Below are 55,599 nucleotides of genomic sequence, written 5' to 3' on the forward strand. Positions count from 1 at the left end.
CGGGCTCGCCTTGGCCTACGCCATCCACCGGCGTCGCCGCCCGCTGTCGATCCGCTGGGCGCTCGAACCGATCATGGGCCGTCGCGTGCGCGGCGGCTGGGGCAACGCGATCGATGCCATCGCCCTCGTCGGCACCCTGTTCGGCGTTGCCACCAGCCTCGGCCTCGGCGTGCTGCAGATCAGCTCCGGGCTGTCAGCCGCCGGCTTCATCGAAGAGCCCGGCATCATCGACCAGATCGTCATCATCGTCGTGATCACCGCGGCGGTGCTCTTCTCGGTGCTCTCGGGCGTGACCAAGGGCATGAAGTGGCTGTCGACCACGAACCTGCTGCTGGCCGCCGCGCTGCTGCTGTTCGTGCTGTTCGCGGGTGACACGCTGTACCTGCTGCGCGAGTGGGTGCAGTCCGTCGGCGCCTACCTGCAGAACTTCATCGGACTGAGCTTCAGCGTGAGCGCGTTCCAGGGCACGGCCGGGCAGGAGTGGCAGGCCGCGTGGACGGCGTTCTACTGGGGCTGGTGGATCTCGTGGGCGCCGTTCGTCGGCATCTTCATCGCCCGTGTGAGCCGCGGCCGCACGGTGCGCCAGTTCGTCATGGGCGTGCTCATCGTGCCGACGCTGCTCGGCATCCTCTGGTTCGCGGTGCTCGGCGGCTCCGCGCTGCAGATCGAGGCCGAGAACCCGGGCGCCATGACGACCGCCGACGGCACGGTGGACATCGAGGGCGCGTTGTTCCAGCTCTTCGAATACCTGCCCGGCACGCTCGTGCTCACGATCGGCGCGCTCATCCTGATCGCGATCTTCTTCGTGACCTCCGCCGACTCCGGCGCCCTCGTGATGGGGATGCTGGCCACCGGTGGCAACCCGGAGCCGAGCAAGCCGGTGCGGGCGCTGTTCACCCTCATCACCGCGGTGCTCGCGGTGGCGCTGCTCATCGCCGGCGGTCTCGTCGCGCTGCAGACGGCGGCGATCATCATCGCCCTGCCGTTCAGCGTGGTCATGCTGCTCATCTGCTGGGCACTGGTGGTGGCGTTCCGCCGCGAGCGCGCCGCGTACGAGCGGGCGCAGCGTGAGCAGTTCGTCGAGCGCATCGGCGAGCACTACGGGCTCGAGGTCGAACTGCCCAACGAGGAGGGTGTGCCGCCGCCGCGGTGGACCCGCCGCTTCACCCGCCGCGGCGACCGCTGAGGCCGCCGCGGCGGGGTGCGGGGCAGGGTCAGGCGGCGTCGGATGCCGGTGACGCTGCGCCGCGCTGAGCGGCGGTGAACCCGGCTTCGAAACCGCGCTCGTAGGCCGCTTCGGAGCCATCGCGGCGCTCGGCGAATCCTCGGGGTTCGTGCCCGGGGTGGTGGTGCCGGCCGTGCGATGCGTGCGGGCCGCATCCGTGGCCGGGGTGGCCGTGGTGTCGGTGGCCGCGCTCGCCCTGGTGCTCCGCCGGACCGCCGTGGTCGTGGTCGTGGCCGTGGTCGTGGTCGTGCCCGCCGTGACCACGGTGCCCCAGCCCGCGCATCCAGAACTCGCGTCCCGGTGCGAAGCCGCGGCCGCGTCCGACCCCGAACCCGCGTCCGCGCGGCATGCGCATGTCCTCGGTCCAGCCGTACTCGCGGGCGATCGCCTCGAGCGAGGCGACGGTCGTGGCGTATTCCTCGGGGGTGACCGCCCCCGCCGTGCGGGAGCGGATCTCGGCCACCCGCTCGCCCAGGCGTGCGGCTGCCTCGCGTCCGTCGTCGGTGAGCGTCCACTCGCCGTCGGATTCGATGGCCCAGCCGCGCTCGGCGAGCACACGCATGCGCTTGCCGCCGCGGGCGATCTTCTCGCTCACCGCCGGCGGCACCGGGGCGGTGCCGGACAGCGCACTGAGCAGCATCCAGTCGCGTCGCGTGAGTCCCTCGTCGGCGAAGACGTGGTCGAACTCGCGCGCGATCAGGGCGTCGACCGTGCGCAGCCAGACGCCGAGCGTTCGGTCGGCGGGGGAGACGGTCTCGTTGTCGGTGTGGTTCTCCATGGGGGAGTCCTCTCGGTGGTGCGGCATCCAGATCGCCGCTTCTATGTCATTGTGCATGTATATGTACTGTGACATACAAACCGAACGCATGTCAACAAGCATGTAAATTCGGGGTATGCCCGAATCGGATGCCGCGAACCCCGCCGACGTCATCGCCGCCGCCCTCAGCCGGCTGCGCGGTCGCCGCGGCCCCCGCCCGCCCTGGAGCGAGGGCGGATCCGACGAACCGGGGTGGCGGCACGGCGGCGGCCCGCACGGTGGGGGCCCGCACGGGTTCCACGGTCACGGGCCGGGCCCCGGCGGTCACCGCGGCATGTTCCCCGGCGCGCGCTTCGCGGGTGGCCCGGCGCGGCTGCGGCTGCTCGAGGCGCTCACACTCGCGGCGGAACCCCTCAGCGTGAGTGAGCTCGCCGAGCGCATCGGCGTGGATCAGCCCCGCGCCTCGCGGCTCGTGCAGCAGTGCGCCGACGCGGGACTCGTGCGCCGCGAAGCCGACCCCGACGACGCCCGTCGCACCCGCATCGTGCTGACCGACGATGGACGCGCGGTCGCCAGCGGGTTCCGTGGCGAGCGGCTCGAAACCGTCCGCAGCGCGCTCGCCGGGTTCTCGGATGCCGAGGCGGCCGAGCTGGCACGGCTGCTCACCCGGTTCGCCGAGGCCTGGCCGCAGCGCTGACCTCGTGCCGCCGCATCACCGGCCGAGTGCTCAGCCGACGCGGGCGGGCGCCTTCACCGGCAGCAGCAGCAGGAACCCTGCCAGCAGCACCAGCACGATGCCGAGGATCCCGAACGACGTCGCGCCGCCGAGGCTGATCAGCAGTGCCCACAGCAGTGACGTCATCCAGCTGGCCGCGCGTCCCGTCGTGGCGTAGAGGCCGAAGATCTCGCCTTCCCGGCCGGCGGGGGTGAGGCGAGCGAGGAACGACCGCGACGCCGACTGCGCCGGGCCGACGAAGGCGCACAGCAGCAGACCGCCGACCCAGAACACCACGGTGCCGGCATCCACCAGGAAGAAGACGGCGGATGCCGCGACGATCATCGCCGCGAGCGAGGACAGGATGATCGTCTTGGGCCCGAGGCGGTCGTCCCAGCGCCCGACCACGAGCGTCGAGACGCCGGCGACGAGGTTGGCGGCGATGCCGAAGATCACCAGCTCCATGAACTCGAAGCCGTACACCTGCCCGGCGATGATGGCGCCGAAGGTGAACACGCCGCCGAGCCCGTCGCGGAAGACGGCGCTGGACAGCAGGAACCAGAAGGTCGGACGCGATTGGGGGGAGCGGTACAGCGCCATCACGTCGGCCACGAGCAGGCGGTATCCGCGCAGCAGTCCGACGCGACGCTCGGGGCGCCCGGGCGAGGGCTCCGGCACCCAGAGGAAGATCGGGATGGCGAACAGTACGGTCCACAGTGCGCAGCCGATCGCGATGATGCGGAAGGGGAGCCCATTGTCGGGGTCCAGGCCGAACCAGTCCGACATGAAGAAGACGACCACGAGGATGAGCGCGACGATGCCGCCGAGATATCCGAATCCCCAGCCGAGCGCGGAGACGCGTCCGATGGTGCGCGGGGTGGCGATGCCGATGAGCATCGCGTTGTAGTTGACGCCGGCGATCTCGCTGAACACGGTGCCGGCGGAGATGAGGGCCACGCCGAGCCAGAACAGCGCAGGGGCGGGCTCGACGAACCACAGCAGGGCCATGCTCATGACGAGCCCGCCGGTGCCGATGCCGAGCCACAGCTTCTGGCGACCCGCGGCATCCGCCTGCTGACCGAGCACCGGCGCGAGCGCCAGGATCAGCAGGCCCGCGATGGTCGTCCCCCACCCGAGTCCGGCGGCGAGGCCGGCTTCGGCCTGCATCTTGATCGGATCTTTGTCGCCGAGCATCGCGATCTCCGCAGGCAGGAACGCGTCGGTCGTGAGGTAGAGCGCGGTGAAGATGAAGGTGAGGATCACGGTGTTGAACGGCTGCGCCGCCCAGTCCCACAGCGCCCACGACAGCACCGTGCGCGGACGCGCGGGGCGACCCTCGCGCAGTTGGAGCCCCATGACGGGAATGGCGCCGCTGTCGGCCATGGCGGGAAGATCGGGTGTCGCGCCGGACGTCATATTCACGTGCGCACCATATCGCGACTGCGCGCGCGCCCCAGGGTGGGCGCGCACGCAGCCGCTCAGGGCGACGAGAGCGAGAGAATCCGCTGCATCGGCGCGCCCTCCCCAGGGCCGCCGTCGTCGTCCTGCTCGGTGACGCCGCCCCCAGCGGCGCCACCCTTCTCGGGGGCGGCGCCCTCCCCGGCGTCCACCTCCGAAACCTCGTGGGTCGATTGCTCCCGCTGCCCCCGTCGCCGGTCGCGCAGGGTGCCGATGACCATCGCCGCCGCATACGTGAACAGCCCGCCGACGGCGATCGCCACGACGACGATCGTGCGGTTGGGGCCGTTGAGGGCGGTGTTGACCCAGCCCAGCAGCGGCAGGCTGTACCAGAGCGTCCCGCGCACCTGGATCTCCTGCACCGGCGCGGCATCGGGCGCGATGTTGTTGTCGCCCTGCGTGATGAAGGTCACCTCGCCCCCGGCGTACGTCTTCGAGATCACGCGGTGGGTGACCACGGCCGACTCTCCGGAGCGGATCTGGTAGGTCATCACGTCGCCCACGGCGATGTCGTCGACGGGGGTCGGCTTGATGACGACGAGCGTGCCCGGCGGCAGCCCCGGCTCCATCGACGGCGTCAGCACGGTCATGGCGCTGCCGCCGACGACGGCGGGAAGCGCCACCACGGCCACGGCCACGGCGAGGGTGAGCGCGAGCAGTGCCGCGCTCACGGCCGCCCCGAGGTAGCGCACCAGGCCGCGGCCGTTCGCCGAAGCGCGGGTGCGCTTCGTGCGGTGGGGGCGCGTGCGGGGCATGTGGGCTTCCTCGATCGGCGGTGGCTGCGGTCGGGCTCGGGTCGAAGGTGTCCGACTCGGTGAGCGCCTTCAGCCTCCGTCGCATGCCGCAAGGCGAACGCCGAATCGGTGCGAGGTAACCGCAAGGAATCCTCAAGGGATGCGCGGGGTCGGCGTGAGCCTGCAAACTTGACAAGAGTCGTATCAACTTGTTTGACAACCACGGAGCTGTGTGATTTCCTTTTGGTATCGATGTTGAGCCGTGCAGGCTCAACCCCACAGATTTCCACGTCACCCCAGAAGGAGAATCACATGGCACGTGCAGTCGGAATCGACCTCGGCACGACCAACTCGGTCGTCAGCGTCCTCGAGGGCGGCGAGCCGAAGGTCATCGCGAACGCGGAGGGCTTCCGCACGACCCCGTCGGTCGTCGCCTTCACCAAAGACGGTGAGGTGCTCGTCGGTGAGACCGCCAAGCGCCAGGCCGTCACCAACGTCGACCGCACCATCACGTCGGTCAAGCGCCACATGGGCACCGACTGGAAGACCCAGGCGATCGACGGCAAGGCCTACACGCCGCAGGAGATCTCCGCCCGCATCCTCCAGAAGCTCAAGCGCGACGCCGAGCAGTACCTGGGCGACGCGGTGACGGATGCCGTCATCACGGTTCCCGCGTACTTCAACGACGCCGAGCGTCAGGCCACGAAGGAGGCCGGCGAGATCGCGGGCCTGAACGTGCTGCGCATCATCAACGAGCCCACCGCTGCCGCCCTGGCCTATGGCCTGGACCGCGGCAAGGAGGACGAGCTCATCCTCGTCTTCGACCTCGGCGGCGGCACGTTCGACGTCTCGCTGCTCGAAGTGGGCAAGGACGACGACTTCTCCACGATCCAGGTGCGCTCCACCGCCGGTGACAACCGCCTCGGTGGCGACGACTGGGACCAGCGTCTGGTCGACTACCTGATCAAGCAGTTCAAGGACACCACCGGTGTCGACGTCTCGGGCGACAAGATCGCGCTGCAGCGTCTGAAGGAAGCCGCCGAGCAGGCCAAGAAGGAGCTCTCCAGCTCCAGCTCCACGAGCATCAACCTGCCCTACCTGTCGCTGACCGACTCGGGCCCCGTGTCGCTGTCGGAGACCATCACCCGCGCGAAGTTCGAAGACCTCACCAAGGACCTGCTCGACCGCACCAAGAAGCCGTTCGAGGATGTCATCCGCGAAGCCGGCATCAAGGTCAGCGACATCGACCACGTCGTGCTCGTCGGTGGCTCGACCCGCATGCCCGCCGTCTCCGAGCTCGTCAAGGCGGAGACCGGCAAGGAAGCGAACAAGGGCGTCAACCCGGATGAGGTCGTCGCCGTGGGCGCCGCCCTGCAGGCCGGTGTCCTCAAGGGTGAGCGCAAGGATGTGCTGCTGATCGACGTCACCCCCCTGAGCCTCGGCATCGAGACCAAGGGTGGCATCATGACCAAGCTCATCGAGCGCAACACGGCCATCCCCACCAAGCGCAGCGAGACCTTCACGACCGCCGACGACAACCAGCCGTCGGTCGCGATCCAGGTCTTCCAGGGCGAGCGCGAATTCACCCGCGACAACAAGCCGCTGGGCACCTTCGAGCTCACCGGCATCGCCCCGGCCCCCCGCGGCATCCCGCAGGTGGAGGTCACCTTCGACATCGACGCGAACGGCATCGTGCACGTGTCCGCCAAGGACAAGGGCACCGGCAAGGAGCAGTCGATGACGATCACGGGCGGCTCGTCGCTTCCCAAGGAAGACATCGACCGCATGGTGCGCGAGGCCGAGGAGCACGCGGCCGAGGACAAGAAGCGCCGCGAGTCTGCCGAGACCCGCAACCAGGCCGAGACCCTCGCGTACTCGATCGAGAAGCTCATCAAGGACAACGACGACAAGCTCCCCGCCGAGGTCAAGTCCGAGGTGCAGGCCGACGTCGACGCCGTCAAGACGGCGCTGGCCGGCGAGGACGACGACGCCGTGAAGACGGCGTTCGACAAGCTGAACCAGTCGCAGGGCAAGCTCGGCGAGGCGATCTACGCCGCCGGCCAGGCGCAGGGCCAGAACCCTGACCCCGCCGCGACCGACCCGGGCAACGGCGAAGTGCCGAACCCCGAGGAGGACGTGATCGACGCCGAGGTCGTCGACGACGAGGACGAGAAGAAGTAGAGAATCGAAACATGACCGACAAGGACTTCGAAGAACCGATCGACGAGGTCCCCGGTGACTCGGGGTCGGAGGCGCAGGCCTCCGGCCCCGACTCGCAGGGAGACGCCGCGGCATCCGCCGCGGGTGCCGACGGTGAGCCCGAACTGACCATCGAGGACATCCTCGCCGCTGCGCAGTCCGACGATGCGGCGGCCGCTGACGGGGCCGGCGTGGCGGAGGCGGACTCCGACCTTCTCGTGGACCTCAAGCGACTGCAGGCCGAGTACGCCAACTACCGTCGGCGCACCGAGGAGCAGCGCGAGGTGGAGATGGAACGCGCACGCGGGTCGATCGCCAAGGCGCTGCTGCCCGTGCTCGACGACTTCGACCGTGCCGAGAAACACGGCGACCTCGTCGAGGGGGCGCCGCTGGCGGCGATGGCCGAGAAGCTGCGCGGCATCGTGAGCCGTCTGGGCGTCGAGCGCTACGGCGAGGCCGGCGAGCCGTTCGACCCGCAGCAGCACGAGGCGATCTTCCAGGCCCCGACCCCCGGCACCACGGCGCCGACGATCCTCGAGGTCGTCGAGATCGGCTACCGGCTGGGCTCGGTCGAGCTGCGGCCGGCGAAGGTCGTCGTCGCGGTTCCGGTCGAGTAGGACGGAGGCATCGATGGCGAGTCAAGACTGGTTCGACAAGGACTTCTACGCCGTCCTGGGTGTGAGCAAGGACGTCAGCGATGCCGACCTGAAGAAGACGTACCGCAAGCTCGCGCGCAAGTACCACCCCGATTCCAATCAGGGTGATGCCGCGGCGGAGGCCAAGTTCAAGGAGATCAGCGAGGCGTATGCCGTGCTGAGCGACGCCGAACAGCGTGCCGAGTACGACCAGATCCGCGCCATGGGCACGGGCGCCCGCTTCACGGCGGGCGGCCAGGGTGCCGGCGGGTTCGAAGACGTCTTCAGCATGTTCGGCCAAGGTCGCGGCGGCGGTGCGAGGTATCAGTCCGCCGAGGACTTCGACGACATCTTCTCGATGTTCAACCAGCAGGGCGGCCGATTCGGCTCCGGCCGGTTCGGTCAGACCTCGGGCGGATTCCGCGGCTTCGGCGGCCCCACGAAGGGCGGCGACGTCACGGCGCGCACGACGATCGACTTCCTCACGGCGACCAAGGGCGAGACCATCACCCTGCAGGGGGAGGACGGCAAGCCGTTCAAGGTCAAGATCCCGGCCGGCGTCAAGGACGGGCAGAAGATCCGGCTGCGCGGCCGCGGCCGTCCGTCGCCCGACGGCGGCGAGAACGGCGACATCGTGGTGTCGGTGACGGTGCGTCCGCACCCGGTGTTCACCCGGGACGGGCTGAACCTGCGCGTCACCGTTCCCGTCACCTTCACCGAGGCCGTGCTGGGCGCGACCATCGAGGTGCCGACCCTCGGCGGTGACCCGGTGAAGCTGCGGGTCGCTCCGGGGACGCCCTCGGGACGTGTGCTGCGGGTCAAGGGGCGCGGCGTCGCCACCACGAAGGGCACCGGCGACCTGCTCGCCGAGGTGCAGATCGCGGTGCCGGCCCATCTGGAGGGCGAGGCCAGGGAGGCGCTCGAGCGCTTCCACGAGCTGGAGCCCAAGGAGAACCCGCGCGCCGACCTGATGCAGAAGGCTCGAGGGTAAGCCGACGTGAGCGAAGGAGATGTGGCGAGCGTAGGACGGATGCCACGCGCTGCGTCCTACGCTCGCGACATCGCCTACCGTCGCGACACGGAGAGGTGAGCGCATGAGCGACGAGATCGACGAGGACACCCCGATCTTCGCGATCGCGGTCGCCGCCGACCTCGCGGGCATGCACCCGCAGACGCTTCGGCAGTACGACCGCATCGGACTCGTGGTGCCCGCCCGCACGCGCGGCGGCTCCCGGCGCTACTCGCCCCGCGATGTGGCGCAGCTGCGCGAAGTGGCGCGCCTGTCGGCGGAGGGCGTGAGCCTGCCGGCCGTGGCGCGCATCATCGAGCTCGAGAACCACGTGCGGGAGCTGCGCCATCAAGTGCGCGACCTGGAGAACCGGGTGCGCGCCGAGGTCGAGAACCGCCCGGGCGCGCGGGTGTTCGCCGCCGGACCCAGTGGCGGCGTCATCACACTGCGCCACGGCAAGCGCGTCCCGCGCGCGACCGACATCGTGCTGTGGCGTCCTCGTCAGCAGGAATCAGACGACTAGACCGTCCCGGCGGATCCCGGCATACAACGGCCCCTCGCGAAAGCGAAGGGCCGTTTGTGGATTTCCGACACGTCGTGGTCAGACCTCTTGACACCCCCGTCCTCCGACGGTTAACTGACTTTCGTTAACGGTAATCAAAGGAGTGACGCGGTGGTCACAATTCGTCCGACCCGAGCCCCGGCTCTCGGCGATCAGCTCGCGGCAGTGCTGCGCGATCTCATCGTCCGGCGCCAGTTGCAGCCGGGAACGCACCTCGTGGAGGATGCCCTCGCTGCCGAGTACGACGTCAGCCGGGGACCGGTGCGCGACGCACTGCGCCAATTGGAGTCGCAGGGGCTCGTGGAGTCCCGTCGTCGCGGTTACTACGTGGTGGGCCTCACCCAGGAGGACATCGACGACCTATACGAGCTGCGCGCCTCGATCGAGGTCGTCGCGGTCACCCGTGCGATCACCCAGGCCACCGCGGAGCAGATCCGCGCGGGCCGCCAGATCGTCGCCGAGATGATCGCGTGCGCCGACCGTGCCGCCGCCGACGACTTCGCCGACGCCGACATGCGCTTCCATGCGCTGCTCTACCAGATGGGCGGCAACCGCCGACTGCAGGACGTCTGGGAGGCGTACGAGGCCGTGTTCGCAAGCCTCATCCAGCTGACCGTCGAAGAAGACGTCGACCTGCACCCCTCCGCGCTCGACCACGGCCACCTCCTCGACCTCGTCGAACAGGGTGACGAGGCAGCGCTGCAGGCGGAGCTGCGTGAGCACCTCGATGGCGCCCGTGCCCGCATGACCCACGCCGTGCGGGCACTGCTCGCGGCCTCCGAAGGGGAAGACCCCCGATGACCGTTCTCGAGTCCGCGCCCCCGGCTGCTCCTGCGCCCGCAGCGCCGCAACCCGCTCCGGCGCCGCGGCGCCGCTTCGTCGGCGTGGCGCAGTCCAAGGCCCTGCTGCTGCTGGCGATCCCCGCCATGATCTTCTACGGCTTCGCCGTCATCGTCCCGTCGATCCGTGGCGGCATCCTGGCCTTCACGGACTGGGACGGCCTGTCGCAGAGCTACGACTTCGTGGGCTTCGACAACTTCGTTCGCATCTTCACCTCGCAGAGCTCGCTCGAGGCGCTGAAGATGACGCTGATCTTCGCGCTCGCGATCACCGTGCTGCAGAACGGCATCGGACTGCTCCTCGCGCTCGGGGTCAACAGCGGCCTGAAGTCGCAGAACTTCCTGCGCGTGCTGCTGTTCGCCCCCGTCGTGATCACGCCCGTCGTCGTCGCCTACCTCTGGAAGTTCCTGCTGACCCCCGACGGCGCCGTCAACACGCTCCTCGCCGGGGTAGGCCTGGGCGACCTGGCCCCCAGCTGGCTGGGCGACCCGACCTGGGCTGCCGTGTCGGTGGTCATGATGGTCGTCTGGCAGCACGCCGGCTATTCGATGGTCATCTACATCGCGGGTCTGCAGTCCATCCCGCAGGAGATCAACGAGGCGGCATCCGTCGACGGCGCCGGCGCGTGGCGCCGGTTCTGGTCGGTGACGTGGCCCCTGCTGGCGCCGGCCACCGCGATCAACATCATGCTCACGATCATCGGCGGGTTGAAGATGTTCACCGAGGTGTTCGTCCTCACCGCAGGGGGCCCCGGAGGGGCGACCGAGACGATGTCGACGCTGCTGTACAAGTCGGCGTTCCAGTTCAACGAGTTCGGTTACGGCATCGCTCTGGCGCTCGTGCTGGCCGTCGTGGTGGCGTTCTTCTCCATCACGCAGCAGCGGATGGCGCGGAAGGAAAGCAACTGATGTCCCGCTATTCCAAGGGCACCTTCGCCCGCGAGATCGTGATGCTCGGCGTCGCGCTGGTGTTCGTGTTCCCGGTCTACATCCTGGTGAACATGTCGCTGCGGCCCGCCAACGACACCTCGTCGCCGCTGCTGCCGTCGGGTCAGCCCACCTTCGACAACTTCATCGAGGCCTGGCAACAGGCCGGCCTCGCCTCGGCGCTGTGGAACAGCGCGGTGGTGACCGTGACCAGCGTCGTGCTGATCGTGGCGATCTCCTCGATGGCGGCGTACCCGCTCGCCCGGGTCATGTCGCGCCTGTCGACGACGATGTTCTGGATCGTGCTGGTGGGGATGATGATCCCCTTCCAGGTGGCGCTCATCCCGCTGTACCAGACCATGCGCGACCTCGGCCTGCTCGGTTCGCTCGCCTCGCTGATCCTCTTCTACACCGGCAGCCAGGTGCCTTTCTCGGTGTTCCTCTACACCGGCTTCCTGCGCACGCTCGAACGTGACTATGAAGAGGCGGCGGCGCTGGACGGCGCCGGCACCTTCCGCACCTTCCTCAGCATCGTCTTCCCGCTGCTGCGCCCCATCACCGGCACGGTCGTCATCCTCAACGCCATCACGGTGTGGAACGACTTCCTCGTGCCGCTGCTCTACCTCAGCGGCACGCCGCAGCAGACGGTCACCGTCGCGTTGTACGCGTTCGTCGGACAGTACGTCTCGAACTGGCCCGTCGTCTTCGCCGGTCTCGTGATCAGCGTGGTGCCCGTGCTGCTGGCCTACTTCCTCATGCAGAAGCAGATCATCAAGGGCTTCGCCGGAGGTTTGAAGGGATGACCCTCGAACCTTATGCGCTGCGCGTGGACGGGCAGCGCGATCCTCAGGGTGTCGTCGCCGCTCCCGTCTTCGCCTGGCGACTGCGCTCGCCGCGCCGGGGTGCGCGCCAGGTCGCGTACCGCGTGACGGTGGCCGTACGGATGCCGGACGGCGCCCTGGCCCGGGTGTGGGACTCGGGTCGCGTGCACGAGAGCCTCACCGTCGGGGTCGCCTACGCGGGAGCGCCGCTGGTGACCTCCGCCGACTACGAGTGGACCCTCGAGGTCGAAGACGATGAGGGCGTCACGGCATCGGCCACCGCCGCATTCGCCACGGGCATCGTGCACGCCGACGAGTGGGCCGCCGCGTGGATCGGACGCAACCCGGTCTACCGCCACACGGCGCTGCCGCCGCAGGACACCGACATCAGCTACACCGTCAACAAGCTGCAGCCGGTGCGTCGGTTCGTCCGCCACTTCGACCTCGACGTCGTCCCGGCCACGGCCAAGGTGCACGCCTCGGCGAAGGGCGTCTACCGCCTCTACGTCAACGGTCACAAGGTCGGCACCGATGAGTTCGCCCCTGGCTGGACCGACTACCGTGACCGCATCACCTACCAGTCGTGGGACGTCACGGCCTACCTGCGGCCCGGTCGCAACTCCATCGCGGCGCTGCTCGGCGACGGCTGGTACGTCGGCTTCATCGGCACCGACCGGCGGCACCACGCCCAGCACTACGGCACGGAGCCGGCGCTGCTGGTGCAGCTGATGATGGACCGTGCCGAAGGCGGCAGGTCGGTGATCGGCACGGATGCCGAGTGGAAGGAGGATGCCAGCGACATCCTCTATGCCGACATGCTCATGGGGCAGTACGAGGACTCCCGCCGGGCCGACCCGCAGTGGCACCTGCCCGAGCGCGCGGTCGACGACTGGTCGGGTGCGGTCGTCACCAGCGAGGACACGAGCCTGCTCACCCCCGAGGTCGACCCGGGCGTGCGCGCCACCGTGCGGCTGCCGGCCGTATCGGTCGTCCCGCGCGGCGACGGGCGGTTCATCGTCGACTTCGGGCAGAACCTCGTCGGCCGGGTGCGGCTGACCCTGCGCGGACAGCCGGCCGACCGGCGGGTGCAGCTGAACCACGCCGAGGTGCTCGACGACGGCGAGCTGTACACCGCGAACCTGCGCACCGCCGAACCCGTGGACGTGTTCTGGACCAACGGCGACGCCGAGCAGGCGTTCGAACCCCGCTTCACGCTGCACGGCTTCCGCTTCGCCGAGGTGCAGGGCATCGCCGGCGACCTCGCGGCATCCGACATCGAGGCGGTCGTGCTGCACAACGACGTCGAGTTCGTCGGCGACTTCCGCTCGTCGGACGCGGCACTGGACCGGCTCTTCCAGAACATCTCGTGGGGTCTGCGCGGCAACTTCGTCTCGATCCCCACCGACTGCCCGCAGCGCGATGAGCGCCTGGGCTGGCTCGCCGACGCGCAGGTGTTCGCGCCGACCGCTCTGGCGCTCGCCGACCTCGGTCCGCTGCTGCGCCGGTGGATGCGCGACGTGCGCACCGCCCAGAACGCCGACGGCGCGTTCCCCGACATCGCCCCGCACCTCATCCACCTGCGCGAAGGCGCCCCGGCGTGGGGCGACGGCGGGGTGACCGTGCCGTGGCAGGTCTACCGGGCCACGGGTGAGACCGCCGTGCTCGTCGAGGCCGCCGATTCGATGATCGCGTGGGTGCGCCACATCGAACGGCACAACCCCGACCTCATCTGGCGCGCCCAGGTCGGCAACGACTACGGCGACTGGCTGCAGATCGGCGAGGAGACCCGCAAGGACGTCCTCGCCACCGCCTACTTCGCCCGCAGCGCCCAGCTCACCGCCGCGACCCTGCGGATCGTGGGCCGCGACGACGATGCCGTGGCGATCGAGCAGCTGCGCGACCGCATCCGTGCGCGGTTCCGCGAGGCGTTCATCGCCGCAGACGGCACCGTCGCCGGGGACACGCAGGGCGGATACCTGCTGACGCTCGCCTTCGAACTGTGCGCAGACGGGGCCGAGCGCGACCGCGTCGCCGAGAAGCTCGTGGAGGCGGTACTGCGGCGCGACGTGTCGCTGACCGCCGGTTTCGTCACGGTGGGGCTGCTGTGCCCGGTGCTGGCCGACATCGGCCGCGAGGATCTCGCGTTCCGGCTGCTGCACAACGACCGGTATCCGTCGTGGCTGTTCTCGGTGCGCAACGGCGCCACGACGATCTGGGAGCGCTGGGACGGCTGGACCCCCGAGAACGGGTTCCAGTCCGCCCGCATGAACAGCTTCAACCACTATTCGCTGGGCTCGGTGGGGGAGTGGTTCCTCTCCGGGATCCTCGGCATCACCCAGCCGGCCGATGCCGCGGGGTACCGCGACATCGTGCTCGCACCGCGCTTCGATCCCTTCCTCGATCACGCCGCCGGGGCGCTGGAATCCCCGCGCGGACGCATCGAGAGCGGCTGGCGTCGCGACGGCGACCACATCGCCTGGAACGTGACCGTCCCACCCGGGGCGCCCGCCACCGCATCGCTTCCCTGCGCAGCAGCCGAGGTCACGGAAGGAGGCGAGAACGCGACGCACTCGCACGGCGTCACCCTGATGGACCGGAACGACGGGAGTACCCGACTGCGGCTGGAACCCGGAACCTATGAATTCCGGTTCCCGGCCCGGTGACCCCCGACACCCCGTTTTACCTGAACCCGGGGGCTCCCGCCCCCTTCCTGCATTGGAGTCTATCCACCATGAAATTGCGCCACATCGCCGTCGTAGCCGGTGTCGCCGTCGCGGGCCTGAGCCTGTCGGCGTGCTCGTCGTCGGAGCCGACGTCGGGTCCTGCCGAGGCCACGGACAGCCTCACCATCGCCACCACCTCGAACAACCAGGCCCCGATGGAAGCCGTCGTCGCCGAGTACGAGGCCAAGACCGGCATCGACGTCAACCTGACCGTCGCCGACACCTCGCAGTTCCAGACCACCATCCGCACGCAGCTGTCCAGCGGAACCGCACCCGACGTGTTCACGGTCTGGGCAGGCGGCGGCAACCCCGGTGCCATTCAGGTGCTGCAGGGCGCGGGCTACCTCGCCGACCTCTCCGACCGTCCGTGGGTCGACACCGTCGATGCCGGCACGGCTGAGACGCTGCAGATCGACGGCAAGACCTACGGGCTGCCCTCGAAGCTCGACGCCGTCGGTGCGATCTACAACACCGCGACGCTGGAGGAGCTCGGCCTCGAGGTGCCCCACGACCTACACCGACCTGCTGGGCTACTGCGCCGACGTCGCCTCGGCGGGCAAGGTCGCCTTCGCCCTCGGGATCCAGAGCGACTGGGTGACCCAGCTGATCCCGTACGCCCTCGTGGCATCCACCGTCTACGCCGACTCGCCCGAGTTCGACGCGGGCCTCGCGGACGGCTCGGAGACCTTCGCGGGCTCCGGCTGGGGCGATGCGTTCGAGTCGTACCTCGAGATGGACGAAGCGGGCTGCTTCAACAAGGACCCGCTGGGCACCGACGTCACCGCGTCGTACAACCTGCTGAACACCGGCCAGGCGGTCGGCGTCGTTCAGGTGCTCGCCTCGTACCCGCAGATCATGTCGACGGCCCCCGCCGGCACCGAGTTCGGGTTCTTCCCGCTGCCGGGCGACGACTCGGGTACCCCGTCGATCCCGCGCGGCATCGGTGTGAGCTTCGCGGTCAACGCGGATGCCGTCAACGAGATCAACGCGCTGGACTTCGTCGACTGGCTCGCCACCCCCGAGGCCACGAGCGTCTGGTTCTCCGCAGCCCCCGGCATCCCCGCGATGAGCGACGCCGAAGTGGAGCTCGACCCGGTGATGCAGGCTGCGGCCGACATCATCGCCGAGGGGCGCACCGCTCCGATGCCCGACCAGGGCTGGCCCAACGCCAAGGCGCAGTCTGCGCTCTTCATCGGCGTGCAGCAGTTGTTCTCCGGCCAGTCCGGTGTGGATGACGTGCTGGGCGCGATGGATGAGGCCTTCGCCGGCTGATCCGACGTCCCGGGCGCGCGATGTCCCCCCACTCGCGCGCCCGGGATCCCATTCCCTCTCCCCGGAAAGAACCCCTCACCCATGTCCTCGCACGACATCATCACCGCCGTTCCGCTCGCCTTCGACGAACACGGCGCCCTCGACCTCGACGGCTCCCGCCGGATCCTGGAGTACGTCGCCGCCTCCGGCGTGCAGGGGGCACTGGTCCTCGGGACGACCGCCGAGTTCCCCGCCCTGTCCATCGAAGAGCGCAACGCCGTCGCGCGACTCTCGGTCGAGGTGCTGGCCGGCATCCGGGTGATCGTGCACGTCGGTGCGGCCAGCCGGTTCGAAGTGTCCCAGCTCATCGCGGGTGCGCGGGCCGCGGGCGCCACCGAGATCGCGGTGCTCACCCCCTACTACCTGCCCGCTCCGCCCGACGAGGTGTACGACTTCTTCAAGGAGGTCGTCGCGGAAGCAGCGGGGCTGGACGTCTACGTCTACATGTTCGAGGCCCGCACCGGCATCCCGGTCGACGAAGAGCTGCTGGTGCGCCTGGCGGGCCTGCCCGGTGTCGTCGGAGTGAAGGTGAGTGGGGAATCGCTCGATCTCATCTCCACGTTCCGAAGCCGCATGCCCGAGGGCTTCCGCATCTACACCGGCTCCGACGGTGACTTCGCGCGCGCCGGCGTCGCCGGGGCGGACGGCGTCATCTCGGGCGTCGCCTCCGCGTTCGCCCGTCCGTTCGTCGCCATGCGCGAGGCGCTGCTCTCCGGTGACACCGCGCGCGTCGCCGAACTGCAGGGCGACATCGACGAGGTGGTCGCCGCCGTGGACGGATCGCCCGCACGCATGCGGGCGGCGCACCACCTGTCGGGCCGGCCGGTCGGTGGACGCCGCATGCCCATCCCGGAGCCCGACGTCGAGGTCCTGGCGCGGCTGTCCCGCGCGCTGCCCCAATTCCACTGAACCGCGGCGCCCAGCGTGGCGCGCCGCAGGGGCTGACCGGCCCCGGAGGGCGCCCCGCCCGCCACCCCCTGGCGGCGGGGCATCCTTCCTCCACCGTCGGCGAGAGCCGCACCGCCTGCGGGCGCCGTCCGCACCACGAACACACGGGAGTCATCATGAGCACCTACACCGTCCCCGTCCCCCGCGAGCGCACCACGGCGCCCCCGCGCACGGCCTACCTCATCGCCAGCGGCGACCTGCGGGAGGCGGCGAACGTCGGCGGATGGCCGACGCAGGCTCGGATGGAAGCCGATGTCACGGCGGCGATGGGCGACCTCGGGTGGACGGTCATCCGCGCCCATGAGGTCGACGCCGAGACCGGTCACGGCTTCATCTCCAGCCAGCGCATGGGGCTCGAGGTCTTCGCCGGCATCCCCGTCGACGCGCCGCTGATCGTCGCCGAGGCGGTGTGGCAGTACTCCCACCACGTGCTGGCGGGGCTGCGCACCCATGAGGGCCCCATCCTCACGGTGGCCAACTTCGCCGGTGAATGGCCGGGCCTGGTCGGGCTCCTCGGCCTCAATGCGGGCCTGACGAAGATGGGCAAGGAGTACGCCACGATCTGGTCGGTCGACTTCACCGATGCGTGGTTCCGCGACGGCCTGAAGGAGTGGACCGAGACCGGTCGCATCCGCCACGACGACTCCCACGTGCGCCCCCTGCCGGCGCTCCCCGACACCCCCGAGGTCGCGCTCGGCCGTGCCCTCGGCGATGAGCTGCTGGCCGACAAGGCCATCATCGGCGTGTTCGACGAGGGCTGCATGGGCATGTACAACGCCATCTTCGACGACGAGCTGCTCAACCGCACCGGCATCTACAAGGAGCGCCTGTCGCAGTCGGCGCTGTACGCCGAGATGCTGCGGGTCACCGAGGTCGAAGCGGATGCCGCGTATGACTGGCTCATCGGCCGGGGCATGACGTTCCGCTACGGCGCCGACGCCGTCACCGAGCTGACCCGCGACCAGGTGCAGTGGCAGCTGAAGATGTACATCGCGGCGCTGCGCATCGCCGACGACTTCGGGCTGGATGCCGTCGGCATCCAGTACCAGCAGGGGCTGAAGGACCTGGTGCCGGCGTCGGACCTGGCCGAGGGTATCCTCAACTCCACCGAGCGTCCCCCGGTGCTCTCCCGCGACGGGAAGTGCGAGCTTTTCGCCGGGCGCGCCTTCCCGCACTTCAACGAGGCCGACGAGGGGGTCGCCGTCGACGCACTCGTGACCGACCGGGTGTGGCGGGCGATGGGACTCGTCCCCGACAACACGCTGCACGACGTGCGGTGGGGCGAGGAGTACGACGGACAGTTCGTCTGGGTGTACGAGATCTCCGGCTCCGTGCCCGCCTCGCACCTCGGGGGCTGGGACCAGGCGGAGGGCTGGCGTCAGGGGCACGTGTTCTTCCCCGCCGGTGGGGCGACCATCAACGGCGTGAGCAAGCCGGGCGAGGTCGTCCTCTCGCGCGTGTACATCGCCGACGGGGGGCTGCATGTCGACCTGTTCCGCGGGTCGGTCGTGGAGCTGCCCGCTGAGGAGACCCAGCGTCGCAAGGACGCCACCAACCCGGAGTGGCCGATCGCGCACGTCGTGCTGCACGACATCAGCCGCGATCAGTTCATGGCCCGCCACAAGGCGAACCACGCGCAGCTGGTCTACGCGCCCGACGCCGAGACCGCCGACAAGGCGCTCGTCGCCAAGGCCGCGATGTTCGAGCGCATGGGCATCGCGGTGCACCTGACGGGGCGCGTCGCGCTCTGAGCCCGAGGCCGGGCGCGCCGGGAGCGGCCCGTCGCGCCCGGCGTCGTCCGGGGGTGTCGCGCCGGGGCGTTGCCGTGAACGCAGCGCCTACGCGCGGGCCGCGATGAACGCGTCGTAGTCGGCGCGCGGGTCGCATACGCGCCGCCCGGCCGGTCCGCGACGCCGAAGCATCGGGAGGGGCCGGGCGGCGCGGTGATCAGGCTGCGTCCACGGTGGCCGTGGCATCCTCGATTTCGCCGACGAGCACTTCGAGCACGTCTTCGAGGTAGAGCAGGCCCACGGTGTTGCCGTCCCGGTCGAGACTGCGCGCGACGTGGGCGCCGCGACGACGCAACTGCGCCATCGCCTCTTCGAGCTCGGTGGTCTGAGAGACCGTCGCCAGGCGGCGCAGGCGCTTCTCGGGGATGGGCGCGGCGAACTGCTCGGGACTGTCGAGGTCCATCACGTCCTTCATATGGACGTAGGCCACCGGCTCGCCGTCCGCCCCCGCCAGCACGTAGCGCGAGAACCCGTGCTCGGCGACGGCTCGCTGCACGTCGGCGGGGGTCGCGGCCTCGGGCAGCAGCACCATCTCGCCCAGCGGCACATCGACGTCGGCCACGGTGCGCTCGGTGAACTCGAACGCACCGGCCAGCGTGCCGGACGCATCGACGAGGGTGCCCTCGCGGCGCGACTGCTCGACGATGTTGGCCACCTCGTCGAGCGTGTAGGTGCTGGTCGCCTCATCCTTCGGCTGCACCCGGAACAGCCGCAGCACGCCGTTGGCGGCGGCGTTGAGCGTCCAGATGACCGGCTTGAGCACCTTGGCCACGGCCACCAGGGCGGGGGCCAGGATGAGTGCTGCGCGGTCGGGGATCGAGAAGGCGAGGTTCTTCGGGATCATCTCGCCGAACACCACGTGCAGGAACGTCACCAGCGCCAGCGCGGTGGAGAAGGCCACGATGCTGATGACCTCCGGCGAGAGCCCGGTGAGGCCCAGCGGAATCTCCAGCAGGTGGTGGATGGCCGGCTCCGAGACATTCAGGATCAGCAGCGAGCACACCGTGATGCCGAGCTGGCTGGTGGCCAGCATGAGGGTCGCGTGCTCCATCGCCCACAGGGTGGTCTTCGCGGCCTTGCTGCCCCGCGCCGCGAGCGGCTCGATCTGCGAGCGGCGGGCCGAGATGACGGCGAACTCGGCCCCCACGAAGAACGCGTTGGCGATGAGCAGAACGAACAGCCAGACGATGCCCCAGACGTCATCACTCATGGCCGGCCCCCTTCACGAGAGTCTCGATGGTTCGGTCGTGGCTGGACATCAGGCTGGGGTCATGCTCCGGATCGTCGGGGGTGTAGCGGAGGCGCACGATGCGGTGTCCGTCGATGCGCTCGACGCGCAGCGTGCCGTCGGCGACACGGACTTCGTCGCCGAGTTCTGGCAGGCGCTCGAGGGAATCGGTGACGTAGCCGCCGGCGGTCTCGTAGTCGCCGTCCTCGGGGATCTCGATGCCGGTGCGGTCCAGGACCTCATCGGGGCGCCAGCTGGCATCGAAGGTGACCGAGCGGCCCGACCGAAGGATGCCGGTGCGGGTGCGGTCGTGCTCGTCTTCCAGCTCGCCGACGATCTCCTCGACCAGGTCCTCGAGCGTCACGATGCCGGCGGTACCGCCGTACTCGTCGCCGACGACCGCGATCTGCAGACCCTCGGTGCGCAGCACCGTGAGCAGGTGGTCGGCGCCCATGCCCTCGGGCACGGTGCGCACCTCGCTCATGAGGTCGTCGGCGCGCAGGCGCTGACGGTCCTCGAGCGGGACCGCGAACGCGTGCTTGACGTGCACGACACCCACGACGCGGTCGGGGGTGCCGTCGATGACGGGGAAGCGGGAGAAGCCCGTGGCCCGCGACTGCGCGATGATCGCGGCGGCCGTGTCGGCCACGTCGACGCTGACCATCCGCACGCGCGGGGTCATGACCTCGGAGGCATCGTGCTCCGCGAAGCGCAGCGTGCGACGCAGCAGCTGAGCGTCGGATTTGTCGAGCAAGCCCGCCAGAGCCGAGTGCCGGATCAGGTACGACAGTTCGTCGGCACTGCGCGCACCCGAGAGCTCCTCCTTGGGCTCGATGCCCATCGCCCGGATGATCGCGTTCGCGGTGTTGTTGAACAGCAGGATCAGCGGCTTGAACACCGCCGTGAAGGCACGCTGGAACGGGGTGACGAGCTTCGCGGTGGCCAGCGGCACGGCCAGGGCGAAGTTCTTCGGCACGAGCTCGCCGATGATCATCGAGAAGAGCGTCGCCAGCACGATGCCGACGACCGTGCCGATGGGCGAGACGGCGCCTTCGGGAAGGCCGAGACCCAGCAACGGCTCACGCAGCAGGCTGCTGATGGCCGGCTCGAACGTGTAGCCCGTGAGCAGCGTCGTCAGCGTGATGCCGAGCTGCGCGCTGGAGAGGTGGGTCGAGGTGACCTTCAGTGCCTTGATGGTTCCGTCGAGGCCGCGCTCGCCACGGGCGCGCCGGGCTTCCAGCTCGTGCCGGTCGAGGTTCACCAGGGCGAATTCACTGGCGACGAACAGGCCGGTGCCGATCGTCAGGATCAGCCCGATGCCGAGCATCATCCACTCGTTCATGTGTCACACCCCCTGACCGTTGAACGTGCCGCGATGGTGGCTGGGCAGTCAGAGGGCGCGGGACTATGAGCCGGGGGGTCATCCATGATCCCCTCAGGCTAGGGATCCCCTCTTTCCGCAAGCTGGGAAATCGCCCGAGCCTTCCGTGCCGCGAGCGCGCGGGATGCCGCCGAGTGAGCATTCGTCCCGCCGAGTGAGCACTCATGCCGCCGAGTGAGCATTCGTGCCGCCGAGTGAGCATTCGTCGCGCCGAGTAAGCACCCGCGATGCGAACATACCGCGCAGTCGGTATGCTGTCGGGACGCGGTGCAGAACGGACGAGGAGGTTCGGATGCAGATCACCGGAGCCGTGCTCGAGGTCTCGGGCGCAGAGCCGCCGTTCGCGGCATCCCGCCCCTTCACGGTCGGCCCCCTCTCGCTCGAAGGCCCGGCCGCCGGGGAACTGCTCGTGCGCATCGAGGCCGCCGGAGTCTGTCACTCCGACCTCAGCGTCGTCGACGGCAACCGCCGCCGCCCGGTGCCGATGCTGCTCGGACACGAAGCCGCCGGAATCGTCGAGGAGGTCGGCCCCGGCGTCGGCGATCTGCGGCCGGGGGCACGGGTGGTCATGACCTTCCTGCCGCGATGCGGGGCATGTGCCGGCTGCGCGACCGATGGGCGGCTGCCGTGCGAGGTCGGCACCGCCGCGAACACCGCCGGCACGCTCGTGGGCGGCGGGACTCGATTGCGGCGAGGGTCGGATGCCGGCGAGCCGGTGTTCCACCATCTCGGGGTGAGCGGGTTCGCCACGCACGCCGTCGTCAGCCGCACCTCCGTCGTGCCGGTGCCCCCGGACGTGCCCGGCGAGATCGCGGCGCTGCTCGGATGCGCCGTGCTCACCGGCGGCGGCGCCGTGCTCAACGCCGCGCGCCCGGCACCCGGATCGGCGATCGCCATCGTGGGCCTCGGCGGCGTCGGCATGGCCGCGCTGCTGGTCGCCGTCGCCCTCGGGCTCGAGGTGATCGGCGTCGACGCGGTACCCGCGAAGCTGCGGATCGCGCGCGAACTCGGCGCGCACGACGCCCTCTCACCGGCGGATGCCGTGGCGCGCGGCATCCGCGTGCCCGCCGTCGTCGAGGCGGCAGGTTCCGCCCGCGCCTTCGAGACGGCGCTCGCGCTCACCGCCCCCGGCGGCACGACCGTGACGGTGGGTCTTCCCGGGCCGGCGGCGCGCGCGGAGGTCTCGCCGTTGCAGCTCACGGCCGAGGCGCGCACGATCATCGGCAGCTACCTGGGCTCCGCGGTGCCGGCGCGCGACATCCCGCGCTACATCGATCTCTGGCGGGCGGGGCGGCTGCCGCTGGAGCGGCTCGTGACCTCTCGCATCCGCCTGGACGACATCGATGTCGCGATGGATCGCCTCGCCGCCGGCGGCGAGCTGCGCCAGCTCATCGTCTTCTGACCGCCTGCCGTACCCGCACGTCTCGTTCCGACCGCACTGCCCGTTGCACTCTCGAAAGGACTTCGCATGACCCGAACCGCTATCGTCACCGGTGCCGCCCGCGGCATCGGCGCCGCCACCGCCCGCCGCCTCGCCGCCGCCGGCCACGCCGTGGCCGTGCTCGACCTCGACGCGGCCGCCTGCGCCGACACCGTCGCCGCCATCGAAGCGGAAGGCGGGACCGCGCGCGCCGTCGGTGCCGACGTCTCCGACGCCGCCGCCGTGGCATCCGCCGTCGCGACCATCACCGCCGACCTCGGTGCGCCGACGATCCTGGTCAACAATGCCGGGATCATCCGCGACAACCTGCTGTTCAAGATGAGTGAGGACGATTGGGACGCTGTGCTCACGGTGCATCTGCGCGGGGCGTTCCTGATGACCAAGGCCGTGCAGGCGCACATGGTGGATGCCGGGTGGGGGCGCATCGTGAACCTGTCGTCGACCTCGGCGCTCGGCAATCGCGGGCAGGCGAACTACGCCGCCGCCAAAGCCGGAATGCAGGGGTTCACCAAGACGCTCGCGATCGAGCTCGGCCGCTACGGGGTGACGGCGAACGCCGTGGCGCCGGGGTTCATTCAGACCGACATGACGCGGGCGACGGCGGAGCGGATGGGGGTGCCGTTCGAGGACTTCGTCGCGGCGATGGCGAAGGAGATCCCGGTGGGGCGCGGGGGGACGCCGGAGGATGTCGCGACGGCGGTGGCGTTCTTCGTGGGCGAGGATGCCGGGTTCATCTCGGGCCAGGTGCTGTACGTGGCGGGCGGGCCGCGCGCATGATCGCGGTGGATTCGCCGGCGGAGCTGGCCGGGGTCGTCGGGGCGACGGCCACGGGGGAGTGGTTCGAGATCACGCAGGAGCGGATCGCGGCGTTCGCCGAGGCGACCGAGGACCGGCAGTGGATACACCTGGATGCCGAGCGCGCGGCATCCAGCCCCTTCGGGGGGACGATCGCGCACGGGTATCTGACGCTCTCCCTGCTGCCGCGGCTGACCGAGGGGCTGCTGCAGGTCGGCGGGGTGGCGATGGCGGTGAACTACGGCCTCGACAAGGTGCGCTTCCTGCAGCCGGTGCGCGCCGGGGCGCGCGTGCGGGCGGTGACGGAGGTCGTGTCCGCGGACGAGACGCCGCAGGGGGTGCGGGTGGGCATGCGCACGACCGTGGAGATCGCCGACGCCCCGAAGCCCGCACTGATCGCCGAGACGCTGGCTCTGTTCGTCCCGCCGCCGAGTGAGTATTCGCATCGCCGAGTGAGTACTGCCGCCGCCGAGTGAGCATTCGCTTCGCCCGCTGAGCACCGGGCTCGAATGCTCACTCGGCGCGTCGAATGCTCACTCGGCAGCTCGAATGCTCACTCGCGGCGACGAATGCTCACTCGCGGGCCAGGACGAGCGCCATGCCTTGGCCGCCACCGACGCACATCGTCTCCAGGCCGTAGCGACCGCCGGTCGCGGCGAGGCCGTTGATCAGCGTCGACGTGATGCGGGCGCCCGTCATGCCGAACGGATGCCCGACCGCGATCGCCCCGCCGTGCACGTTCAGTCGCGAGTCGTCGATCCCGAGCTCGCGGGCCGAGGGGATCACCTGCGAGGCGAACGCCTCGTTGATCTCGACCAGATCCATGTCGTCGATCCCGAGACCCGCTCGCGCCAGCGCCTGTCGCGACGCTTCCACCGGGCCGAGCCCCATGATCTCCGGCGACAGCCCGCTCACCCCCGTCGACACGATGCGCGCGAGCGGCTGCAACCCGAGGGCGTCCACCACCCGCTCCGACACGATCACCACGGCCGCCGCCCCGTCGTTGAGCGGACAGCAGTTGCCCGCCGTCACCGTCCCGTCGGGCCGGAAGACCGGGTCGAGTTCGGCAAGACCCGCGGCGGTCACTCCGGCGCGCGGCCCGTCGTCGGCATCCACCACCGTCCCGTCCGCGAGCGTCACCGGCGTGATGTCCCGCGCCCAGAACCCCGACGCGATCGCGGACTCCGCCCGCTGCTGCGACCGCGCCGCGTAGGCGTCCTGCTCCTCGCGGGTCACACCGTGCAGCTGCGCCACGTTCTCGGCGGTCTGCCCCATCGCGATGTACGCATCCGGCAGCGCGCCGCCGGTGCGCGGATCGACCCACGCGGCTGCGCCCGCATCCCCTCGCGCGGCCGTCCGCGCCGCGGCATCCGCGAACACCGGATTCACCGCCTCCGGAAGATCGGCGAACCCGTGCGCGTACTGCGAGACCGACTCGACGCCGGCCGAGACGAACACGTCGCCCTCGCCGGCCTTGATCGCATGGAACGCCATCCGCGTCGTCTGCAGCGAGGAGGAGCAGTACCGGTTCACGGTCGTGCCGGGCACGGCATCCATGCCGAGCATCACCGCCACGATCCGCGCGATGTTCATGCCCTGCCGCCCGGCGGGCTGCCCCGTGCCGATCATCAGGTCGTCGATCCGACCGGGATCGAGCGCAGGCACCTGCGCGAGCGCGGCCTGCACCATCTGCGCGACGAGGTCGTCCGGGCGCACCTCGGCGAGCGACCCTTTGCGGGCGCGTCCGATCGGGGAGCGGGCGGTGGCGACGATGTAGGCCTCGCTCATGAGACGAACGCCTGGATGCCGGTGATCTCGCGCCCCACGATGAGCGTGTTCATGTCGTGCGTCCCCTCGAATGTGTAGATCGCCTCCGCGTCGCAGAACGCCCGCGCCGCGCCGTGGTCCAGCGTGATGCCGTTGCCGCCCATCACCTCGCGGCACAGCGCCACGGTCTCCCGCATGCGCGCCGAGACGAAGGCCTTCGCCATCGCCGACTGCGCGTCGGTCTGCGCGTCCTCGTCCTGCAGCTGCGACACCCGGGTGCACAGGGCCAGGCACGCGGTGATGTTCGACAGCGCGGTGGCGAGCTTGTGCTGCACGAGCTGGAACGACGCGATCGGCCTCCCGAACTGCTCGCGCTCGCCGGCGTATCGCACCGCCGCCTCGTAGGCGCCGATGCCGTTGCCCAGCGCCTGCCAGGCCACCTCGGCGCGCGTGAGGCGCAGCACGATCGCGACCTCGGTGAACGAGTGGATCCGCTGCAGCCGCAGCGACTCCGGCACGACCACTCCGGTCAGCGTGATGTCGGCGTTCTCCACCGCGCGCAGCGACTGCTTGCGCTCGATCTTGGTGGCGGAGTACCCGGGAGTGGACGTCGGCACGATGAATCCCTTCATCTCGCCGTCGGCGGTGTCCCGCGCCCACACCACGGTGATGTCCGAGAACGCCCCGCTGCCGATCCAGCGCTTGGCGCCGTCGATCACCCACTCGTCGGTGCCGTCGGCGGCGGTGCGGCGGGTCGCCGTGGTGCGAAGGCCGCGCGCCGTGTCGGATCCCGACAGCGGCTCGGTCAGCGCGAACGCGCCGACGATCTCGCCGCGCGCCATCGGACCGAGCCACCGCTCGCGCTGCTCGTCGGAGCCGCCCACCCAGATCGCGTTCATGGCCAGACCGCTGTGCACGCCCAGGAACGTCGCCGTCGAGGCATCCACTCGGGAGATCTCCAGCGCCACCCAGCCCCGGTACAGGGCGCTGTTGGCGTACTGGGCGACCTCCGGGATGCCGGCGCCGAGCATGCCCAGCTCGGCGAACCGGGGGAACAGGTGCCGGGGGCTCTCCGCGCGTTCCCAGAACTCGTCCGCGCGCGGCGCGACCTCGAGCTGCAGGAACTCGCGGATGAGCCCCAGCTGCGCGCGCTCGCCGTCGGTGAGCGCGGCCTGCAGGTCGTAGAAGTCGGCGTCCAGGCGCGGCGCAGGTGCGGCGCCCCTGTGGTCGCCGGGGGTGGTGAGGGTGAGCGGCATCGCTCCTCCGATCGTCGGTGATCCGGTACGGCGCCCATCATGCAACATTTTGGAGAATGTTGCATCCCCGCCCTTCGGCGATAGAGTTCCGGCATGTCCGTGCCCGCGCCCGAGGCCACCGCCACCATCGCGACGGTGGGGGTGGATGCCGCGCCCTCGTGGCTCTCGGAGCGCCTGGCATCCCACCCCGACTCCCGCCGCGCGTTCGACCTCGCCCGGGAGCTGTTCATCGCGGGGCACCGCATCGACATGGGCGGGCTGGCGTCGACCCTCGGGGTCGACCGCACGTCGCTGTTCCGCTGGGTCGGCAATCGCGACGCGCTGCTGAGCGAGGTGCTGTGGTCGCTCGCCATGCCCACCCTCGTGCAGGCCGAGCGCGCCACGGCCGGTCGCACCGGCCCCGACCGCATCGCGGAACTGCTGACCCACTTCGTCGCCGACCTCAACCAGGCGCCGTACTTCCGCGACTTCCTGCGCCGCGAGCCCGCTCGCGCGCTGCGGCTGCTCACCACGAAGGAGAGCGAGATCCAGCGGCGCTACGTCGCGACGGCGGAGTGGCTCGTGCGAGCCGAGCTCGGTGAGCGGCCGCTGGGCGGCGCCATCGACGTGCACAACCTCGCCTACCTGCTGGTGCGCGTCTCGGAGTCGTTCACCTACGCCGACCTCATCGCCGGCGACCAGCCCAGCGCCGCGCGCGCCCGCGCCGCGTTCCGCGTGCTCCTGCGCGCGGACTGACCCCTGGAGGATCGATGCCGCACTACGGCGTGCGCCACTCGTTCGCGACCCGCTGGCGCGACAACGACCAGTACGGCCACCTCAACAACGTCGTCTACTACGAGGCGATGGACACCGCCGTCAACGCGTGGATGATCGCCGAGGGGGGCCTTGACCCCGCGGCATCCCCCGCCATCGCGCTCGTCGTCGCGTCGTCGTGCGACTACCGGGCGTCGGCGTCGTTCCCGGAGCCGCTCGAGGTCGGCATCGGCGTCGAACGGCTGGGCACCACGAGCATCACGTGGGCGCTGGGGATCCTGCGCGTGGGCGAGGAGGAGCCGGTCGCGGTCGGCCGCTTCGTGCACGTCTTCGTGGATGCCGTGACGCGCCGGCCCGTGCCGGTGCCGTCCGAGGTGCGCGCCGCGGTACAGGCTCAGCTGCGGGGCTGAGCCGCGGGTCGGGGTCGGGTGCGGGAGCCTTCGGGCGTTCCGGGGTTCGGTGCCCGATACGCGCCCCGAACCGCCGCGAGGCCGGAGTTGGTGCCCGATACGCGCCCCGAACCGGGGCGGGCGGGTGCTTGCCCGGTACGCGCCCCGAACCGGGGTGAGACGGGGGTTGGCGCCCGATACGCGCCCCGAACCGGGGTGAGACGGGGGTTGGCGCCCGATACGCGCCCCGAACCCCCGTGGGTGGGGTTGGTGTCGATACGCGCCCCGAACCGCGGGTGAGGCGGGGGTTGGTGCCCGATACGCGCCCCGACCCGGGAGAGGGGGGCGGAGGGTCGGGGTTGGACACAAACCGACCAGGCGGTATGCTCGACGGGCGGCGCGACGCGGCGCGAGGAAGGGGTCGACGATGACCGACGTGCCGGGGCTCGATGTGCAGGCGCTGACGGCGTGGCTCGCCGCCGCCCACCCGGAGCTCGCCGACGGCGGCCGCGACCTCGAGGCGACCGTGATCGCCGGCGGCCGCAGCAACCTCACCTACGCGATCGACGGTGCCCGTCGTCCGCTGGTGCTGCGCCGCCCGCCGCTCGGGCACGTGCTGGCCAGCGCCCACGACATGCGCCGCGAGCACCGGGTGATCTCGGCTCTCGCGGACACCCCGGTTCCCGTGCCGGTCGCGGTCGATGTCGTCGACGACACCGGCGGCGCCATCACCGGCACCACGTTCTTCGTCATGGAGCGCGCCCCCGGCCGCGTGCTGTCCACGCCCGCCCACAACGCGTCCTACTCCCCCGAGGGGCTGCGCCGCGTCAGTGTCGACCTCGTGCGCACTCTCGCGGACCTGCACGCCGTCGATGCGGCATCCGTGGGCCTCGGCGATTTCGGCCGACCCGACGGCTACCTCGAGCGGCAGCTGTCCACCTGGCGGCGTCAGCTGGCGGCATCCCGCTCGCGTGAGACGCCCGCCCTCGACGTGCTGCAGGATCGCCTCAGCGAGGGGATGCCCGAGACGCGCCGGTCAGGTGTCGTCCACGGGGACTACCGCCTGGACAACGCCCTCGTCGACGGGTCCGCCCCGCGGCTGTCGGCCGTGCTCGACTGGGAGATGGCGACCCTCGGTGACCCACTCGTCGATCTCGGGATCTTCGCGCTGTACTGGGACATCGCCCAGATGCCCGACGCGTTCGGCGGGGCGATCCCGAGCGCCGTGGACCCCGCCGCCGGATATCCGGCTTTCGACGAACTCGCCCAGGTGTACGCCGAGCACGCGGGCGTGGACTTGCCGGCCCTCGGCTGGTACCGCGCGTTCGCGGCGTACAAGCTCGCCGTGATCCTCGAGGGCATCCACTACCGGTTCCGCGCCGGCGACACCGTCGGCGACGGGTTCGATGCGATGGGCGGTCTCGTGGAGCCGCTCGCCCGACAGGGACTGGAGGCGCTCTGATGGATTTCGCGCACGATGAGACCACCCGCGACCTCGTCGCCCGGGCGCGCGCCTTCGTCGACGAGCACGTGCTGCCGGCCGAGCCGGTGCTGCAGCAGCAGTTGGATGCCACGCCCGACGACTGGGGCTTCCGGCCGATCGTCCGGGACCTGCAGGCGCGCGCGCGGCAGGCCGGGCTGTGGAACCTGTTCCTCCCCGGCGAGGGCGGGGCCGGCCTCATGAATCTGCAGTACGCGCCCATCGCCGAGATCACGGGGTGGAGCCCGCGTCTCGCGCCGGTCGCGTTCAACTGCGCCGCTCCCGACACCGGCAACATGGAGGTGCTGCACGACTTCGGCACGCCCGCCCAGCAGGAGCGGTGGCTCGAACCGCTGCTCGATGCGCGCATCCGCTCGGCGTTCTGCATGACCGAGCCCGATGTGGCCTCGAGCGATGCGACCAACATCGCCACGCGCATCCGCCGCGACGGCGACGAGTACGTCGTGTCGGGGCGCAAGTGGTGGTCGACGGGCGCGATGAACCCGGACGCGGCGATCTTCATCGTGATGGGCAAGACCGATCCGGATGCCGAGCGGCACCGGCAGCAGTCGATGATCCTGGTACCGCGGGACGCGGTGGGGGTGCGGGTGGAGCGGGCACTGACCGTGTTCGGGTACGACGACCGCGACCACGGCGGGCACGCGGAGGTCGTGTTCGACGAGGTGCGGGTGCCGGCGGCGAACCTGATCGCCGGGGAGGGCGATGGTTTCGCGATCGCGCAGGCGCGGCTCGGGCCGGGGCGCATCCACCACTGCATGCGCGCGCTCGGCACGGCCGAGCGCGCCCTCGCGCTGATCACGGCGCGTGCGAACGAACGCGTGGCGTTCGGTCGCACGCTTTCCGAGCAGGGGGTGATCCGCGAATGGGTCGCCGAATCGCGGATCGAGATCGAAGCGCTGCGGTTGCTCGTGCTGAAGACCGCGTGGCTGATGGACACCGTGGGCAACCGCCGCGCGATGACGGAGATCCAGGCGATCAAGATCGCCGTGCCGCGCGCGGTGCAGCGGATCCTCGATCGGGCGATCCAGGTGTTCGGCGGTGCGGGGGTGTCGCAGGACACCCCGCTGGCGGAGTTGTTCGCCGGCATCCGGACGCTGCGCCTGGCCGACGGCCCCGACGAAGTGCATCTCAACAGCCTCGGCCGCGCCGAGCTGCGCCCCCGAGTGAGCACTCGAGCCCCCGAGTGAGCACTCGAGCCCCCGAGTGAGCACTCGCGTCGCCGAGTGAGTACTCAGACAGCTGTTCCGTTCAACGACGAAAGGACCACCGTGAACCACCGACCCGACCCCGCCATCGACGACCCGGGTTTCGCGACCCTGTCGGTCGCGAGCATCCTCGCCGAATCCGCGTGGCGCCACGCCGACCGCCCCGCGCTGCACTTCGCCGGCGCCACCACGACCTACGCGCAGCTGTGGGACGAGGCCCGCGCGTATGCCGGCGCGCTGCACGCCCGCGGCATCCGTCCCGGCGACCGCGTCGCCATGATCGTGCCCAATGTGCCCGACTTCGCCCGCGTGTACTTCGCCGTGCTCGCGCTGGGCGCGGTCGTCGTGCCCGTGCACCTGCTGTTCAAGGCGGACGAGATCGCGTACGTGCTGCGCGACGCGGAGGCCGACCTGTTCGTCGTCGCCGCCCCGCTGCTCGGCGAGGCGATGCCTGCCGCGGCCGCCACCGGCATCCCTGTCGTCACGGTGCTGCTGCCCGCCGGCACGCCGCCGCCCGTCGGCGATCTGCCGCGGCTCGAGGTGGAGGCCGCGGGCGCGGAGCCGATCGCCCGGCTCACGCCCACCCGGCCCTCGGATCCGGCGACCATCCTGTACACGAGCGGCACCACGGGCACCCCCAAGGGGGCAGTCGGATCGCATCTGGCACTCGTCGAGCAGGTGCACTGCACGCTCATCGACTCGTTCGACCTGCGCGCCGGCGACGTCGTGTTCGGCGGGCTGCCGCTGTTCCACACCTTCGGGCAGACCGCCGTGATGAACATGGCCCTGCGTGTCGGAGCCTCCATCATCCTGCTGCCCCGGTTCGATGCCGACGAGGCGCTGCAGCTCATGGTGGCGCACGAGGCGACGGTGTTCACCGCGGTCCCGACGATGTACGTCGGGATGCTGGAGGCCGCTCGCCGCAGCGACGCGAGGCCGCCGCTGCGATACGCCGTCTCCGGCGGTGCGGCGCTGCCGGTGGCCGTGCTGGAGGCGTTCCGTGACGCGTACGGCGCGGACGTGCATGAGGGCTACGGGCTCACGGAGACCGCTCCGATCGTGTCGTCCAACACGCTCACCGAGCCCATCCGGCCGGGAACTGTCGGCCGGCCGCTGTGGGGCGTCGACATCGCGATCGCCGACCCCGAGCGCGAGGACGCGATCGTGGTGCTCGACGACCCCGAGGCGCTCGGCGAGGTCGTCGTGCGCGGGCACAACCTGTTCAAGGGGTACCTGGGACGACCGGATGCCACGGCGGCGACGATCGTGGATGGCTGGTTCCGCACGGGTGACCTGGGCCGGTACGTCGACCGCGTGCTGACGATCGTGGACCGCAAGAAGGACATGATCGTGCGCGGCGGATACAACGTGTACCCGACCGAAGTGGAGGCCGTGATCGCGCGGCATCCGGGCGTCGCGGTGGCGGCCGTGTTCGGGATTCACGACGACCTGCGTGGGCAGGAGGTGCACGTGGCGGTCGTGCCGCACGATGGCCAGGGGATCGATGCCGAGGAGCTGATCGCGTTCACGCGCGAGCGGATCGCGGCGTACAAGTATCCGCGAGTGGTGCACGTGGTGGCGGAGCTTCCCCTCGGCGGCAGTGGCAAGGTGCTCAAGCGGGAGCTGGTCGCGCAGTTCTCGCCCGCCGCCGCTGTCGAGTGAGTATTCCCGCTGCCGAGTGAGCATTCGAGCCACCGAGTGAGCACTCGTAGCCCCGAGCGAGTACTCCCCAGCAACCGTTTCTGCGGATCCATCCCCGGATGGCGCCCGCGCGCGCATCCGACGGGCGGCATCCGACGATCATCGGCACATGACCATCGAAGCGATCCCGGTGAACACGTCGGTCGACCCGCAGATCCCCGAGCGTCTCCTTCGCGAAGAGGTGCGACGCGAGGTGCGACAGCGGCTTGCGCGAGGCACGCTCGCCCGGCTTCACGGTGAGTGGGAGCTGACCGCGCGCGAGTACGCGTCGCTCTACGCCGAAGAGCAGCACCGACTCGCCATTGCGGCGACGGTCCGCGGCATGCGCACGGACGCGGCCGTCATCTCTTACGTCAGCGCCGTCGTGATGCACGGGCTTCCGCTGTTCCGCACGAAGCCGCGGCGCACGCACGTGACCATGCGCGCGGGGGCCGCGACGCGCTCGCATCCGACCGTGTTCCGCCACCGTGATTCGCTTCCGGAGGAGGACATCGTGCTCGTCGACGGTCTGCTCGTCACCTCCCTCGAGCGCACCGTCGTGGATGCGATCCGCGCGCTGCGGCTCGAGGCGGCGCTGTCGGTGGCGGATGCAGCGATACGTCGCGTCGCGTGGGATGAGGGGGCGAAGGTGTACGACGATGTGGCGGCGGAGGAGTTCCGTGCGCGCCTCTGGCAGCGGGTCTTCCGGATGCCGGGCGCTCGCGGCATCCGCCAGGCGCGGTGGGTGCTGGAACTCGCCGACGGCCGCGCGGAAGGGCCGGGCGAATCCACCGGCCGGTTGTACCTGCTCCTCCTCGGCTTCGCCACACCACGCCTGCAGGTCGTGGTGCCGGGGCCGAACGGACTGATCTTCCGGGTGGATGCCGGTCTCGACGACGTCGGATTCTGGTGGGAGTTCGACGGGTTGACGAAGTACACCGATCCCGCCCTGACCGGCGGGCGCACGGTGTCCGAGATCCTGGAGCGGCAGCGGTCGCGCCAGCAGTGGATCGAGACGGCGACGGGGCGGCGGTTCACGCGGTGCGGGTGGGAGCACCTCGACGCACCGACGACGCTCGCGACGAAGCTGAAGGCAGACGGGGTGCGGATGCCCGGGGCACACATCCTGCCGTTGTGACGGTGAGTACTCACTCGAAGCGGCGAGTACTCACTCACCGATGCGAATACTCACTCGCGGCGACGAGTACTCACTCGACCCCGCGAATGCTCACTCGGCGGCACGCTCGCGAGCACCCCGGCAACGCGAAGGCCGCGACCGCCCGGAGGCGGTCGCGGCCCTGGGGCGCGGCGCGTCAGGCGCCGGGGACCCCGGCGCCTGACAGCGGCACCGGCTCCCGGTCGACGGCGGTCACGCCGTCGTCGCTCACCTCATACGTGGCGTCGAGGTAGTCCTGCACACCCTGGTCGACCGTCGTGATGCCGACGCCGAGGTAGGCGGCGTGGCTGCCATCGCCGAACGACAGCGGCAGGATGCCGTTGCCCACGAGGTCCCCCGACGACACGGCCTCGATCAGGCTCTCGCGCGTGGGGTCCTCACCCGCGGCGGCAAGGGCCTCGGCGAACAGGTACGCCACGCTCATGCCGTAGATCGTGTTGCCGTCGAACGGCGCGCCGCCGTTGTACTCGTCGTTGATCTCGCGGAAGAGCGTCACCCACTCGTCGTCGGCCATCGGCAGGTAGTTCGTGCCGGTGAAGCCCTGCAGCAGCTTCGGTGCCATGTCCTCGCCGAGGTAGCCGACGAGCGTGGGGTAGTCCGCCCCCGACGACGAGGCGAACCACTGCGGGAACCAGCCCAGCTGTGCGGCCGTGCCCACCGCGAGCGCGGTGAAGCCGTTGATCGTCGCGAGCGTGACGATCTCGCATCCGGCCGCCTGCAGGGCGCCGATCTGCGCGGTGACGTCCTGGTTCGACACCGAGTAGCGCTGCGTCTCGGTGATGCCGTCGGCGCCGAGGGCGAGCTCGACGCCCTCGATGAACTCGTCGCCGAAGTCGTCGTCCTGCCCCAGCACGCACACGGCCTTGTCGGGGTATTCATCGGCGGCGTACTGACCGAGCGCCGCACCCTCGACGACGTAGTCGGCGTTGAAGCCGAACGTGTTCGGGTAGGTGTCGGGCTGGTTCCACGACGTCGAGCCCGACGCCACGAACAGGTCGGGTACGCCGTTCTGGTTCAGGAACTCCAGCACCGACTGGTGCGTCGCGGTGCCGAGGCCGTTGAGGATCGCGAACACCTCGTCCTGCTGCACGAGTTCGCGCACGACGGTCTGCGTGTTGGCGGGGTTGTAGCCGTCGTCCTTCACGATGAACTCGATCGTGCGGCCGTTCACGCCGCCCTCATCGTTCAGGTAGTCGAAGTAGGCGGTCGCGGCGGCCGAGATCGACGAGTAGCCCGCCGCGGCGGGGCCGGTCAGCGGCGTGTGGGTGCCGATCGTCACGGTGGTGTCGGTGACGCCGGTGCTGTCGCCCTCTCCTCCACCGTCGGCGGGAGCCGTCGGCGTGCTGCACGCAGCGAGGCCGAGGGCGAGGGCGGATGCCGCGATCAGTCCGCCTGCTCGGCGGACGGCAGAGCGCGGCGCTGGGCTCTGGTGGGACATGGGATCACCTTTCAATCGGGATGGTGCGGGACGGGTCGGCTTCCGCCGGGCCGGCGGAAGCGAAGGAGTCAGTGGGCGCGGACGTGGCCGCAGCGGCGGAACCAGCAGCAGCGGGTGCGGCGGAACCAGCGGCAGAGGATGCGGCAGCACCACCGGCCCCCCGCCCCCGCCGTCGCCGCCACGCCCCGGCCAGCCCCGCGAGCCCGTCGGGTCGCACCAGCATCACGATGATGAGGAGCGCCCCGAACACGAGCACCGACAGATTGCCGGACAGGCGCTGGGCGAGGTCGGTGGGAAGGTCGAGGGCTGCCGTGCCGGCGCCGAGCGCCCACGGCAGCACGACGATGACGACCGAGCCGATCGCGGCACCGCCGATGCTGCCGAGCCCGCCGACGACGGCAGCCACCACGAGAAGCAGCGAGAACGCGAGGGTGTAGACGCCGGGGCTCACCGACTGCGTGATGAAGCAGAGCAGAGCACCACCGGCGCCGGCGGCAGCCGCGCTGACGGTGAACGCGGTCACTTTGACGCGCCGGGCGGGCACGCCGTTGAGGCGCGCGGCCGTCTCGTCATCGCGCACCGCGCGCATCCGCAGGCCGAGCGACCCGCGCCGCACGAGCACGAGGGCCGTGACCACGACGGATGCCACGATGATCGCGACCCACGCCTGCCACTGCTCGAGGGCGATGAGCCGCTCCAGCGCCGTCGGCACCGGGTTGTACGCCGTCTGCAACCCCTGGTCGCCGCGGAAGAGCGCGGACCACACGCTCGTGATGGCGGGGAGGGCGATGACCAGGGCCAGCGTCAGGCCGGCGAGGTAGGGCCCGCGCAGCCGTGCGGCGGCGAGCCCCAGCAGCAGACCGATGAGGCACGCGATCACGACACCGCCGGCGAAGGCCAGCAGGAATCGCGGCACCGCGTCGACGCCGGCATCCGTCAGCGCGTTCGAGACCAGGGCGTAGCCGTAGCCGCCCGCAGCCATGAGCGCCGCATGGCCGAGCGAGAGCTGCCCGCTCAGTCCGATCAGCAGCGTCAGCCCGGCGACGGCGCACAGATAGGCCGCGGCCGTGGCGAGTTGGAAGTTGCGGAACGGATCGAGCAGGAACGTGCCGCCGAGGGCGAGCACCGTCAGTGCGACCGCGGTCACCAGCACGCGCGGCGTGCCGGTGAGCCCGGGAAGGAGGCGAGGACGACGGAGGCCGTTCATGCGGTGCGCGCCTCTCGCATCGAGAAGATGCCGCCCGGTTTGACCAGCAGCACCGCCACCAGCAGCACGAGCACGCCGATCGGGGCGACGGTGGAGCCGAGGTAGCCGGTGACGAGGCTCATCACGACGCCGACGACGAGGCCGCCCAGCAGCGCGCCCACCGGAGAATCCAGCCCTCCCACCACGGCGACGGTGAACGCGTAGACGAAGAGGATGTCGGTGGAGTGCGGGTTCAGCCCCAGCTCGGTGGGGATCAGCAGCATCGCCGCGAGGGCCGCGACCGCCGCCGAGAGCATCCAGCCGATCGTCACCATGCGGTCCACGCGCACCCCGAGCAGCCGGGACACCTCGGGGGCGAACGCCGATGCCCGCAGTTGCAGGCCGAGGGACGTGCGGGTGAACAGCAGCGCGAGCAGGCCCATGACGGCCAGGGCGACGACGAGCACGAAGATGTCGTACGGCGAGAGCAGCGGCACCCCGCCGACGAAGATCGGCGTCTCGTCGAACGGCGCCGCCATCGGCCGGTACTGCGGACCGAAGAAGATCCCCAGCAGCGACTGCAGCACCATGACCAGACCGATCGCCACGATGATGCCCGACAGCGGCGAACCGTGGGGTGCGTGGCGCATGAGCCCGCGCTCGACGACGAACCCGACGGCGGCGCCCCCGAGGATGCCGGCGGCCAGGCCCGCGGCATACGAGCCGGTCAGGGCGGTGACCGCGAAAGCGAGATACGTCGCCACCAGGGCCATCGCGCCCTGCGCGAAGTTGATGATGCGCGCGGCGCGCCAGATCAGCACGAGCGACAGGGCGAACAGGGCGAAGATCGCTCCCCGGGCAAGGCCGGTGGCGAGGAGGAAGGCGAGTCGGTCCATCAGAATCCCAGGTAGGCGTGGCGCAGGGCGGTGTCGTCTGCGAGGGCGGATGCCGCGGCATCCGCCACGACATGACCGAGGTCCAGCACCACGCCGCGACCGGCGATCGACAGCGCGCTGGTGATGTTCTGCTCGGCCAGGAGCACGGTCATGCCGCCCTGGGCCGCCGCGTCCCGGAGAGTCGCCATGAGCTGGGCGACCACGAGCGGGGCGAGCCCCAGCGACGGTTCGTCGAGGGTGAGCACACGGGGACGGGAGACGAGCGCGCGGCCGAGGGCCAGCATCTGCCGCTCGCCACCGGAGAGCTGGTGCCCGTCGCTGGAGCGGCGGCGCGCGAGCGGCTCGAACAGCTCGTACACCTCGGCGATCGCGGTCTCGCGGGCACGGCCGCGGTGACGCCACAGCGCCCCCAGGCGCAGGTTCTCATCGACCGTCAGCTCGGCCACGACGCTGCGCCCCTCGGGCACCTGGGCGATGCCGCGGCGGGCGCGGTCCTCGGGGCTGAGGCGGGCAAGGTCGTCGCCGTCGAGGCGGATCGTGCCGGCTCGCGGCCGCACGAAACCGGCGAGGGTCCGCAGCAGCGTCGTCTTGCCGGCGCCGTTCGCGCCCAGCAGCGCCACGATCTCTCCCGGCTCGAGGGCGAACGTCACCTCGTGCAGCACCGGCTCGCCGCCGTACCCGACGGTGAGCTCGTGGAACGACAGCGCGCCGTTCATGCCGTGGCCTTCAGTCCCAGGTACGCCTCTTCGACGGCGGGGTCGGTGCGCACCTCGTCGGGGGTACCGCGGGCGATGACGCGGCCGAAATCGAGCACGACCACCCGGTCGGCGACCGACATGACGAAGTCGACGTGGTGCTCCACGAGCAGCACGGCGCACCCCGCGTCGGCGGTGGCGCGCACGGTGCCGGCGAGGGCGGCGATGTCGTCGTGGCCGAGGCCGCCGGCCGGTTCGTCCAGCAGCAGCAGCCGCGGGTCGCTCACGAGGGCGCGGGCGAGGGCGACGCGCTTGCGCACCGGGTAGGGGAGCGCGGCGACGGGGCGGTCGGCGACGGCCAGCAGGTCGTGGGCGGCGAGCTCGGCGGCGACGCGGGCGGCGGCATCCTTGGCCTTGCCCGGCGCGCTCAGCGGCACGGTCACGTTCTCGCGCACGGTGGCGCCCTCGAACAGTCCGAGGCCCTGCAGGGTGCGGGCGACGCCGAGGCCGGTCAGTGCCGAGGTGTGCGGGGGGATCGGGCGGCCGTCCAAGCGGATGTCGCCACGGCTGCGCACGAGCGCGCACACCGCGTTGAACACCGTGGTCTTGCCGGCGCCGTTCGGCCCGATGAGGGCGACAACCTCGCCCGCCGGCACGTCGAAGGAGACGTCCTGCAGCGCGGTGAGGCCGCCGAAGGTCACGGTCAGGCGTTCCACGGCGAGCCGGGGAACGGGGGCAGCGGGAGTGGTCATCGGCACCTCTTCGTGTCGGGTGACGCCACTGTACCTCATAAACCGACCAGCCGGTATGTTGCGTTTCCCGTGGCCCCTCGGCGCCCGTCGGCGGGGCGATTACTTGTGCGGGATGCCGGTGACCATGCCGCCGTCGACGACGAACTCCGCCCCGGTGGTGAAGCGGGAGGCGTCGGCGGCGAGGAAGACGATCGTCCCGGTCACGTCGTCGGGCTCACCGGCCCGCCCGAGGGGGATGTCGATGCGGTCCGGGTCGATGCGCGTGGTCATGTCGGTGAGGATGAGGCCGGGGTGCACGGAGTTCACGCGGATGCCGCGGGGGCCCAGCTCCACGGCGAGCGATTTCGTCAGCCCGCGCACGCCGAACTTCGCCGCCGTGTACCCGTGCAGGCCCGGGCTGCCGCGCAGCCCTTCGACGGAGGAGATGTTCACGATGGATCCGCCCCCGGCGGACGTCATCGCCGGGACGACGGCGCGGCAGCCCAGGAACGTGCCGGTCAGGTTCACCGCGATGACGGCGTTCCATTTGGCCACCGTGTAGTGCTCGATCGGGGCTGCGTTGGCGATGCCGGCGTTGTTGACCAGCACGTCCAGGCCGCCGAAGCGCTCGACGGTCGCGGCGACGGTGGCATCCCACCCCGCCTCGTCGGTGACGTCCAGATGCAGGAAGGCGGCGCGCGCGCCGAGCTCGCCGGCCAGGGCCCGCCCGGCGTCGTCGAGCACGTCGGCGACGACCACGCTCGCTCCCGCGGCGTGCAGGGCCCGCACATAGGCGGCGCCGAGGCCTCGGGACCCGCCGGTGACGAGGGCCGTGCGCCCGGTCAGATCGAACGGTGACGTCACGACGCGACCTCGATCACGACCCGCCCGGTGGTCTGTCCGCCCGCGAGCTTCTGGATCGCCTCGGGGGCGCGCTCGAAGGGGACCACCTCGTCCACGAGCGGGCGGATGGCACCGGATGCCGCGAGGCGCGTGAGCTGTGCGTGCGCCTCGGCGACGAGGTCGGGCCGCTGCTGCGAATACAGCGCCCAGTACAGCCCCAGTACGGCGAAGTTCTTGACCAGCGCGACGTTGGTGCGCAGCGTCGGGATCTCGCCGCTGGCGAAGCCGATCACCACGATGCGACCTTCGAACGCGACGCATCGGGTGGAGGCGTCAAAGGCCGAGCCGCCCACCGGATCGAAGATCACGTCGGCGCCGTGGCCGGCGGTGATCTCCTTGACCCGCGCGGGGATGTCGTCGACACCGCGCACGAGCACGGCCTCGGCGCCCAGGTCGCGCGCGACGGCGGCCTTGGCCTCGCTGCCGACGACCGCGATCACACGGGCGCCCGCCGCCACGCCCAGCTGCACGGTCGCGGCCCCCACGCCGCCGGCAGCGGCGTGCACGAGCAGCCACTCGCCCTCCTGCAGGGCCGCCCGGCGGTGCAGGGCGAACCAGGCGGTCTGGTAGGCGATCATGAGGCCGGATGCCGCGATGTCGTCGAGTGCGTCGGGGGTGGGATGCAGGTCGCGCGCGGGGACGGCGGCCAGCTCGCTCAGCACGCCGATCTTGCCGCCGACGACGCGCTGGCCGACGGTGAAGCCCTCGACGCCGGGGCCGAGGGCGACGATCGTGCCCGCGAACTCCACGCCCGGGATGAAGGGCAGATCGGGGCGCACCTGGTACTCACCGCGGGAGAGCAGCACGTCGGGGAAGTTCGCGGCCACGGCGCCGATCTGCACCAGCACCTCGCCCTCCGCCGCCTCGGGGTCGGCGACCTCGACGAGTTCGAGGACGGCTTCGGGTTCTCCGTGGCGGGTGACGTGCCAAGCGCGCATGGGCTACTCCTTCGTGGTCCGGATGCTGGTGAGGAAGAGGTCGGTCAGCTGCGCGGCGACCTGCGCGGCGGACTCCGGGCCGGCGGGGGAGTACCAGTGCGAGAGGTAGTGCACGTCGCTGAAGAAGTGGGCGATGAGCACGGGCACCGGGATGTCGGTGCGGAAGAGGCCCTCGGCCTGGCCCTGCGCGATGAGCGCGTCGACCTCGTCGTGATACGCGCGCCGCCGACGGGTGACCTCCTGCTGGCGCGGCGCGGAGAGCATGTGGGCGCTGCGGAAGAACACCGTGCCCTCGGGGAGGTACTGGATGGAGGTCTCGATCACGTCGACGCACACCGCGCGCAGCACCTCGTCGGCCGATCCGCCGCGGGCGACGATCTCGTCCAGGCGCGCCTTCTGCAGCGTCAGCAGGCGGTCGTAGATGCCGAACAGCAGGTCGTCCTTGGACTCGAAGTAGTGGTACATCGCGCCCTTGGTGACCCCGGCGGCCTCGACGATCTGCTGCACGCTGGTGTTGGCGTAGCCCTGCTCGGCGAAAAGGTCGACAGCGGCACGGGTGACGGCGTCGGCGACGCTGGTCTGCTTCATGCGTTCATCCTCTCAACCGATCGGGCGCACCGACGCGCCCCCGTCGATGAGCACCGTCTGGCCGGTGATCCACGCGGCATCCGGTGACAGCAGAAACGCGACCGGCCCGGCGACGTCGTCGGGTTCCCCCAGGCGTGCGAGGGGGTAGGGCGCGGATGCCTCCGCCTCCCGTCCCTCGTAGAGGGCGCGGGCGAAGCGGGTCTTGACCACGGCGGGGGCGACGGCGTTGACCCGCAGCACGGGAGCGAGCTCGTCGGCCAGCTGCATCGTGAGGTTGATCAGCGCCGCCTTGGAGATGCCGTAGAACGCGATGCCGGGGCTCGCGGCGACGCCGGCGATGGAGGCGATGTTGACGACCGAGGTCGTGAGGCCCGCGGCCACGGCGTCGCGGGTCCACTCCAGCGCGCCGAGCACGTTGACCTCGAGGATCTTGCGCGCGGCGTCGGCGTCGATGCTCAGCACCGGGCCGTACACGGGGTTGATCCCGGTGTTGTTGACGAGGTGGTCGAGGCGCCCGTGGGTGTCGCGGATGTGCGCGAACACGGCGTCACGGTGCACCGGGTCGTCGGCGTGGCCCGCGACGCCGGTGGCCCTGTCGCCGAGTAGCGCGACGGCCTCGGCCAGCGGCTCCGGTCGGCGGCCGGTGATGACGACCGATCCGCCCTCGGCCACGAGGCGCCGGGCGATGGCGAACCCGATGCCCCGGCTCGCCCCGGTGATGAGAGAGACGGTGCCCTCGAACCTCTGCATGGCGCCTCCTCGCGCAACACCCCGGCCGCATACCGCCCGGTCGGTATGACCCTACACCACCTCCCCGCCGACACAGCCGCCCATCCCGGCTGCCGAGTGAGCATTCGCATCGCCGAGTGAGTATTGGCGCTGCCGAGTGAGTACTCGTCGCCGAGTACTCACTCGTGTCATCGAATGCTCACTCGGGATGCCGAATGCTCACTCGCGTCGGGGAATGCTCACTCGCCGGTGGGGGCGGGGGTGATCGTGTCGATCAGCTGCTCCACCTCGGGCAGAGCGGCGGCGAGCACGGCCGGCTCGCTGTGCGTCACCGAGACGATCACGTCGGCCTCGGCGGAGCGGAACACCCACGCCACCAGCATGAGCACCTCCTCCTGCGGCTCGCCGATCGTCTCGTGCGTGGAGCGCGGCACCCTGATGACGCGCTCCACCCGGGTGCCGGGGCCGAGCCCCGACGCCACGATCTCCGCGACGAACGGCTCGCGGGTGTCGACGGGGGTGCCGTCCGAGCCGGTCAGGTCGTGCAGCGTCGCTGCCGGGTCCGCCGGCAGGTCGAACACGTCGACCGAGAGCAGCAGCTTGCGCGGGTCGACGAGCCAGGCGAACCGGTGCGCACCGCCCTGGTTGTTGGCACGGAGCCCCCGCACGTAGTCCCCGAGCCAGCCCGCCTCCCCGGCGCTCCAGCCGGCGCGGACGAAGGCGCCGGTGATCGTGTCGATCCAGGCATCCTCGTCGGGGTACACATGCCACGGGAACGCGGTCGGCAGGTACAGCCAGCGCTCGCGATCCCAGTCGATGAGCAGGCTCACGCGGTGGCCTCCGGTGCGGTCGGGTCGTCGCGCTCCCAGCGCACGGTGGACAGGATCGCGTCGCAGAGGCCGGTGAGGGCGTCGACGATGGGCTGCAGTTCGGGGTCGTCGTCGCCGACGATCGAGAAGGATGCCACGAGCAGCGTGTCCGCGGCATCCGGCACCCGCCACACGTATTCCACCCGCCGCAGCGCCTGGCCGGGGCGCTCGAGCAGCAGTCGCCACGCCTCGCCCGCAGCCGTCTCGACGACCTCACCCTCGGGCACGGCCGAATCGCGGCCCACCGCGACGGCGATCGACGTCGACACCGGTGCACGCCACGGCGTACCCAGCGGCAGCAGGATGTCGATGACGTCGAGTTCCCGGGCCTGGCGCGCGCCGTCGATCACGGCGTCGGCGAGGCGGCCGATGTAGGGGCCGGCGCTGTCGCGCGGCAGATGCGCGTACTGGTCGGTGATGAGTCGACGCAGCTCGGCGTCGGAGCGGTCTCGCACCGGCAGCAGCAGCCACCCGGGCGGCAGCACGAGACGGTAGGAGACCCCGGCTGCCCCCGCGCCGACCCCGGCCCCCGCGGTCCCGGCCCCCGCCCCCGCGGTCCCGGTCACTGCGGCACCCCGGCCAGCGGCGAGCGGCGCGTCCCGAACTTCTCGGGCTGCACGCGGTTGCCCTCGGCGTCGAGGTACTGGCGCCACGAGCGGGGCAGCAGCCGAAGCCAGCCGAGCACGATGCGCACGAGCACCAGCGCGCCGAGCCCCAGGATCACGACGAAGATCGCCTCGGTGCCCCCGCCCCAGATCCCCGGAGCTCCGAGGAACCCGGAGACGCGGGCGATCGTGACGACGTAGATCACCAGCAGCATGAGCAGCTGCTGGCCGCGTCCCGGCAGTCCGGGGCGACGCAGCGGCACCGGCAGACTCACGACGATCCACGCCGCGGCGCACAGCACCGGCCCCCACGCCAGCCACAGCAGCGGATCCCAGAGCGGGAAGCCCTCGCCGTAGCCGAGGCCCCGGTGGGCCGGCCAGGCACCGGTCACGATGCCGTGCACGAGCGCGGCCACGAGCTGCGCCAGGATCGGCAGCAGATCGCAGACGATCACCGACCCGATGACCACACGGTCGAGCTTCTTCGACAGCCGTTCGATGCGATCCCGTTGCGCAGGCGCGGGCATCGGCGTCATCGCGGCATCCCGTGGGTCTGCCAGCTCGTCCCCGCCGGCACCGTCGTGGCTTCCTTGACGGTCGACCATCCGCCGGCGAGGTCGTCGAGGCCGGGGATGTGCGAGGTGGACTCCGCCGCCGCACGCAGATCGAGCCCGAGGGTCGCGATCCCTGCGCCGTCCATGACGGTACCCAGGGTGGCGGCGCCGCGGTAGACGCTCGCGGTCGCCTCGCCCATCCCCTCGACGAACGCGGCTCGGATGCCGCCGGCACCCAGCTGCGCCTGCGGGAGGATCGTGCGGAACTGCTCAACTTGCCGGCCCGACAGCTCGAGCCACTCGTGGGTGAAGCGCTGCGCGAAGGTGGTCTGCGGCATCCGGGTCATCAGCTGCTGTCCGGCCGGCAGCAGCCGCTGGAACTCGTCGCCCACCGCGGCGATGGCGCTGCGGCGCGTGGCGATGGGGGAGATGATGCGATGCATGAGCGAGGTCGCCTGGCGGTTGTAGGTGAGCCCGCGCAGCACCTGGGTGCCCTTCAGGGCGAGGCCCACGCCCTTGGCGGCGACCGCACCGACACCGAAGGTGAGCACGCCCAGCATGTCGAGGCCGAACTCCAGCCACGACCCCTCACCGGCGGATGCCAGTGCGAAGCTCAGCACGGCGGTGGCCGCCGCCAGCCCGAGCGCGATGGGCGCGAGCACGGGGAAGACGATGCTCACGAGGCCGACGATCGCCGTGATCGCCCCGAGGATGTTCTTCACCACCGACAGCCACTCCGCGTTGGCGCTGATCCAGTCCTTGGCGGCGCCCGAGACGCGGTCCCACAGCGAGTCGTTGACGCCGTCGTCGCCGATCGTGCGGGCGATGGCGTCGGCGGCGGCGTTGCCCGCCTCGCGCACGGACTGCAGCGCTGCGGCGTGGGAGGTGCCCGCGGCGGTGAGGTCGGCCTGGGCGAACTGCAGGCTCTGCGAGTAGCCGGCGGCGTAGCGGGCGGCTTCGGTGCGCTCGGCGGGGTCGACGGTGGAGTTGACCGCGTCGCGCGCGTCGGCGAGTCGGTACTCCAGGCGGCGCACGTCCGACTGCGCCTGGTCGCGCGCCGTCACGGCGCTCTGCGCCTGGCGCTGCGCGGTCTCGAGCACGTCGGCGAACGTCGTGAGCTGGGAGCCGGCCACCTCGTACCGGTCATGCAGGTCGCGCAGCCGCTCGCGGGTGTTGCCCACGGCGCCGGCGAGCGCGTCGACGGCCTCGCTGTCCTGCGTCTCGGCTTCGCGCACGACCGCCTCCAGCAGTGCGATCGACTCCGTGATGGCCTCGGCCATGCGCGTGAACTTGGTCGCCTTGCTCCGGATGCCGGCGGGGTCGCCGGGGATGGGCGCGATCTCGTGGGCGGGGGTGGACATGTCAGCCCTCTCCTTCGACGGCATCGCCGAGCTCGCCGTCGACGTCCTGGAAGGCGTCCGCGGTGACCCGGGCCTTCTGCTTGAGCACGTCGATCTGTTCGGTCAGATCAGCGCGGCGGCGGTCCCACTGGTCGGCGAAGTCGCCCACCACGCCGGCGAGCCGCTCGTGCGGGATCATTCCGGCGAGGTCGTTCGAGTCGGTGTTCGCCGACGAGAGCGTGCGGTGGATCCTGCCGAGATTCGATGAGAGCGAGCCGATCGTCTCGGTGTCGACGTGGAGGCGGCCAGGCATGGGTTCACCCTACGCAATCCGGGCGATACGGCCGATGGGGACCTCTCCCCATCGGATCTGCGCCGCCCTCTCACGTCCCGTGTGGCGGCCGGGAGCCGGCGGCATCCGCGCCGGTGCCCGCGTCGCCCGGCTCATTCGGCGCGGGCGGCGGCGGCGCGGCGTCCGGTGAGTCGGTCGGCACCCCGGCGCGGTGGGCCAGCTCGTGCTCGTGCACCCGACGCGCGGTGGCGCGGTGCATCTGGTCGGTGAGCGCCGAGATCACGGTGGCGCTCGTGGCGCCGAGCACGACGAGACCGCCCATCATGAGCCCCACCGCGATCACGCGCCCCGGCACCGTGACCGGCACATAGTCGCCGTAGCCGACGGTGGCGACGGTGGCGAACCCCCACCAGATCGCATCGCCGACGCTGACGATGTTCGCGTCCGGGTCGCCGCGCTCCACGAGCCACACCAGCGCCGAGGCGGTGAAGACGAACAGGAACGTGAACAGCGAGACGGAGATCACGATGCGGATGCGCTGCCGGCCGGCCGTCGTGCTGAACCACGGCACACGCCAGATGTAGGCGATGATCACGAACGGACGCAGGTACGGCACGACGAGGGACACCCCCTCGAACCAGCGCTCCCGCAGGAACCGGGCCGGGTGTCCGCTGAGGACGACGCGCACGACGTAGTCCGCGATGAAGGCCGCCCATGTGATCCCGACCGTCGCGCCCAGCGCCCATCGCCACCCCGGTGACAGCGCGGCATCCGACAGCAGCCACACCCAGGACACGAAGAAGGCGATAGACAGCACGAACATGGGCCACGCCGTGCGGTCCTCCCACACCAGCGTGCGTGGAGAGATCGCCGTCGACGCCTGCGTCATGTGGCACACGATAGCGACGCAGCCCGCGCGCGTCGCGGGGCGCGCGGGATCGACTCCCGCAACAGAGGCTGCCCGGCTACCCTGGCCGCGTGACACACGCCCCGTCGGACCGCCCGCCCGCCGTCCTGCCGCCGTCGCTGCGGGTCCTCCTCGTCCTCGCCGCCGCGGTCATCGTGCTCGCCGGCGCGCACGCGGCGCAGGAGCTCATCGGCCCGCTGGCGCTCGCCGCGGTGATCGTGATCATCTGCCATCCCATGCGCGGGCCGCTCGAACGGCGCGGATGGCCGCGTTGGGCCGCCACCTCCGCGGTCATCGTGCTCGCCTACGCCGTGTTGGCGATCATGGCGGCGCTGCTGTACATCGCGGGGGCGCAGTTCGTCGGCCTCGTGCGTGACTTCCAAGACGACCTGCGTGACACCGCGGAGAGCATCACGCAATGGCTCGGCGGGCTCGGCGTGCAGCAGGAGGCATCCGATGCTGCGGCCTCCGTGCTCGACCCCTCGAACCTGCTGTCGTGGGCCACCTCGCTCGGCAGCGCGACGCTCGGCATCCTCGTCGCCTTCTTCTTCGTGCTCGCCTACGTGATCTTCATGGCCGTCGACGCCGCCCGCTACGCCCACGTCGAGGACGTGTTCGGCGCGCAGGTGGCCCCGACGGTGGGGCGTTTCCAGCGGTTCAACACCGGTGTGCGCCGGTATTACATCGTCAACGCGAGCTTCGGTGCGATCGTCGCGATCATCGACGGGCTGGCGCTGTGGGCGCTGCAGGTGCCCGCGCCGATCGTCTGGGCGATCCTCGCGTTCGTGACGAACTTCATCCCCAACGTCGGTTTCGTCATCGGGCTCATCCCGCCCGCGCTGCTGGCGCTGGTCGTGGGCGGCTGGCCGCTCATGCTCGTGGTGATCGCCATCTACTGCGTCGTGAACGTCACGCTGCAGGTGCTGGTGCAGCCGAAGTTCGTCAGCGATGCCGTCGACCTCACACTCACGCTGAGTTTCTTCTCGGTCGTCTTCTGGACGTTCATCATCGGTCCGCTCGGCGCGATCCTGTCGATTCCGCTCACGCTGGCGGTGCGCGCGCTCGTGCTCGACGGTGACCCGCAGACGTGGTGGGTGCGCTGGCTGTCGGGAGACGGCTCGGCGCGGCCGGCGAGACCGGTGCCGTCCGTGCGTCCCGAACCGGAGGAGGAGGAGTGATGACCGCCGCGCGCGGGTGAGACCGGGCGCGCGGGCTCAGCTCGGTTCGATGCGCAGCACGTCGGGCGACGAGCCCACCGGCAGATCGTCGACGACGCGCAGGGTGCGCGCCACCTCGTCCACGGCGCCCAGCACCGTGCCGACGCGCTCGCGGTCGCTGCACACCGCCGTCAGCGTCACGAAGTGCGTCCCGGTGTCCCACGTGTACGTCACGAACGGGGGAGGTGCGGGGTCTCCCGACGGCAGCGTCACGGCGAGCTTCTCGCCCACGCCGAGGTAGGGATTGCGGAACGACTCGGTGTCGTCGTACTCCATCGGCATCGAAGCGCGGGCCACGCGCAGCTGCGGGGTCGCCTGCTGGATCTGCGCCATCGCCACGAGCAGTGCCGGGTCGTCCTTCCACACCCACGCCAGCACCCGGCCGTCGGCCTTGCGCATGAGCAGCGGCGCGGCCTGGCTCATCACCCACGCCGCGAACCGGCCGCCCGGGCGCGGGGTGGCGCCCATCGCGGTGTTCGCCTGCTCCATCAGCATGCCGATCGCGACCTTGCGGTGGCGGCGGCCGCGGAGCCCCAGCGAACCGGTCACCGGCACCCAACGCTGGGGATCGGCATCGGCCTGCAGTCGCGACATGGCTCCACGGTAGCCGGGTGCCCGAGCGCTTCGCTGTGCGTCGGCTTCGAGTGGCCGGCTTGGGGGTCTGGCGCCTGGCTCGGGTAGAGTGGGGCCGCGCCGTCATACCCTGCGGCGCGACGCAGAGATAGGCAGCCACCCTCCGTGACTTCCCCCGCGACACCCGAACCCGCGAAACCCGCCGTTCACCGTCCCCTGAAGATCGTCATCGGGTGCGACACGTTCGCTCCCGACGTCAACGGCGCGGCGCGCTTCGCCGAACGCCTCGCCGCCGGTCTGGCCCAGCGCGGCCACGACGTGCACGTCGTCGCCCCCGGCCAGAAGTACCGACGCTTCCCCGTGAGGACCGAGGTCATCGAGGGTGTGCCCCTCACGGTGCATCGCCTCCCGGCCGTGCGCTGGCCTCCGCATGACTGGCTGCGGTTCGTGTGGCCGTGGCGTGCCAAGCACTACGCGCGCAAGGTGCTGAGCGAGGTGCAGCCCGACGTCGTGCACATCCAGTCGCACATCGTCATCGGCCGCGGGCTCTCCCGCATCGCCAAGCAGCGCGGCATCCCGGTCATCGCCACCAACCACGTCATGGCCGAGAACATCCTCGACTTCACGACGCTGCCGCCGCTGCTGGACAAGGTCTTCCTCAAGGCCGCGTGGGACGACGCCGAACGCACCTTCCACATCGCCCGTGCCGTGACCACGCCCACGCGCCGTGCAGCCGACTTCCTCGAGTCGACCATCGACATCGCCGGGGTCATCCCCATCAGCTGCGGCATCGACGCGTCGAACTACACCCCGCAGTTGGCGCCGCGCGAGAGCAACCGCATCCTGTTCGTCGGGCGCCTGACGAGCGAGAAGCACATCGACACCCTGCTGCACGCGGTGACCAAGCTCGACCCCGCACTGGATGTGACCGTCGACATCGTCGGCGGGGGCGATCAGCGCAAGGCGCTGGACGCGCTCAGCGCGCAACTGGGCCTGAGTGACAGGGTGCGCTTCCATGGGCGCGTCGAGGAGGACGAGCTGCGCTCGCTCTACTCCCGCGCCAGCGTCTTCGCCATGCCCTCCATCGCCGAGCTGCAGTCGATCGCCACGATGGAGGCGATGGCGTCGGGTCTGCCGATCGTCGCCGCCGACGCGCTGGCGCTGCCGCACCTGGTCGACGTGGGCGCGAACGGGTGGCTCTTCCGCCCCCGTGACGCCGACGACCTCGCCGCCAAGCTCACCCGTGTGCTGACCGCGTCGCCCGAGGCGTACGTCGCGATGCAGCGGGCCTCGCTCAAGGGTGTCGAGATCCACGACATCGCCCGCACGCTCGACACGTTCGAGGCGTTGTACCGGGGCGACCGGCTGACCCCATGACGGCAGCGCAGTCCGGGCGACGCGGCATCCGGCTGTTCTTCGACGCCCGCTACATCCGCACCGACTTCCACGACGGCATCAGCCGGTACTCCGCCGAGCTCGCCGCCGCCGTCCACGAAGCCGCTGCCGGGCAAGGCGTCGAGGTGACCTACCTCGTGCATGACGCGCGGCAGGTGAGGCTGCTGCCCGACGGCTCCCAGACGCTGGCGCTGCACGCGCCCACCTCGTGGCGTGAGCCCTTCACGGCTCGACTGCTGAACCGGTTCGAGCCGGACGTCGTGTTCTCGCCCATGCAGACGATCGGGTCGCTGGGGCGGCGGTTCTCGCTCATCCTGACGCTGCACGACACGATCTACTACCGGCACCGCACCCCGCCGCGCGATCTGCCGGCGCCGGTGCGGCTGGGGTGGCGGCTGTTCCACCTCAGCTACGTGCCGCAGCGGCTCACCCTCAACGCCGCCGACATGGTCGCGACCGTGAGTGAGACCAGCCGCCGCCAGTTCGCCGCCGCCCGGCTCACCCGGCGCCCCGTCGTCGTCATCCCCAACGCCCCGCAGCGCCTCGTCGACCTCCTCCCCGGCGGCTCCGACGCGGTGCGCGTGAACGGGCCCATCCGCAACGTCGTCTACATGGGCTCGTTCATGCCCTACAAGAACGTCGAGACGCTCGTGGCCGCGATGCGGCTGCTGCCCGGCCGCACGCTGCACCTGCTGTCGCGCATCTCGCCCGCACGGCGCGCGCAGCTGCAGGCCCTCGCCGGCGAGGCCGCGGTCGTTTTCCACAACGGCGTGACCGATGCCGCCTATGCGGAGGCCCTCGCCGACAACGCCGTACTCGCCTCCACGAGCCTCGACGAAGGGTACGGGCTGCCGCTTGCGGAGGCCCTGGCGCTCGGCGTCCCCGCCGTCGTCAGCGATATGGAGATCTTCCACGAGGTCGCGGGCCCCGGCGCGCTGTACGTCGACCCGCACGACGCCACCGCTGTCGCGGCGGCCGTCGCGGCACTCGACGACCCCGGCGTCCGGGGGCGCGTGATCGCGGACGGAACCGCCCACATCGCGCGCTTCACCTGGCAGCGTTCGGCCGGCATCCTGCTCGATGCCGTGACCTCGCTCGTCCGACGCTGAAGCCCTCCGCCGAGGGCGCGGCGCGATGGCCGCGCCCCGCGGTCTCAGAGGTGACGGGCGGGATCGTTCGGCACGCGGTGGTAGCCGTCGCGCCGGAGCTCGACCATCGTGGCGACGAACGCGACGATGCCGAGGGCGGTGAGAACCAGGATAGCGATCATGGCGGAAACGCTACGCTCGCGCGCAAACTGCCACTAGTGGCAGTGCGGCCATCGCGCGTAGGATAACTGCCATGAAGACCGTCGCGTGCGTGGTGCAGCCGGGGTTCGCCCCGTTCGAGTTCGGTGTCGCCTGTGAGGCCTTCGGGCTGGACCGCACCGACGACGGTGTGCCGAACTTCGACTTCCGGGTCGTCACGCCCGACCCCGGCGTGGTCCCGTCGAAGCTCGGCTTCTCGCTCAACGTCGATGCCGACCTCGCGTTCGCCGACGAGGCCGACCTCGTCGTCATCTGCCCGGTGCCGCGTGAGCTGTGGAACGGCAGCGATCCGCGGGTGCTCGATGTCGTCCGCCGCGCCGTGGCGCGCGGTGCCTGGGTGCTGAGTGTCTGCAGCGGCTCGTTCGTGCTCGCCGAGGCGGGCGTGCTCGACGGGCGCCGCGCCACGACGCACTGGATGTACGCCGACATCATGGCGCGCGACTACCCGCAGATCGAGGTCGACCCCGACGTGCTCTACGTGCAGGACGGCACGATCATCACCAGCGCCGGCACCGCCGCCGGCCTGGACGCATGCCTGCACCTGCTGCGCCAGGAGCTCGGCGCCGAACTGACCAACACCATCGCCCGGCGCATGGTGATCGCGCCGCAGCGCGACGGCGGTCAGGCGCAGTTCATCTCCCGCCCGCTGCCGGTCGCGGTGAATCAGTCCCTCGCGCCGGTGACCGACTGGATGGTCGAGAACCTGCGCGAAGACCTCTCGGTCGAGCAGCTCGCCGCCCGCGCGCACATGTCGCCGCGCACGTTCGCGCGCCGGTTCAAGGCCGACCACGGCGCGACCCCCGCCGCGTGGCTGGCGCGCCAGCGTCTCATCCACGCGCAGCGGCTGCTGGAGAAGACCGATTTCGGGCTCGATCGCATCGCCGACGAATCGGGATTCGGGTCGGCGGCGGTGCTGCGACAGAACTTCGCCCGCACCCTCGGGATGACCCCGACCGCCTACCGCGCGCGCTTCAGCTGCGCGCGTTCCGAGGCCGAGCCCGCCGCCTGAGTCGCGAGCCTGAGCCGGCTTCCGTCGCCGAGGTGAGGGGATCTGCCCGAATGCGGTGATCCTGCGGCATCCCGGCCGCATTTCGGCAGATCTCCGCGTGCGGGGCGACGGGTGGGATGCCGCGGCCACCGCCGCCCCCCTCGACCTAGCGACCCCCGGGTGGTAAACTTGAGTCATTCAGGCTCAAGTTTGAGACCCCACAGATTTCAGGAGAACGAATGAACGCGACGCAACAGCCCGGTCAGGAGGAGTCCCAGAGCGCTCTGGAGCAGTTCGGCATCAACCTGACCGACCGTGCCCGGCAGGGCAAGCTCGACCCGGTCATCGGGCGGGACAGTGAGATCCGCCGCATCAGCCAGGTGCTCACCCGGCGCACGAAGAACAACCCCGTGCTCATCGGCGAGCCCGGCGTCGGCAAGACCGCCGTGGTCGAAGGCCTCGCCCAGCGCATCGTCGCGGGAGACGTGGCCGACTCACTCAAGGGCAAGGAACTCGTCGCCCTCGACATCTCGGCGCTCGTCGCCGGCGCGATGTACCGCGGGCAGTTCGAGGAGCGCCTCAAGAGCGTGCTCAAGGAGATCACCGAATCCGACGGCCGCATCATCACCTTCATCGATGAGCTGCACGTGCTCATGGGCGCCGGCGGCGGCGAGGGTTCGGTCGCGGCATCCAACATGCTCAAGCCCATGCTCGCCCGCGGCGAGCTGCGCCTGATCGGCGCGACCACGCTGGACGAGTACCGGCAGTTCATCGAGAAGGATGCCGCGCTGGAGCGCCGCTTCCAGCAGGTGTACGTCGGGGAGCCGAGCGTCGAGGACACCATCGCGATCCTGCGCGGTCTGAAGGAGCGCTACGAGGCGCACCACAAGGTCGCGATCGCCGACGCCGCCCTCGTAGCCGCGGCATCCCTGTCCAACCGGTACATCCCCTCCCGCCAGCTGCCCGACAAGGCCATCGACCTCATCGACGAAGCCGCGTCGCGGCTGCGCATGGAAATCGACTCCGCGCCGCTGGAGATCGACGAGCTGCGCCGTCACGTCGACCGGCTCGGCCTGGAAGAGCTGGCGTTGAAGAAGGAGAAGGATGCCGCGTCGAAGGAGCGCCTCGCCGCGCTGCGCGAGACGCTGGCCGCCGAGCGCGAGAAGCTCGCCGGCCTGCAGGCTCGGTGGGAGCGCGAGCGGGCCTCGCTCAACCGCGTCGGTGACCTGAAGACCAAGCTCGATGCGGCGCGGGTCGAGGCCGAGCGGGCGCAGCGCGAGGGCAACCTCGAGCGCGCATCGCGGCTGCTGTACGCCGAGATCCCGGCGCTGGAGCGCCAGGTGATGGAGGCCGAGAGCGCCGAGGGCGCCGAGGGTGAGCGCATGGTGGGCGACCAGGTGACCGACGAGGACATCGCCGCCGTCATCGCCGCCTGGACCGGCATCCCGCTCGGGCGCCTGCTGCAGGGCGAGACCGAGAAGCTGCTGCACCTGGAGGGCGAGCTCGGCAAGCGCATCATCGGGCAGCGTGAGGCCGTCAAGGCCGTCTCCGACGCCGTGCGTCGCTCGCGTGCCGGCATCAGCGACCCGAACCGGCCGACGGGATCGTTCCTGTTCCTGGGGCCCACGGGTGTCGGCAAGACGGAGCTGGCGAAGGCCCTGGCGGAGTTCCTCTTCGACGACGAGCACGCCATGGTGCGCATCGACATGTCGGAGTACGGCGAGAAGCACTCCGTCTCCCGGCTCGTCGGCGCCCCTCCCGGCTACATCGGCTACGAGCAGGGCGGTCAGCTCACCGAAGCGGTGCGCCGCCGGCCCTACTCGGTCGTGCTGCTGGACGAGGTGGAGAAGGCCCACCCCGAGGTGTTCGACGTGCTGCTGCAGGTCATGGACGACGGCCGCCTCACGGACGGTCAGGGACGCACGGTCGACTTCAAGAACGTGATCCTGATCCTCACCTCGAACCTCGGCTCGCCGATCCTGATCGACCCGACCCTGTCGTTCGAGGAGAAGCGCGAGCAGGTGCTGGCGCTGGTGCGCCAGGCGTTCCGTCCCGAGTTCGTCAACCGGCTCGATGACGTCGTGGTCTTCCAAGCGCTGACCGAGGACGACCTGTCGCAGATCGTGGAGCTGTCCGTCGACGCGCTGCAGCGTCGCCTCAAGGACCGCCGCCTGACGCTGGCGGTGACTCCGGATGCCCGGGCGTGGCTGGCCGAGCGCGGCTACGACCCGCTCTTCGGGGCGCGCCCGCTGCGCCGGCTGATCCAGTCCGAGATCCAGGACCGCCTCGCGATGGCGATCCTCGGCGGCGGAGTGCGCGACGGCGACCTGGTGCGGGTGGATGTTGCGGCCGACGGCTCGGGGCTGGTGCTCACCAGCGAGGGCCAGGCCGAGACGACCGTGACGGACGACGTGATCGAGGCGGAACTGCTCGACGACTGATCGCGCGAAGCCGGGCGCGCGTGAGGCGTGCCCGGCTTTCGCGTCGCTTCGCCCGTCCGTGAGAGCATCGAGGCGTGATCACGCTTCGGGCGCTGTGGGGGGCCTCGCACCCCGGTCCGTCGGTCGTGGTCACGGTGCTCGCGCTGGCCCTGGGTGTCGCGGCGGGCCTGGACGTGTGGCGGGTCGCGCTGCTCGCGGCCGCCGTGCTGTGCGGCCAGCTCTCGGTCGGCATCTCCAACGACGCGATCGACGCCGACCGTGACCGGGCCGTGGGCCGCGACGACAAGCCGCTCGTCCGCGGCGAGGTGACCACGCGCACCGCGTGGATCGCCGCCCTCGCCGCCCTCGCTGCGGCCCTGGTGCTGTCGGGGTTCCTCGGCGTGGGGATGCTCCTCGCCCACGCCGTCGCCCTCGCCTCGGCGTGGGCCTACAACGCGTGGCTGAAGTCCACGCCGCTGTCGATCGTGCCGTTCATCGTGAGCTTCGGCATCTTCCCCTCGCTCGCGACGCTGTCGGCCGACCCGCCCGCGCTCGCCGCGCCCTGGGCCTGGGTCGCCGGCGGCGCGCTGGGAGCCGCGGTGCACCTGACCAACGTGCTCCCCGACCTCGACGACGACCGCCGCACCGGCGTGCGCGGCTTCGCGCACCGCCTCGGAGCCCGCCCGGCGGCCGCGCTGGCCGGTGTCGCGGTGCTCGTCGGTGCGGGTGCGGTGCTCTGGGGCGCGGCGGATGCCGGTGCCGCCGGCCCGCTGGCGTGGGTGCTCTTCGCGGCGGTCGCCGCCCTCGCCCTCGCCACCGTGGTGCGGGTGCTCGTGCGCCCGCCCGATCGCATCGTCTTCCGGCTGGTGATGGCCGCCGCCCTCCTGCTCGCCGTGCAGCTGGTCGCCTCGCCCGGTTCCCTGACCGCCTGACCCCCCCCGAGCCGCCGCCGAGTGAGCATTCGTGCTGCCGAGTGAGCATTCGCGTGGCCGAGTGAGTATTCGCGCTGCAGGAGCGGATGCCGGAGTCGTCAGCGGGCCGAGTCGAAGCCCATCGCGTAGGCGCGGGCGAAGAGCCCGCCGCCGGCGGCCAGCGCCACGCGCATCGCCTGCGCGCGCACCCCGCTCACGGCGGCTGCCGCCGGCCGGCCGAGCGTGGTGTTCATCGTCGCGAGCCGCGCCGCACGGCGGGCAGAGCCCACCCGGTCGCGCTCCCAGGCCGCGAGTTCCGGCTCGGGCGCGGCCCCGCGCCGCACCCACTGCGCGAGGAGCGGCGCGAGCCCCGCGGCATCCAAGAGGCCCAGGTTCATTCCCTGCCCGCCGATGGGGCTCACCTCGTGTGCCGTGTCGCCGATGACGAACAGGCGATCGCGGCGCAGGCGGGGCGCGACCACGCGCCGCACCCGGAACATGGTGGCGGCGGTGATCGCCGCGGCCCCGGCATACTCGCCGCGCGCGATCAACGCGGCGCGCAGCCGCGTCAACCGCGCAGGCGCGTCGCCGTCGGCGTCGCCGCCGCCGTCCCACGCGACGAACCGGCGGCGGTCGTCGGGGAGGGGGAACGATTCCAGCACCCCCGCGTGACCGAGGTGCACAACGGCAACGGCGTGGTCGTCGCGGGGCGGCACCGCGGCATCCGCCATCAGATAGCGATCGGGGTACTCCGCGCCCGCCGGTCGGCCCGGGCGGTAGACGAGGCTGCGGGCGCCCGCGCCGCCGGCGACGACGACGAGCGGCGCGGCGGTGTCGCCCGCCCCGGAATGCACGCGCATCCGGTCCCCGTCGGCGGTGATCGCGGTGACG

General features: G+C 71.0%; 52 protein-coding genes and 1 pseudogene (2 of these 53 only partly in view). 29 read left to right on the forward strand and 24 right to left on the reverse strand.

The annotated features are described in order from the left end of the window. Positions 1 to 1,186, forward strand: the 3' portion of a protein-coding gene (locus tag ACFVR6_RS01185) for a BCCT family transporter (RefSeq protein WP_386958021.1). Its footprint begins 551 nt before the window's first position; 1,186 of the gene's 1,737 nt are visible here — the last part of the coding sequence; the start codon falls outside the window, past its left edge; its stop codon occupies positions 1,184 to 1,186. 28 nt (positions 1,187 to 1,214) lie between these two features. On the opposite strand, the gene ACFVR6_RS01190 is transcribed toward ACFVR6_RS01185, so the two are convergent. Further along, complete coding sequence (locus ACFVR6_RS01190) at positions 1,215 to 2,003, reverse strand: MarR family winged helix-turn-helix transcriptional regulator (RefSeq protein ID WP_386958023.1); 789 nt, start codon at positions 2,001 to 2,003, stop codon at positions 1,215 to 1,217. A gap of 115 nt (positions 2,004 to 2,118) precedes the next feature. Here ACFVR6_RS01190 and ACFVR6_RS01195 point away from each other — a divergent pair, with 115 nt between their 5' ends. Beyond that, the gene (locus ACFVR6_RS01195; protein WP_386958025.1) at positions 2,119 to 2,679 is read left to right on the forward strand and encodes a MarR family winged helix-turn-helix transcriptional regulator; all 561 of its coding nucleotides are present in this window, start codon (positions 2,119 to 2,121) and stop codon (positions 2,677 to 2,679) included. Positions 2,680 to 2,709: 30 nt separating this feature from the next. Here ACFVR6_RS01195 and ACFVR6_RS01200 read toward each other — a convergent pair whose 3' ends face one another. Then, positions 2,710 to 4,113, reverse strand: a complete 1,404-nt coding sequence (locus tag ACFVR6_RS01200; RefSeq protein WP_386958809.1) for an MFS transporter — start codon at positions 4,111 to 4,113, stop codon at positions 2,710 to 2,712. A gap of 62 nt (positions 4,114 to 4,175) precedes the next feature. Beyond that, complete coding sequence (locus ACFVR6_RS01205; RefSeq protein WP_386958027.1) at positions 4,176 to 4,910, reverse strand: signal peptidase I; 735 nt, start codon at positions 4,908 to 4,910, stop codon at positions 4,176 to 4,178. A 291-nt stretch (positions 4,911 to 5,201) separates the two neighbouring features. Between ACFVR6_RS01205 and dnaK the strand changes: the two genes are divergently transcribed. The 12 genes and pseudogenes from dnaK (at position 5,202) to ACFVR6_RS01265 (ending at position 18,614) form a co-directional block, all read left to right on the forward strand. Further along, a complete protein-coding gene (gene dnaK, locus ACFVR6_RS01210; RefSeq protein ID WP_386958029.1) occupies positions 5,202 to 7,070 on the forward strand; it encodes a molecular chaperone DnaK in 1,869 nt (622 codons plus the stop codon). A gap of 11 nt (positions 7,071 to 7,081) precedes the next feature. Continuing rightward, a complete protein-coding gene (locus ACFVR6_RS01215; RefSeq protein ID WP_386958031.1) occupies positions 7,082 to 7,705 on the forward strand; it encodes a nucleotide exchange factor GrpE in 624 nt (207 codons plus the stop codon). A 13-nt stretch (positions 7,706 to 7,718) separates the two neighbouring features. After that, a complete protein-coding gene (locus tag ACFVR6_RS01220) occupies positions 7,719 to 8,714 on the forward strand; it encodes a DnaJ C-terminal domain-containing protein (protein WP_386958033.1) in 996 nt (331 codons plus the stop codon). A gap of 103 nt (positions 8,715 to 8,817) precedes the next feature. Continuing rightward, the gene (locus ACFVR6_RS01225; RefSeq protein WP_386958035.1) at positions 8,818 to 9,255 is read left to right on the forward strand and encodes a heat shock protein transcriptional repressor HspR; all 438 of its coding nucleotides are present in this window, start codon (positions 8,818 to 8,820) and stop codon (positions 9,253 to 9,255) included. Between the two features lie 150 nt (positions 9,256 to 9,405). After that, positions 9,406 to 10,095 carry a GntR family transcriptional regulator gene (locus tag ACFVR6_RS01230; protein WP_386958037.1) on the forward strand — a complete coding sequence of 230 codons (690 nt, stop codon included), beginning with the start codon at positions 9,406 to 9,408 and terminating at the stop codon, positions 10,093 to 10,095. Continuing rightward, positions 10,092 to 11,042 (forward strand): carbohydrate ABC transporter permease, encoded by a 951-nt coding sequence (locus ACFVR6_RS01235; RefSeq protein ID WP_386958039.1) that lies wholly within the window; start codon positions 10,092 to 10,094, stop codon positions 11,040 to 11,042. The genes ACFVR6_RS01230 and ACFVR6_RS01235 overlap by 4 nt, the downstream gene beginning before the upstream one ends. Further along, on the forward strand, positions 11,042 to 11,863 hold the full coding sequence (locus tag ACFVR6_RS01240) for a carbohydrate ABC transporter permease (RefSeq protein WP_386958040.1): 822 nt from the start codon (positions 11,042 to 11,044) through the stop codon (positions 11,861 to 11,863). The genes ACFVR6_RS01235 and ACFVR6_RS01240 overlap by 1 nt, the downstream gene beginning before the upstream one ends. Further along, a complete protein-coding gene (locus ACFVR6_RS01245; RefSeq protein WP_386958042.1) occupies positions 11,860 to 14,544 on the forward strand; it encodes a family 78 glycoside hydrolase catalytic domain in 2,685 nt (894 codons plus the stop codon). Before ACFVR6_RS01240 ends, ACFVR6_RS01245 begins: the two co-directional genes overlap by 4 nt. Positions 14,545 to 14,612: 68 nt before the next feature. After that, positions 14,613 to 15,047: pseudogene (locus ACFVR6_RS01250) on the forward strand (ABC transporter substrate-binding protein); the annotation flags it as partial. Positions 15,048 to 15,060: 13 nt separating this feature from the next. After that, positions 15,061 to 15,876, forward strand: a complete 816-nt coding sequence (locus tag ACFVR6_RS01255; RefSeq protein WP_386958044.1) for an extracellular solute-binding protein — start codon at positions 15,061 to 15,063, stop codon at positions 15,874 to 15,876. Positions 15,877 to 15,957: 81 nt separating this feature from the next. Next, positions 15,958 to 16,824 carry a dihydrodipicolinate synthase family protein gene (locus ACFVR6_RS01260; protein WP_386958046.1) on the forward strand — a complete coding sequence of 289 codons (867 nt, stop codon included), beginning with the start codon at positions 15,958 to 15,960 and terminating at the stop codon, positions 16,822 to 16,824. A 155-nt stretch (positions 16,825 to 16,979) separates the two neighbouring features. Next, entirely contained in the window at positions 16,980 to 18,614 is a 1,635-nt protein-coding gene (locus ACFVR6_RS01265; RefSeq protein ID WP_386958048.1) for a fucose isomerase, read from the forward strand. 196 nt (positions 18,615 to 18,810) lie between these two features. Here the strand turns inward: ACFVR6_RS01265 and ACFVR6_RS01270 are convergent, their stop codons facing one another. Next, a complete protein-coding gene (locus ACFVR6_RS01270; RefSeq protein WP_386958050.1) occupies positions 18,811 to 19,863 on the reverse strand; it encodes a hemolysin family protein in 1,053 nt (350 codons plus the stop codon). Then, positions 19,856 to 21,223, reverse strand: a complete 1,368-nt coding sequence (locus ACFVR6_RS01275; protein WP_386958052.1) for a hemolysin family protein — start codon at positions 21,221 to 21,223, stop codon at positions 19,856 to 19,858. Before ACFVR6_RS01275 ends, ACFVR6_RS01270 begins: the two co-directional genes overlap by 8 nt. Before the next feature lie 331 nt (positions 21,224 to 21,554). Between ACFVR6_RS01275 and ACFVR6_RS01280 the strand changes: the two genes are divergently transcribed. From ACFVR6_RS01280 to ACFVR6_RS01290, 3 genes are all read left to right on the forward strand, one after another. After that, positions 21,555 to 22,664 carry an alcohol dehydrogenase catalytic domain-containing protein gene (locus ACFVR6_RS01280; protein WP_386958054.1) on the forward strand — a complete coding sequence of 370 codons (1,110 nt, stop codon included), beginning with the start codon at positions 21,555 to 21,557 and terminating at the stop codon, positions 22,662 to 22,664. 66 nt (positions 22,665 to 22,730) lie between these two features. Further along, the gene (fabG, locus tag ACFVR6_RS01285; protein WP_386958056.1) at positions 22,731 to 23,480 is read left to right on the forward strand and encodes a 3-oxoacyl-ACP reductase FabG; all 750 of its coding nucleotides are present in this window, start codon (positions 22,731 to 22,733) and stop codon (positions 23,478 to 23,480) included. After that, positions 23,477 to 23,974 (forward strand): MaoC family dehydratase, encoded by a 498-nt coding sequence (locus tag ACFVR6_RS01290; protein ID WP_386958058.1) that lies wholly within the window; start codon positions 23,477 to 23,479, stop codon positions 23,972 to 23,974. Before fabG ends, ACFVR6_RS01290 begins: the two co-directional genes overlap by 4 nt. A 97-nt stretch (positions 23,975 to 24,071) precedes the next feature. Here the strand turns inward: ACFVR6_RS01290 and ACFVR6_RS01295 are convergent, their stop codons facing one another. Beyond that, on the reverse strand, positions 24,072 to 25,286 hold the full coding sequence (locus ACFVR6_RS01295; protein WP_386958060.1) for an acetyl-CoA C-acetyltransferase: 1,215 nt from the start codon (positions 25,284 to 25,286) through the stop codon (positions 24,072 to 24,074). After that, complete coding sequence (locus tag ACFVR6_RS01300) at positions 25,283 to 26,521, reverse strand: acyl-CoA dehydrogenase family protein (RefSeq protein ID WP_386958062.1); 1,239 nt, start codon at positions 26,519 to 26,521, stop codon at positions 25,283 to 25,285. Before ACFVR6_RS01300 ends, ACFVR6_RS01295 begins: the two co-directional genes overlap by 4 nt. A gap of 93 nt (positions 26,522 to 26,614) precedes the next feature. Here ACFVR6_RS01300 and ACFVR6_RS01305 point away from each other — a divergent pair, with 93 nt between their 5' ends. The 6 genes from ACFVR6_RS01305 (at position 26,615) to ACFVR6_RS01330 (ending at position 33,187) form a co-directional block, all read left to right on the forward strand. Further along, positions 26,615 to 27,256, forward strand: a complete 642-nt coding sequence (locus ACFVR6_RS01305) for a QsdR family transcriptional regulator (protein ID WP_386958064.1) — start codon at positions 26,615 to 26,617, stop codon at positions 27,254 to 27,256. A 14-nt stretch (positions 27,257 to 27,270) separates the two neighbouring features. Beyond that, on the forward strand, positions 27,271 to 27,684 hold the full coding sequence (locus tag ACFVR6_RS01310) for an acyl-CoA thioesterase (protein WP_386958066.1): 414 nt from the start codon (positions 27,271 to 27,273) through the stop codon (positions 27,682 to 27,684). 406 nt (positions 27,685 to 28,090) lie between these two features. Then, the gene (locus ACFVR6_RS01315) at positions 28,091 to 29,125 is read left to right on the forward strand and encodes a phosphotransferase family protein (protein ID WP_386958068.1); all 1,035 of its coding nucleotides are present in this window, start codon (positions 28,091 to 28,093) and stop codon (positions 29,123 to 29,125) included. After that, positions 29,125 to 30,351: an acyl-CoA dehydrogenase family protein gene (locus ACFVR6_RS01320; RefSeq protein WP_386958069.1), complete on the forward strand. Its 1,227-nt coding sequence runs from the start codon at positions 29,125 to 29,127 to the stop codon at positions 30,349 to 30,351. The genes ACFVR6_RS01315 and ACFVR6_RS01320 overlap by 1 nt, the downstream gene beginning before the upstream one ends. Positions 30,352 to 30,432: 81 nt before the next feature. Continuing rightward, positions 30,433 to 32,031, forward strand: a complete 1,599-nt coding sequence (locus tag ACFVR6_RS01325; RefSeq protein WP_386958811.1) for an AMP-binding protein — start codon at positions 30,433 to 30,435, stop codon at positions 32,029 to 32,031. Positions 32,032 to 32,179: 148 nt separating this feature from the next. Beyond that, positions 32,180 to 33,187 (forward strand): hypothetical protein, encoded by a 1,008-nt coding sequence (locus tag ACFVR6_RS01330; protein WP_386958071.1) that lies wholly within the window; start codon positions 32,180 to 32,182, stop codon positions 33,185 to 33,187. Between the two features lie 175 nt (positions 33,188 to 33,362). On the opposite strand, the gene ACFVR6_RS01335 is transcribed toward ACFVR6_RS01330, so the two are convergent. The 15 genes from ACFVR6_RS01335 to ACFVR6_RS01405 form a co-directional block, all read right to left on the reverse strand. Then, positions 33,363 to 34,664: an ABC transporter substrate-binding protein gene (locus ACFVR6_RS01335; RefSeq protein ID WP_386958073.1), complete on the reverse strand. Its 1,302-nt coding sequence runs from the start codon at positions 34,662 to 34,664 to the stop codon at positions 33,363 to 33,365. 4 nt (positions 34,665 to 34,668) lie between these two features. Next, entirely contained in the window at positions 34,669 to 35,871 is a 1,203-nt protein-coding gene (locus ACFVR6_RS01340) for a branched-chain amino acid ABC transporter permease (protein WP_386958075.1), read from the reverse strand. Next, on the reverse strand, positions 35,868 to 36,746 hold the full coding sequence (locus ACFVR6_RS01345) for a branched-chain amino acid ABC transporter permease (RefSeq protein WP_386958077.1): 879 nt from the start codon (positions 36,744 to 36,746) through the stop codon (positions 35,868 to 35,870). The genes ACFVR6_RS01340 and ACFVR6_RS01345 overlap by 4 nt, the downstream gene beginning before the upstream one ends. Then, on the reverse strand, positions 36,746 to 37,462 hold the full coding sequence (locus ACFVR6_RS01350; protein WP_386958079.1) for an ABC transporter ATP-binding protein: 717 nt from the start codon (positions 37,460 to 37,462) through the stop codon (positions 36,746 to 36,748). Before ACFVR6_RS01350 ends, ACFVR6_RS01345 begins: the two co-directional genes overlap by 1 nt. Then, positions 37,459 to 38,193: an ABC transporter ATP-binding protein gene (locus ACFVR6_RS01355; RefSeq protein ID WP_386958081.1), complete on the reverse strand. Its 735-nt coding sequence runs from the start codon at positions 38,191 to 38,193 to the stop codon at positions 37,459 to 37,461. Before ACFVR6_RS01355 ends, ACFVR6_RS01350 begins: the two co-directional genes overlap by 4 nt. Positions 38,194 to 38,292: 99 nt before the next feature. Beyond that, the gene (locus ACFVR6_RS01360) at positions 38,293 to 39,036 is read right to left on the reverse strand and encodes a glucose 1-dehydrogenase (protein ID WP_386958083.1); all 744 of its coding nucleotides are present in this window, start codon (positions 39,034 to 39,036) and stop codon (positions 38,293 to 38,295) included. Beyond that, positions 39,033 to 40,013: an NADPH:quinone oxidoreductase family protein gene (locus ACFVR6_RS01365; RefSeq protein WP_386958085.1), complete on the reverse strand. Its 981-nt coding sequence runs from the start codon at positions 40,011 to 40,013 to the stop codon at positions 39,033 to 39,035. Before ACFVR6_RS01365 ends, ACFVR6_RS01360 begins: the two co-directional genes overlap by 4 nt. Before the next feature lie 3 nt (positions 40,014 to 40,016). Then, positions 40,017 to 40,601: a TetR/AcrR family transcriptional regulator gene (locus ACFVR6_RS01370; protein WP_386958087.1), complete on the reverse strand. Its 585-nt coding sequence runs from the start codon at positions 40,599 to 40,601 to the stop codon at positions 40,017 to 40,019. Between the two features lie 12 nt (positions 40,602 to 40,613). Beyond that, positions 40,614 to 41,351 (reverse strand): SDR family oxidoreductase, encoded by a 738-nt coding sequence (locus ACFVR6_RS01375; protein ID WP_386958089.1) that lies wholly within the window; start codon positions 41,349 to 41,351, stop codon positions 40,614 to 40,616. Positions 41,352 to 41,569: 218 nt separating this feature from the next. Beyond that, positions 41,570 to 42,160: a hypothetical protein gene (locus ACFVR6_RS01380; protein ID WP_386958091.1), complete on the reverse strand. Its 591-nt coding sequence runs from the start codon at positions 42,158 to 42,160 to the stop codon at positions 41,570 to 41,572. After that, positions 42,157 to 42,765, reverse strand: a complete 609-nt coding sequence (locus tag ACFVR6_RS01385; RefSeq protein WP_386958093.1) for a hypothetical protein — start codon at positions 42,763 to 42,765, stop codon at positions 42,157 to 42,159. Before ACFVR6_RS01385 ends, ACFVR6_RS01380 begins: the two co-directional genes overlap by 4 nt. Then, positions 42,762 to 43,340 (reverse strand): hypothetical protein, encoded by a 579-nt coding sequence (locus ACFVR6_RS01390; protein ID WP_386958095.1) that lies wholly within the window; start codon positions 43,338 to 43,340, stop codon positions 42,762 to 42,764. The genes ACFVR6_RS01385 and ACFVR6_RS01390 overlap by 4 nt, the downstream gene beginning before the upstream one ends. After that, positions 43,337 to 44,719 carry a hypothetical protein gene (locus ACFVR6_RS01395; protein WP_386958097.1) on the reverse strand — a complete coding sequence of 461 codons (1,383 nt, stop codon included), beginning with the start codon at positions 44,717 to 44,719 and terminating at the stop codon, positions 43,337 to 43,339. The genes ACFVR6_RS01390 and ACFVR6_RS01395 overlap by 4 nt, the downstream gene beginning before the upstream one ends. A gap of 1 nt (position 44,720) precedes the next feature. Then, positions 44,721 to 45,011 carry a type VII secretion target gene (locus tag ACFVR6_RS01400; RefSeq protein ID WP_386958099.1) on the reverse strand — a complete coding sequence of 97 codons (291 nt, stop codon included), beginning with the start codon at positions 45,009 to 45,011 and terminating at the stop codon, positions 44,721 to 44,723. A 70-nt stretch (positions 45,012 to 45,081) separates the two neighbouring features. After that, on the reverse strand, positions 45,082 to 45,879 hold the full coding sequence (locus tag ACFVR6_RS01405) for a potassium channel family protein (RefSeq protein WP_386958101.1): 798 nt from the start codon (positions 45,877 to 45,879) through the stop codon (positions 45,082 to 45,084). Between the two features lie 89 nt (positions 45,880 to 45,968). Here ACFVR6_RS01405 and ACFVR6_RS01410 point away from each other — a divergent pair, with 89 nt between their 5' ends. Then, the gene (locus ACFVR6_RS01410; RefSeq protein ID WP_386958102.1) at positions 45,969 to 47,075 is read left to right on the forward strand and encodes an AI-2E family transporter; all 1,107 of its coding nucleotides are present in this window, start codon (positions 45,969 to 45,971) and stop codon (positions 47,073 to 47,075) included. Between the two features lie 36 nt (positions 47,076 to 47,111). Here ACFVR6_RS01410 and ACFVR6_RS01415 read toward each other — a convergent pair whose 3' ends face one another. Then, positions 47,112 to 47,708, reverse strand: a complete 597-nt coding sequence (locus ACFVR6_RS01415; protein ID WP_386958104.1) for a hypothetical protein — start codon at positions 47,706 to 47,708, stop codon at positions 47,112 to 47,114. A gap of 144 nt (positions 47,709 to 47,852) precedes the next feature. On the opposite strand from ACFVR6_RS01415, the gene ACFVR6_RS01420 reads away from it, so the two are divergent. From ACFVR6_RS01420 to ACFVR6_RS01440, 5 genes are all read left to right on the forward strand, one after another. After that, positions 47,853 to 49,064 carry a glycosyltransferase gene (locus ACFVR6_RS01420; protein ID WP_386958106.1) on the forward strand — a complete coding sequence of 404 codons (1,212 nt, stop codon included), beginning with the start codon at positions 47,853 to 47,855 and terminating at the stop codon, positions 49,062 to 49,064. Positions 49,065 to 49,090: 26 nt separating this feature from the next. Continuing rightward, positions 49,091 to 50,191: a glycosyltransferase gene (locus ACFVR6_RS01425; RefSeq protein ID WP_386958813.1), complete on the forward strand. Its 1,101-nt coding sequence runs from the start codon at positions 49,091 to 49,093 to the stop codon at positions 50,189 to 50,191. Positions 50,192 to 50,423: 232 nt separating this feature from the next. After that, positions 50,424 to 51,398 carry a GlxA family transcriptional regulator gene (locus tag ACFVR6_RS01430; RefSeq protein WP_386958108.1) on the forward strand — a complete coding sequence of 325 codons (975 nt, stop codon included), beginning with the start codon at positions 50,424 to 50,426 and terminating at the stop codon, positions 51,396 to 51,398. A gap of 218 nt (positions 51,399 to 51,616) precedes the next feature. Next, positions 51,617 to 53,818, forward strand: coding sequence for an ATP-dependent Clp protease ATP-binding subunit (locus ACFVR6_RS01435; RefSeq protein WP_386958110.1), 2,202 nt, complete (start codon positions 51,617 to 51,619; stop codon positions 53,816 to 53,818). A gap of 74 nt (positions 53,819 to 53,892) precedes the next feature. Beyond that, a complete protein-coding gene (locus tag ACFVR6_RS01440) occupies positions 53,893 to 54,729 on the forward strand; it encodes a UbiA family prenyltransferase (protein ID WP_386958112.1) in 837 nt (278 codons plus the stop codon). Between the two features lie 98 nt (positions 54,730 to 54,827). Here ACFVR6_RS01440 and ACFVR6_RS01445 read toward each other — a convergent pair whose 3' ends face one another. After that, on the reverse strand, positions 54,828 to 55,599 hold the 3' portion of the coding sequence (locus tag ACFVR6_RS01445; RefSeq protein WP_386958114.1) for an FAD-dependent oxidoreductase. It continues 359 nt past the right edge of the window; the window shows 772 of its 1,131 coding nt (coding positions 360-1,131); its start codon lies beyond the right edge, outside the window; the stop codon is at positions 54,828 to 54,830.

Origin of the sequence: Microbacterium sp. NPDC058021, assembly GCF_042885955.1 — a bacterium.
In the GTDB taxonomy this organism is placed as follows: domain Bacteria; phylum Actinomycetota; class Actinomycetes; order Actinomycetales; family Microbacteriaceae; genus Microbacterium.

Excerpts from the sequence above, each read along its gene's own strand:
- ACFVR6_RS01345 (WP_386958077.1), bottom strand. The coding sequence starts at position 36,746 with ATGGACCGACTCGCCTTCCTCCTCGCCACCGGCCTTGCCCGGGGAGCG.
- ACFVR6_RS01275 (WP_386958052.1), bottom strand. The coding sequence starts at position 21,223 with ATGAACGAGTGGATGATGCTCGGCATCGGGCTGATCCTGACGATCGGC.
- ACFVR6_RS01195 (WP_386958025.1), top strand. The coding sequence starts at position 2,119 with ATGCCCGAATCGGATGCCGCGAACCCCGCCGACGTCATCGCCGCCGCC.
- ACFVR6_RS01395 (WP_386958097.1), bottom strand. The coding sequence starts at position 44,719 with ATGTCCACCCCCGCCCACGAGATCGCGCCCATCCCCGGCGACCCCGCC.
- ACFVR6_RS01225 (WP_386958035.1), top strand. The coding sequence starts at position 8,818 with ATGAGCGACGAGATCGACGAGGACACCCCGATCTTCGCGATCGCGGTC.
- ACFVR6_RS01260 (WP_386958046.1), top strand. The coding sequence starts at position 15,958 with ATGTCCTCGCACGACATCATCACCGCCGTTCCGCTCGCCTTCGACGAA.
- ACFVR6_RS01415 (WP_386958104.1), bottom strand. The coding sequence starts at position 47,708 with ATGTCGCGACTGCAGGCCGATGCCGATCCCCAGCGTTGGGTGCCGGTG.
- ACFVR6_RS01320 (WP_386958069.1), top strand. The coding sequence starts at position 29,125 with ATGGATTTCGCGCACGATGAGACCACCCGCGACCTCGTCGCCCGGGCG.
- ACFVR6_RS01280 (WP_386958054.1), top strand. The coding sequence starts at position 21,555 with ATGCAGATCACCGGAGCCGTGCTCGAGGTCTCGGGCGCAGAGCCGCCG.
- ACFVR6_RS01370 (WP_386958087.1), bottom strand. The coding sequence starts at position 40,601 with ATGAAGCAGACCAGCGTCGCCGACGCCGTCACCCGTGCCGCTGTCGAC.
- ACFVR6_RS01305 (WP_386958064.1), top strand. The coding sequence starts at position 26,615 with ATGTCCGTGCCCGCGCCCGAGGCCACCGCCACCATCGCGACGGTGGGG.
- ACFVR6_RS01290 (WP_386958058.1), top strand. The coding sequence starts at position 23,477 with ATGATCGCGGTGGATTCGCCGGCGGAGCTGGCCGGGGTCGTCGGGGCG.
- ACFVR6_RS01200 (WP_386958809.1), bottom strand. The coding sequence starts at position 4,113 with ATGACGTCCGGCGCGACACCCGATCTTCCCGCCATGGCCGACAGCGGC.
- ACFVR6_RS01405 (WP_386958101.1), bottom strand. The coding sequence starts at position 45,879 with ATGACGCAGGCGTCGACGGCGATCTCTCCACGCACGCTGGTGTGGGAG.
- ACFVR6_RS01240 (WP_386958040.1), top strand. The coding sequence starts at position 11,042 with ATGTCCCGCTATTCCAAGGGCACCTTCGCCCGCGAGATCGTGATGCTC.
- dnaK (WP_386958029.1), top strand. The coding sequence starts at position 5,202 with ATGGCACGTGCAGTCGGAATCGACCTCGGCACGACCAACTCGGTCGTC.
- ACFVR6_RS01300 (WP_386958062.1), bottom strand. The coding sequence starts at position 26,521 with ATGCCGCTCACCCTCACCACCCCCGGCGACCACAGGGGCGCCGCACCT.
- ACFVR6_RS01350 (WP_386958079.1), bottom strand. The coding sequence starts at position 37,462 with ATGAACGGCGCGCTGTCGTTCCACGAGCTCACCGTCGGGTACGGCGGC.
- ACFVR6_RS01235 (WP_386958039.1), top strand. The coding sequence starts at position 10,092 with ATGACCGTTCTCGAGTCCGCGCCCCCGGCTGCTCCTGCGCCCGCAGCG.
- ACFVR6_RS01355 (WP_386958081.1), bottom strand. The coding sequence starts at position 38,193 with ATGACCACTCCCGCTGCCCCCGTTCCCCGGCTCGCCGTGGAACGCCTG.
- ACFVR6_RS01220 (WP_386958033.1), top strand. The coding sequence starts at position 7,719 with ATGGCGAGTCAAGACTGGTTCGACAAGGACTTCTACGCCGTCCTGGGT.
- ACFVR6_RS01190 (WP_386958023.1), bottom strand. The coding sequence starts at position 2,003 with ATGGAGAACCACACCGACAACGAGACCGTCTCCCCCGCCGACCGAACG.
- ACFVR6_RS01330 (WP_386958071.1), top strand. The coding sequence starts at position 32,180 with ATGACCATCGAAGCGATCCCGGTGAACACGTCGGTCGACCCGCAGATC.
- ACFVR6_RS01400 (WP_386958099.1), bottom strand. The coding sequence starts at position 45,011 with ATGCCTGGCCGCCTCCACGTCGACACCGAGACGATCGGCTCGCTCTCA.
- ACFVR6_RS01245 (WP_386958042.1), top strand. The coding sequence starts at position 11,860 with ATGACCCTCGAACCTTATGCGCTGCGCGTGGACGGGCAGCGCGATCCT.
- ACFVR6_RS01315 (WP_386958068.1), top strand. The coding sequence starts at position 28,091 with ATGACCGACGTGCCGGGGCTCGATGTGCAGGCGCTGACGGCGTGGCTC.
- ACFVR6_RS01310 (WP_386958066.1), top strand. The coding sequence starts at position 27,271 with ATGCCGCACTACGGCGTGCGCCACTCGTTCGCGACCCGCTGGCGCGAC.
- ACFVR6_RS01435 (WP_386958110.1), top strand. The coding sequence starts at position 51,617 with ATGAACGCGACGCAACAGCCCGGTCAGGAGGAGTCCCAGAGCGCTCTG.
- fabG (WP_386958056.1), top strand. The coding sequence starts at position 22,731 with ATGACCCGAACCGCTATCGTCACCGGTGCCGCCCGCGGCATCGGCGCC.
- ACFVR6_RS01205 (WP_386958027.1), bottom strand. The coding sequence starts at position 4,910 with ATGCCCCGCACGCGCCCCCACCGCACGAAGCGCACCCGCGCTTCGGCG.
- ACFVR6_RS01295 (WP_386958060.1), bottom strand. The coding sequence starts at position 25,286 with ATGAGCGAGGCCTACATCGTCGCCACCGCCCGCTCCCCGATCGGACGC.
- ACFVR6_RS01375 (WP_386958089.1), bottom strand. The coding sequence starts at position 41,351 with ATGCAGAGGTTCGAGGGCACCGTCTCTCTCATCACCGGGGCGAGCCGG.
- ACFVR6_RS01265 (WP_386958048.1), top strand. The coding sequence starts at position 16,980 with ATGAGCACCTACACCGTCCCCGTCCCCCGCGAGCGCACCACGGCGCCC.
- ACFVR6_RS01215 (WP_386958031.1), top strand. The coding sequence starts at position 7,082 with ATGACCGACAAGGACTTCGAAGAACCGATCGACGAGGTCCCCGGTGAC.
- ACFVR6_RS01430 (WP_386958108.1), top strand. The coding sequence starts at position 50,424 with ATGAAGACCGTCGCGTGCGTGGTGCAGCCGGGGTTCGCCCCGTTCGAG.
- ACFVR6_RS01365 (WP_386958085.1), bottom strand. The coding sequence starts at position 40,013 with ATGCGCGCTTGGCACGTCACCCGCCACGGAGAACCCGAAGCCGTCCTC.
- ACFVR6_RS01270 (WP_386958050.1), bottom strand. The coding sequence starts at position 19,863 with ATGAGTGATGACGTCTGGGGCATCGTCTGGCTGTTCGTTCTGCTCATC.
- ACFVR6_RS01390 (WP_386958095.1), bottom strand. The coding sequence starts at position 43,340 with ATGACGCCGATGCCCGCGCCTGCGCAACGGGATCGCATCGAACGGCTG.
- ACFVR6_RS01340 (WP_386958075.1), bottom strand. The coding sequence starts at position 35,871 with ATGAACGGCCTCCGTCGTCCTCGCCTCCTTCCCGGGCTCACCGGCACG.
- ACFVR6_RS01335 (WP_386958073.1), bottom strand. The coding sequence starts at position 34,664 with ATGTCCCACCAGAGCCCAGCGCCGCGCTCTGCCGTCCGCCGAGCAGGC.